This is a genomic window from Streptomyces sp. NPDC006739 (genome assembly GCF_042869815.1).
GTDB lineage: Bacteria > Actinomycetota > Actinomycetes > Streptomycetales > Streptomycetaceae > Streptomyces.
The window spans coordinates 1-53,099 of sequence record NZ_JBIAGM010000039.1; the positions used below are offsets into that span (position 1 = coordinate 1).

Annotated in this window: 51 protein-coding genes and 1 pseudogene; 17 read left to right on the plus strand and 35 right to left on the minus strand. The window is 70.3% G+C overall.

Annotated features, from left to right (window positions below; genetic code table 11):
• Positions 1-191 (minus strand): hypothetical protein (locus tag ACFYMM_RS40265; RefSeq protein WP_388396743.1); only part of this gene is annotated, 191 nt, incomplete at its 3' end.
• Between the two features lie 276 nt (positions 192-467).
• Here ACFYMM_RS40265 and ACFYMM_RS40270 point away from each other — a divergent pair.
• Entirely contained in the window at positions 468-593 is a 126-nt protein-coding gene (locus tag ACFYMM_RS40270; protein WP_388396746.1) for a hypothetical protein, read from the plus strand.
• 54 nt (positions 594-647) lie between these two features.
• Here the strand turns inward: ACFYMM_RS40270 and ACFYMM_RS40275 are convergent, their stop codons facing one another.
• Entirely contained in the window at positions 648-1,874 is a 1,227-nt protein-coding gene (locus ACFYMM_RS40275) for a helix-turn-helix domain-containing protein (RefSeq protein ID WP_388396749.1), read from the minus strand.
• Between the two features lie 386 nt (positions 1,875-2,260).
• Positions 2,261-3,082 carry a BTAD domain-containing putative transcriptional regulator gene (locus ACFYMM_RS40280; protein WP_388396752.1) on the minus strand — a complete coding sequence of 274 codons (822 nt, stop codon included), beginning with the start codon at positions 3,080-3,082 and terminating at the stop codon, positions 2,261-2,263.
• Positions 3,083-3,491: 409 nt separating this feature from the next.
• On the opposite strand from ACFYMM_RS40280, the gene ACFYMM_RS40285 reads away from it, so the two are divergent.
• On the plus strand, positions 3,492-4,601 hold the full coding sequence (locus ACFYMM_RS40285) for a ferritin-like protein (protein WP_388396754.1): 1,110 nt from the start codon (positions 3,492-3,494) through the stop codon (positions 4,599-4,601).
• A gap of 142 nt (positions 4,602-4,743) precedes the next feature.
• Positions 4,744-5,232, plus strand: a complete 489-nt coding sequence (locus tag ACFYMM_RS40290) for a carboxymuconolactone decarboxylase family protein (RefSeq protein ID WP_388396757.1) — start codon at positions 4,744-4,746, stop codon at positions 5,230-5,232.
• 24 nt (positions 5,233-5,256) lie between these two features.
• On the opposite strand, the gene ACFYMM_RS40295 is transcribed toward ACFYMM_RS40290, so the two are convergent.
• From ACFYMM_RS40295 to ACFYMM_RS40305, 3 genes are all read right to left on the minus strand, one after another.
• Positions 5,257-5,589, minus strand: a complete 333-nt coding sequence (locus tag ACFYMM_RS40295; protein WP_388396759.1) for a glyoxalase superfamily protein — start codon at positions 5,587-5,589, stop codon at positions 5,257-5,259.
• A 61-nt stretch (positions 5,590-5,650) separates the two neighbouring features.
• Entirely contained in the window at positions 5,651-6,205 is a 555-nt protein-coding gene (gene tpg, locus ACFYMM_RS40300) for a telomere-protecting terminal protein Tpg (RefSeq protein ID WP_388396762.1), read from the minus strand.
• Positions 6,206-6,295: 90 nt separating this feature from the next.
• Positions 6,296-7,501, minus strand: a complete 1,206-nt coding sequence (locus tag ACFYMM_RS40305) for an aminotransferase class V-fold PLP-dependent enzyme (RefSeq protein WP_388396764.1) — start codon at positions 7,499-7,501, stop codon at positions 6,296-6,298.
• Positions 7,502-7,761: 260 nt separating this feature from the next.
• On the opposite strand from ACFYMM_RS40305, the gene ACFYMM_RS40310 reads away from it, so the two are divergent.
• Positions 7,762-8,175 (plus strand): hypothetical protein, encoded by a 414-nt coding sequence (locus ACFYMM_RS40310; RefSeq protein WP_388396767.1) that lies wholly within the window; start codon positions 7,762-7,764, stop codon positions 8,173-8,175.
• Between the two features lie 277 nt (positions 8,176-8,452).
• Here ACFYMM_RS40310 and ACFYMM_RS40315 read toward each other — a convergent pair whose 3' ends face one another.
• The 5 genes from ACFYMM_RS40315 to ACFYMM_RS40335 form a co-directional block, all read right to left on the minus strand.
• Positions 8,453-9,667, minus strand: coding sequence for a helix-turn-helix domain-containing protein (locus ACFYMM_RS40315; protein ID WP_388396770.1), 1,215 nt, complete (start codon positions 9,665-9,667; stop codon positions 8,453-8,455).
• A 343-nt stretch (positions 9,668-10,010) separates the two neighbouring features.
• Positions 10,011-10,757, minus strand: a complete 747-nt coding sequence (locus ACFYMM_RS40320) for a response regulator transcription factor (RefSeq protein ID WP_388396773.1) — start codon at positions 10,755-10,757, stop codon at positions 10,011-10,013.
• Positions 10,758-10,876: 119 nt separating this feature from the next.
• Entirely contained in the window at positions 10,877-11,173 is a 297-nt protein-coding gene (locus ACFYMM_RS40325) for a hypothetical protein (protein WP_388396775.1), read from the minus strand.
• 117 nt (positions 11,174-11,290) lie between these two features.
• Positions 11,291-12,127, minus strand: coding sequence for a metallophosphoesterase family protein (locus ACFYMM_RS40330; RefSeq protein ID WP_388396777.1), 837 nt, complete (start codon positions 12,125-12,127; stop codon positions 11,291-11,293).
• Positions 12,128-12,324: 197 nt separating this feature from the next.
• Positions 12,325-12,552 (minus strand): hypothetical protein, encoded by a 228-nt coding sequence (locus ACFYMM_RS40335; protein WP_388396780.1) that lies wholly within the window; start codon positions 12,550-12,552, stop codon positions 12,325-12,327.
• A gap of 362 nt (positions 12,553-12,914) precedes the next feature.
• Between ACFYMM_RS40335 and ACFYMM_RS40340 the strand changes: the two genes are divergently transcribed.
• A complete protein-coding gene (locus tag ACFYMM_RS40340) occupies positions 12,915-13,658 on the plus strand; it encodes a thioesterase II family protein (RefSeq protein ID WP_388396873.1) in 744 nt (247 codons plus the stop codon).
• 373 nt (positions 13,659-14,031) lie between these two features.
• On the opposite strand, the gene ACFYMM_RS40345 is transcribed toward ACFYMM_RS40340, so the two are convergent.
• The 13 genes from ACFYMM_RS40345 to ACFYMM_RS40405 all read right to left on the minus strand — a co-directional run bounded on the left by ACFYMM_RS40345 (position 14,032) and on the right by ACFYMM_RS40405 (position 28,440).
• The gene (locus ACFYMM_RS40345; RefSeq protein ID WP_388396783.1) at positions 14,032-14,853 is read right to left on the minus strand and encodes a BTAD domain-containing putative transcriptional regulator; all 822 of its coding nucleotides are present in this window, start codon (positions 14,851-14,853) and stop codon (positions 14,032-14,034) included.
• A gap of 160 nt (positions 14,854-15,013) precedes the next feature.
• The gene (locus ACFYMM_RS40350) at positions 15,014-15,847 is read right to left on the minus strand and encodes a 4'-phosphopantetheinyl transferase family protein (RefSeq protein ID WP_388396786.1); all 834 of its coding nucleotides are present in this window, start codon (positions 15,845-15,847) and stop codon (positions 15,014-15,016) included.
• Positions 15,844-17,649 (minus strand): polyketide synthase, encoded by a 1,806-nt coding sequence (locus ACFYMM_RS40355; RefSeq protein WP_388396789.1) that lies wholly within the window; start codon positions 17,647-17,649, stop codon positions 15,844-15,846. The genes ACFYMM_RS40350 and ACFYMM_RS40355 overlap by 4 nt, the downstream gene beginning before the upstream one ends.
• A gap of 22 nt (positions 17,650-17,671) precedes the next feature.
• Positions 17,672-18,358, minus strand: a complete 687-nt coding sequence (locus ACFYMM_RS40360; protein WP_388396791.1) for a phosphopantetheine-binding protein — start codon at positions 18,356-18,358, stop codon at positions 17,672-17,674.
• A gap of 188 nt (positions 18,359-18,546) precedes the next feature.
• Positions 18,547-19,392 carry a BTAD domain-containing putative transcriptional regulator gene (locus ACFYMM_RS40365; protein ID WP_388396794.1) on the minus strand — a complete coding sequence of 282 codons (846 nt, stop codon included), beginning with the start codon at positions 19,390-19,392 and terminating at the stop codon, positions 18,547-18,549.
• Between the two features lie 164 nt (positions 19,393-19,556).
• Positions 19,557-19,802 (minus strand): acyl-CoA carboxylase subunit epsilon, encoded by a 246-nt coding sequence (locus ACFYMM_RS40370; protein WP_388396797.1) that lies wholly within the window; start codon positions 19,800-19,802, stop codon positions 19,557-19,559.
• A 404-nt stretch (positions 19,803-20,206) separates the two neighbouring features.
• Positions 20,207-22,246 (minus strand): condensation domain-containing protein, encoded by a 2,040-nt coding sequence (locus tag ACFYMM_RS40375; RefSeq protein WP_388396800.1) that lies wholly within the window; start codon positions 22,244-22,246, stop codon positions 20,207-20,209.
• A 147-nt stretch (positions 22,247-22,393) separates the two neighbouring features.
• Positions 22,394-23,263: a 4'-phosphopantetheinyl transferase family protein gene (locus tag ACFYMM_RS40380; protein ID WP_388396801.1), complete on the minus strand. Its 870-nt coding sequence runs from the start codon at positions 23,261-23,263 to the stop codon at positions 22,394-22,396.
• Positions 23,260-24,636 carry a hypothetical protein gene (locus ACFYMM_RS40385; protein WP_388396804.1) on the minus strand — a complete coding sequence of 459 codons (1,377 nt, stop codon included), beginning with the start codon at positions 24,634-24,636 and terminating at the stop codon, positions 23,260-23,262. Before ACFYMM_RS40385 ends, ACFYMM_RS40380 begins: the two co-directional genes overlap by 4 nt.
• Positions 24,637-24,683: 47 nt before the next feature.
• Positions 24,684-25,646, minus strand: a complete 963-nt coding sequence (locus ACFYMM_RS40390; RefSeq protein WP_388396807.1) for an SRPBCC family protein — start codon at positions 25,644-25,646, stop codon at positions 24,684-24,686.
• 52 nt (positions 25,647-25,698) lie between these two features.
• The gene (locus ACFYMM_RS40395; protein WP_388396810.1) at positions 25,699-26,523 is read right to left on the minus strand and encodes a BTAD domain-containing putative transcriptional regulator; all 825 of its coding nucleotides are present in this window, start codon (positions 26,521-26,523) and stop codon (positions 25,699-25,701) included.
• A gap of 245 nt (positions 26,524-26,768) precedes the next feature.
• Positions 26,769-27,407, minus strand: a complete 639-nt coding sequence (locus ACFYMM_RS40400) for a ScbR family autoregulator-binding transcription factor (protein ID WP_388396813.1) — start codon at positions 27,405-27,407, stop codon at positions 26,769-26,771.
• A gap of 349 nt (positions 27,408-27,756) precedes the next feature.
• Positions 27,757-28,440: a ScbR family autoregulator-binding transcription factor gene (locus ACFYMM_RS40405; protein ID WP_388396816.1), complete on the minus strand. Its 684-nt coding sequence runs from the start codon at positions 28,438-28,440 to the stop codon at positions 27,757-27,759.
• Between the two features lie 171 nt (positions 28,441-28,611).
• Between ACFYMM_RS40405 and ACFYMM_RS40410 the strand changes: the two genes are divergently transcribed.
• Positions 28,612-29,550, plus strand: coding sequence for an NAD-dependent epimerase/dehydratase family protein (locus tag ACFYMM_RS40410; RefSeq protein WP_388396819.1), 939 nt, complete (start codon positions 28,612-28,614; stop codon positions 29,548-29,550).
• On the opposite strand, the gene ACFYMM_RS40415 is transcribed toward ACFYMM_RS40410, so the two are convergent.
• Positions 29,527-30,798, minus strand: a complete 1,272-nt coding sequence (locus tag ACFYMM_RS40415) for a cytochrome P450 (protein ID WP_388396821.1) — start codon at positions 30,796-30,798, stop codon at positions 29,527-29,529. The genes ACFYMM_RS40410 and ACFYMM_RS40415 overlap by 24 nt on opposite strands.
• Before the next feature lie 434 nt (positions 30,799-31,232).
• Here ACFYMM_RS40415 and ACFYMM_RS40420 point away from each other — a divergent pair, with 434 nt between their 5' ends.
• The gene (locus ACFYMM_RS40420) at positions 31,233-32,174 is read left to right on the plus strand and encodes a ScbA/BarX family gamma-butyrolactone biosynthesis protein (RefSeq protein WP_388396824.1); all 942 of its coding nucleotides are present in this window, start codon (positions 31,233-31,235) and stop codon (positions 32,172-32,174) included.
• Positions 32,175-32,419: 245 nt separating this feature from the next.
• On the opposite strand, the gene ACFYMM_RS40425 is transcribed toward ACFYMM_RS40420, so the two are convergent.
• Genes ACFYMM_RS40425 through ACFYMM_RS40435 form a run of 3 tightly spaced genes read right to left on the minus strand, consistent with a single transcriptional unit; the run spans position 32,420 to position 35,483 of the window.
• Positions 32,420-32,821: a DUF6009 family protein gene (locus tag ACFYMM_RS40425; RefSeq protein WP_388396827.1), complete on the minus strand. Its 402-nt coding sequence runs from the start codon at positions 32,819-32,821 to the stop codon at positions 32,420-32,422.
• Complete coding sequence (locus tag ACFYMM_RS40430; RefSeq protein WP_388396830.1) at positions 32,818-34,374, minus strand: phage/plasmid primase, P4 family; 1,557 nt, start codon at positions 34,372-34,374, stop codon at positions 32,818-32,820. Before ACFYMM_RS40430 ends, ACFYMM_RS40425 begins: the two co-directional genes overlap by 4 nt.
• Positions 34,371-35,483 carry a bifunctional DNA primase/polymerase gene (locus tag ACFYMM_RS40435; RefSeq protein WP_388396833.1) on the minus strand — a complete coding sequence of 371 codons (1,113 nt, stop codon included), beginning with the start codon at positions 35,481-35,483 and terminating at the stop codon, positions 34,371-34,373. Before ACFYMM_RS40435 ends, ACFYMM_RS40430 begins: the two co-directional genes overlap by 4 nt.
• 1,004 nt (positions 35,484-36,487) lie before the next feature.
• On the opposite strand from ACFYMM_RS40435, the gene ACFYMM_RS40440 reads away from it, so the two are divergent.
• From ACFYMM_RS40440 to ACFYMM_RS40480, 9 genes are all read left to right on the plus strand, one after another.
• Positions 36,488-37,747, plus strand: a complete 1,260-nt coding sequence (locus ACFYMM_RS40440; protein WP_388396836.1) for an AAA family ATPase — start codon at positions 36,488-36,490, stop codon at positions 37,745-37,747.
• A complete protein-coding gene (locus ACFYMM_RS40445; RefSeq protein WP_388396839.1) occupies positions 37,744-38,877 on the plus strand; it encodes a ParB/RepB/Spo0J family partition protein in 1,134 nt (377 codons plus the stop codon). Before ACFYMM_RS40440 ends, ACFYMM_RS40445 begins: the two co-directional genes overlap by 4 nt.
• 708 nt (positions 38,878-39,585) lie before the next feature.
• A complete protein-coding gene (locus tag ACFYMM_RS40450) occupies positions 39,586-40,038 on the plus strand; it encodes a MarR family transcriptional regulator (protein WP_388396841.1) in 453 nt (150 codons plus the stop codon).
• A 14-nt stretch (positions 40,039-40,052) separates the two neighbouring features.
• Positions 40,053-40,346 carry a replication initiation protein, RepL2 gene (locus ACFYMM_RS40455; RefSeq protein ID WP_388396876.1) on the plus strand — a complete coding sequence of 98 codons (294 nt, stop codon included), beginning with the start codon at positions 40,053-40,055 and terminating at the stop codon, positions 40,344-40,346.
• A 577-nt stretch (positions 40,347-40,923) separates the two neighbouring features.
• Positions 40,924-41,205: a hypothetical protein gene (locus ACFYMM_RS40460; protein WP_388396843.1), complete on the plus strand. Its 282-nt coding sequence runs from the start codon at positions 40,924-40,926 to the stop codon at positions 41,203-41,205.
• 135 nt (positions 41,206-41,340) lie between these two features.
• Positions 41,341-41,985, plus strand: a complete 645-nt coding sequence (locus ACFYMM_RS40465) for a hypothetical protein (protein WP_388396845.1) — start codon at positions 41,341-41,343, stop codon at positions 41,983-41,985.
• A complete protein-coding gene (locus ACFYMM_RS40470; protein WP_388396848.1) occupies positions 41,975-42,808 on the plus strand; it encodes a hypothetical protein in 834 nt (277 codons plus the stop codon). Before ACFYMM_RS40465 ends, ACFYMM_RS40470 begins: the two co-directional genes overlap by 11 nt.
• Before the next feature lie 480 nt (positions 42,809-43,288).
• The gene (locus ACFYMM_RS40475; RefSeq protein WP_388396850.1) at positions 43,289-44,614 is read left to right on the plus strand and encodes an MFS transporter; all 1,326 of its coding nucleotides are present in this window, start codon (positions 43,289-43,291) and stop codon (positions 44,612-44,614) included.
• Positions 44,611-45,693, plus strand: a complete 1,083-nt coding sequence (locus ACFYMM_RS40480; protein ID WP_388396853.1) for a HesA/MoeB/ThiF family protein — start codon at positions 44,611-44,613, stop codon at positions 45,691-45,693. Before ACFYMM_RS40475 ends, ACFYMM_RS40480 begins: the two co-directional genes overlap by 4 nt.
• A gap of 79 nt (positions 45,694-45,772) precedes the next feature.
• On the opposite strand, the gene ACFYMM_RS40485 is transcribed toward ACFYMM_RS40480, so the two are convergent.
• Positions 45,773-46,309, minus strand: coding sequence for a GNAT family N-acetyltransferase (locus tag ACFYMM_RS40485; RefSeq protein WP_388396855.1), 537 nt, complete (start codon positions 46,307-46,309; stop codon positions 45,773-45,775).
• Between the two features lie 145 nt (positions 46,310-46,454).
• Positions 46,455-47,483: a LuxR C-terminal-related transcriptional regulator gene (locus ACFYMM_RS40490; RefSeq protein WP_388396858.1), complete on the minus strand. Its 1,029-nt coding sequence runs from the start codon at positions 47,481-47,483 to the stop codon at positions 46,455-46,457.
• A 312-nt stretch (positions 47,484-47,795) separates the two neighbouring features.
• Between ACFYMM_RS40490 and ACFYMM_RS40495 the strand changes: the two genes are divergently transcribed.
• A complete protein-coding gene (locus tag ACFYMM_RS40495; RefSeq protein ID WP_388396860.1) occupies positions 47,796-48,356 on the plus strand; it encodes a hypothetical protein in 561 nt (186 codons plus the stop codon).
• A gap of 24 nt (positions 48,357-48,380) precedes the next feature.
• On the opposite strand, the pseudogene ACFYMM_RS40500 reads toward ACFYMM_RS40495, so the two are convergent.
• From ACFYMM_RS40500 to ACFYMM_RS40520, 5 genes and pseudogenes are all read right to left on the minus strand, one after another.
• Positions 48,381-48,734, minus strand: a pseudogene (locus ACFYMM_RS40500) (SDR family oxidoreductase); the annotation flags it as partial.
• Positions 48,735-48,823: 89 nt separating this feature from the next.
• Positions 48,824-49,393, minus strand: a complete 570-nt coding sequence (locus tag ACFYMM_RS40505; protein WP_388396862.1) for a hypothetical protein — start codon at positions 49,391-49,393, stop codon at positions 48,824-48,826.
• A 136-nt stretch (positions 49,394-49,529) separates the two neighbouring features.
• Complete coding sequence (locus ACFYMM_RS40510; RefSeq protein WP_388396865.1) at positions 49,530-50,780, minus strand: helix-turn-helix domain-containing protein; 1,251 nt, start codon at positions 50,778-50,780, stop codon at positions 49,530-49,532.
• 102 nt (positions 50,781-50,882) lie between these two features.
• Positions 50,883-51,302, minus strand: coding sequence for a hypothetical protein (locus ACFYMM_RS40515; protein WP_388396868.1), 420 nt, complete (start codon positions 51,300-51,302; stop codon positions 50,883-50,885).
• Between the two features lie 55 nt (positions 51,303-51,357).
• Positions 51,358-51,981 (minus strand): hypothetical protein, encoded by a 624-nt coding sequence (locus ACFYMM_RS40520; RefSeq protein ID WP_388396871.1) that lies wholly within the window; start codon positions 51,979-51,981, stop codon positions 51,358-51,360.
• Positions 51,982-53,099 lie beyond the last annotated feature (1,118 nt).

The window sequence follows — 53,099 nt, forward strand, 5'->3', positions numbered from 1 at the left end:
GGCGCCCGGATCTCGGCCGGGAAGTTCGGCAGAGTCGACAGATCATTACCGAAACTCGCCGTCTCCGAAGTGAAACGATCCCCGGTGAGCTGCATCCCGTCACCGGAATCCCCCGCGAACCGAATGATCACCCGGTCCAGACGCCGTACGTCCTTCACGGGCGCCGTCCCCGTCTCGGGCAGCGCGGTCATTTCCACAGACATACGTAGGTCGGCTCCTGTCGGTCCGTGACGAGTCTCGCGGCGGCACCGGATAGTGCGTCCACCTGGGCCCGAGGCTAGTAACGGCCGTTAGAGGGCCACTCGCGCAAGGCTCTTCCACCGGTGATTGCCAAGCTCGGTCATTTTCGTTGGCAACATTGAGCAGAAATCGACTCGTTCCTCAGCTATTCACGAGATCTGTTTGTCAATCTTCTTGGCAAGAGGTTGCCAAGAAGCACACGCCGAACGACCGCCGAGGAGCCCGCCATGAACCGCATCGCCGCCACCACCACCGCCGCCGGCCCGACCGTCGACTGGCCGGCCACCACCGCCGCCCGCGTCGACTGGCCGGCCGCCGGTCCCGTCGACTGGCCGACGGCCGCCGCCCTCTGATCCGCGCCCGGGCAGCCGCCCGCCCCCGTGGCGCCCCCGCGGACCGCCGTGCCGTCACACCGCGGTGCCCGAGCCCGTGGCGGACGGGGCGAGGGACTCGGCGAGGATGCGCCAGATCTGCGCGGCGAGGTCGATGTTCGCGTCGGCCTGGGCCTGCTCGGCGAGGGCCCGCAGCCCACGGATTCCGCTGTCGTCGCCGGAGCGGATGCACAACTGGTGGCGCAGGATGTCCATCTGCACGCGCTCCCGGTACGTCATCCGGTTCTCGGCCCGGGCGAGTTCGCCGAGCAGGGCGCGGGCATCGTCGTACCGGGCGGTGACGAAGGCGAGGTCGGCCTTGAGCGCGATGAGCTGCTGGAGGAGTCCGGGTGTGCCGACGAACGCGAGCGCCGACTCGGCCGCGGTGACGCAGCGCTCGGCGGCCTCGGGGTCCGGCGGCGACTTCTCCAGGTGCAGCCGGCCGGCCGTGAGCCTGAGCCTGAGCCACAGCACCAGGTCCTCCCTGCTGGCGAACTTCTCCAGCGTCTCCTCCAGGTAGACCTGCGCGGCGGTGTGATCGCCCTGGCGGACGCGGACCACCGCCGCGGTCCACAGCGCCTCCGCCCACAGTGCGTCCGACCGGCCCGCGACCAGCTCGACCAACTCGTCGGCGTGCGTCCGGGCGTCCGGGGTCCGGCCCCCCTCGCCCTCCACCGAGATCAGGGCCAGCAGCACGGCCGCGCGGTCCTCCACGTCCAGGTCGTCCTCGCGGGCGAGGTGGTGGGCGGTCAGCGCGGCGTCGAGGGCGTCGTTGATGTCGCCCAGCGAGCGCAGGCAGCGGGCGAGCCGGGTCAGCCCGCGCACCCGCAGCGCGGTCAGCCCGACGCCGTCGCCGAGCCGCACCAGCTCCTCCAGGTACTCCCGTTCGCCCCGGTGGTCGCCCTGGAGCCGGCGCTGCTGGGCCAGTTGCCACAGCGCCTGCCAGCGCAGCACCGGCGCCTCGTGGCCCTCGGCACCCAGGGCCTCGCGGAGCGTCTCCATGGCCGTCTCGGAGCCGGTGGAGGCGACCAGCGACAGCGCGTTGGCGAGCGAACCTCCCGCGGGCTCCTCGAAGTCGGCCACGTCCAGACCGAGCCGTTCGGCGAGGTAGGCGACGGCCCGTTCGGTGGGCTGGCGGGCGCCGGACTCCAGCCGGGAGAGGTATCCCGTGGACATGCCGTCCCCCGCCAGCGCGGTCTGGGACAGCCCACGGGACTGGCGCAGTTTCCTCAGACGACCACCGAAAGCGGGCTGCTGCAGCATGTGATCATTCCCTGGGGCCGGACGAGTGGGGGCGGCCACGGCGGGACGGGCGGCCACCGAAGCCGCAACGAGCGTAGGGGCGGGGCAAGAGCCGGGGCAATGTTTTGCCAGCCGCCGCGCCATGAACCTCGTGCGAACCTCACGTGGCCCTCATGCGTTCCTCGAGCGGTCCTTTACCGGTGCCGGGCACCATCTCCAGCGTCAGTGGCAGTGCCTGCGCACCAGCCCGCCATAGGTCACGGGAGCCGCTCCCGTTCCATGCCACGGGAGGCGTAGTTGAAGCAGCCGGTTCCCGCCCTCGAGGGCCGCCGGGGGCGACCAGGTCCGATGCGCGGCACATCCTCCGACGACGACATCGACTGGCCGGCCCTGCAGGGGGCCCTGCGTCACGCGGCGAACAGGTCGAACGTCGAGGAGTGGCGGGACCCCGCCAGCACGTCCAGCTGTGGATCGACGGCCAGCATGGCCTGGTGCATGCGCTGCAACTGCGGCGAGGGTTCCACGCCCAGTTCGTCGATGAGCCGCATGCGCAGCCGGCGATAGACCTCGAGCGCGGTGGCCTGCCGGCCCGACCGGTACATCGCCACCATGACCTGCGAGTGCAGTCCCTCGTGGTGCGGATGGCGGGCGGTCAGCTCGGTCAGTTCGGCGATCAGCTCCGCGTGCCGGCCGAGCCGCAGGTCGGCGTCGATGCGCCGTTCCAGGGTGACCAGCCTGCTCTCCTGCAGCCGCATCACCTCGATGTCGAGGACCGGTCCGAGTTTCACGTCGACCAGCGGAGCGCCGGTCCACAGATCGAGTGCCGCGCGGAACCGCGCCGCGGACACCTTGTCGTCCCTCTCCTCGAAGGCCGCCTGTCCCTGCCGGACCAGTTCCTCGTACTGGTGCACGTCGACACAGCTTCTGTCGGTCTGCAGCAGGTATCCGCCGTGCCGCGTGACGAGGACGTCCTTCGCCCCGGTCGGCACGCCCGGCCCCATGGCCGTACCGAGCCGTCTGCGCAGTTGGAGAATGTAGGTCTGCAGGGTCGTCAGCGCGCTCGCCGGGGGTTCGGTCCCCCAGAGTTCCTCCATCAGCGTCGGAACCGGCATGACCCGCCCCGGATACAGCGCCAGCAGCGACAGAACCTGCCGCGGCTTACCAGCCGTCGGAACGATCGATCCCCCGTTGACCTCGGCACTCAACGGACCCAGAACCTGAATCTTCATGGTGTCCTCCCCACTTCGTCGAGTTCCTCGCCCAGTTCCATTCGTTGGCCAGAAATCTGCGCCGCTCCGCACGCTAGGCCGTGTCCCCGCCCCCGGGCGTTTTTCTGTAGTGGGGCTCTAGCGGCACTCCAAGTGGGGTGTTGTAAAGGGCGCCCGCGACTTCACCCCGCCTCGCCCGCTTTGCCCACTATTGGACTGACAGGGTGGTGCGCGCGCCGCCCGGGCCCGTATGCCCCGGGTACGGCGGTGATGGCTGCTAGCTTCGCGAGCTGTCGAGGGGTCCCGGGTGTCTCGAACCGAGGCGGGGCCATGGCCATGAGCTGAGGCGAACGTGACTGGTACGAGGGAAAATCCGGGGATTCCGACGGTTGCCCCGCTCAAGCGCAGGAGTTTCCTGGCATCGGCCGCCTTGGCGGCCGGCGCACCGGTCGCCGCCTCCGGTCCCGCACAGGCGGCAACACAAGCGGCGGCACAGGCGGCGGCACAGGCGGCGCAGGCCGCAGCGCAGCCGGCGAGTGGGGCGCTCGCCGCGCCCGCCCTCGGTTCCGTGGCGCGTCTGCTGGCCGTGCCCGAGGACGGTCGCGGCGTCGAGTGGCTCAGGTCGGCCCTCCAGGTGGCCGTGGCACTCGAACTCGCCACCATCCCGCCCTACCTGTGCGGCTGGTGGTCCATCGAGGACCGTGGCAGCGAGGCCGCGCGGCTGATCCGGCGGATCGTCGGCGACGAGATGTACCACATGGGCATCGTCTGCAACCTGCTCGTGGCCGTGGGCGGCCGGCCGAGGATCAAGCAGGCCGCACACCCCTACCCGGGCCCGCTTCCCGGCGGCGTCCGGGCCGGGGTGACCGTGTACCTGTCGGGCCTCACCAGGTCCTTCGTGCACGACGTGATGATGGCGATCGAGGCCCCCGAAGCGCAGTCGGTCCGTGGCGCGAACGCCTCCCCCAGCGTCGGTCTCTTCTACGGCGACCTGGCGAAGGCGTTCCGGACGGTGGCGCCGGAACTGTCGGTGAGGGGACAGCTGTCCTCGCAGATCGGCCCCGACCTGCTGGAGCCCGTCCAGTCGCCCGACGACGTCGAGCGCGCCATCGAGATCATCAGGGAGCAGGGCGAGGGCACCGCCGACTCCCCGGCCGAACCCCTGGACGACGACTTCCCGGCCCACTACTACGCGTTCGGCGAGATCTACCACGGCCGGGAGCTGCGCGAGGCCGACGACGGCAGCTGGGAGTACACCGGCGCACCCGTCCCCTTCCCCCGGGCACGCCCGATGGCCCCGGTCCCGCCCGGCGGCTGGACCAACCCGCCGGCCAGGGTCCGGCAGCTCCTGGACCGCTTCGACGCCACCTACCACGCGCTGCTGCACGGCCTCGACGACGCCTGGGCCGGCGGCGGCCAACGCGCCCTGAACGCTGCCGTCCACACCATGCGGGGGCTGGAACATCCCGCCGTGGAACTGATGGAGACCCCCATCCCCCACGGCCGGGGCACCTACGGCCCCGAGTTCCGCCCGTTCTGAGCTGACCGGAGGAGAGCGGACCGGAGGAGAACGGACCGGAAAAAGTTTTTCCGGTCCCCGGTCACATTCGCACGCGCCGGTCCGTCAGTGCTGTGAAGACACCAGCCAGACACCAGCCAGGCCGAAGCGAAGGACCGCAGCCATGACGAACACCTCCCTGTCCCGGATGCCCAACCCGGCCGAGTTCGTGCCGGAGCTGAACGACGTCAGCGCCGCCCTCTTCCGGGCCACCGGCAACCGCTCCGTGCCCCGCACCACCATGAACCTCATCCACCTGCGGGCCGGCCAGATCGTCGGCAACACCTATCTGACGGTTCTGAACACCGGTTTCCTGCGCAAGGCCGGGGAGTCCGAGGAGCGCATCACCGCCGTCTCCTCCTGGATGGACGCCCTGTGCTTCACCGACGCCGAGCGCGCCGCCCTGGCCCTGCTGGAGGCCACCCTCCAGCCCGCACCGCACGGCAAGGAGCGCGTCCCCGACGAGCTGTACGCCGAAGCGGCCAGGCACTACGACGAGAAGGCACTGGCCACCCTGACCATCGCCATCGGCCAGATCAACTTCTACGTCGCCCTCGCCGTCATCGGCAAGCCGCAGCCGGTCGGCTCCCTGGCGGACGAGCAGTGGGACTGACCTGTCCCCCGGCGGCGCCCGGTGTCACCCGCTCGGCGTGCCGATCCGCAGCCGGTTGCCGTCCGGGTCGCGCAGCTCGACCTCCCGCGCCCACGGGAGGTCCCTGGCCCGCACACCGAACTCGGAGGCGACGGCGTCGACGTCCCGCACGCGCAGGTAGACCAGCGTGTCGGGGCGGGCGTCGCCCTGGTGCTCCGACAGGAACAACCGCACCCCGCCCCGGGCGACCTCGACGAACGCGGGAAGCCCCGGTTCGAAGCGGTGCTCCCACTGCTGGGTGAAGCCCAGTCGCTCGTACCAGGCGGACGCCGCCGCGGCGTCCGCGACGCGGAGAATGGGAATCGCTTCCTCGTCCATGCGGCTCATCGTCGCAGACCTTCCGGCGGGGCGGACCTCGTTCGACGCGGCGGCAGGGGCGTCAGAAGTCCAGTTCCAGCTGCTCCAGGTCCGTGAACTCCACCGACAGGCCCTGGGCGCGGCGGCCCGCGTCACGGAAGTACATCTCGCCCAGCCCCTCGGCCAGGATGGTCCGCAGTTGCTGCTCGGTGGCGCCGGCGTCCTGGGCCGCGAAGAGGCGGGCCGCGTACTCGGGTGGCAGGGCCTGGTTGACGTGGCGGACGCGGGGGTCGTCGGTGGTGCCCGGGGCGGCGGTGAAGCCGAAGCGGGCCCGGGTCGACACGAAGATGCCGTCCGTGGTGGCCGCCCGTTGCCGTGCCCGCTCCCGCACCCGCGGCTGCCAGCGTCTGCGGGCCTCGGCCGTCAGCCGGGCGGCGAGGTCGGGGCGGGGGCGCTTGAGCTGGCCCTTGACGTAACGCTCGACCGTCCGCTGCGAGATGCCCAGCAGGTCGGCCACCGCCCGGGTGCTCTTGAGCTGCCGTACCAGGAAACGCATCTGGGCCTGCGCCGACTTCGGCAGCGGGCGCGTGAAGTGCCCGGCGACGGCCTCGTCGAGAGTGTCCCCGATATCGACCATCGCGCCCGTCCCGCTCTTTCCTGATCCCGCCGGTCCCGCCTGTCGGGGCAGACGTTACCCGTCCGGGCCGCTCGGCCCGTGGTCCCGGTCTCAGACGACGTGGAGGCGGTGTCCCACCGGGCGGGCCGGGCGGGCGCGTTCCTCCCGTACGACCTCGCGCAGGGCCTCGGCGAACCGGGTGATGTCCTCGGGTGCGTTGTCGTGGTGGACCGAGACGCGCAGGGCCGTGGCCGGGCCGAGGGGGTCCGCGAGCAGCGGCGTCTCCTGGGCCACCGTCTTCCACACCGCCACGCCACGGGCCGCGAGCCTGCGCCGGATCAGGGCGGAGGGCAGGTCCGGGTGGTGGAAGGCGAGGACGGCCGACTGCGCCCGGCCGGGGGTCAGGAGTTCGATGCCCTCGACGGCCTCGACCGCGGCGCGCAGGGCGGACAGCAGGTCCTCGCGGGCGGCCGGTACGGTCCGGGCGTGCTGGGCCAGGGATTCGTTGAACGCGGCCACGGCGGCGGTGGCGGGGGCGGCGGGGGCCGGGGTGAAGCCGTCGGAGGCGAACTCGCCCAGGCCCAGGTCGGCGACGGCGCGCACCAGGTCGGCCTCGGCGCGGTCGGCCTCGGCCTGCTCGGAGCGCAGGTGCGGGTCGGCGTAGGCGAAGCCGACGGAGCGCGGGCCGCGCAGGAAGCGCCAGGCGTCGCCGGTCAGCAGCCGGCAGCCGATGCGCCGGACATCCACGGGGAGCTGTCCCACGGAGTAGGCGGCGTCGACGGCGTACAGGCAGCGGTGCGGGGCGAGGAGGCGGCCGATCTCCTCGACGGGGGCCACGATGCCCCGGGTCGCGGGGACGTGCGCCACGGAGACGAGGGCCACGTCGTCGTCGATGTGCTCGGCCATCCAGTCCAGGTCCAGGTCGCCGTCGGGGCGCAGGGGCACGACCTCGATCCGGCAGCCGGTGCGCTCGCGCAGGGCGTGCAGGGTGCCGAGGTGGGCGGCGCTCTCGTAGGGAGTCGTCCAGACCCGGTGGTGCCGGTCCAGCGGGAGGCGCGAGACGTAGGCGTCGTACGCAGCCGCTCCCGTGGTGAACAACTCGGTGCTGCCCGACGGGGCGTTGAGCAGGTCGCCCAGGCGCTGGTGGATCTCGGTGTGTACGACGCTCTCGACCCGCTCTTCGAGTTCGTGGGCGCCGTAGTGGTCGTCGAGGCGTACGCACTCGGTGAGGACCGCCCGTGCGGAGGCGGACATGCGGCCGAGGCCGGCCGTGTTCAGGTGGACCGTCGCTGCGCGGTGGTACGTCGGCGCGTTCATTTCCCGGGGCCTCCCTGTCGACTGTGCCAGCGTTTTGCCAAACTGCTTGGCAACAGATTGCCTACAGAGAATGGGATTTGGCAATACGAGTTCCAGCGAGGCTCTAGGTGAGGCAAACCTGTTGCCGTTCATTGCCAGCAGGTTGCCAGATTCGAGCAGAAATTGAGCACATCCCGAGCAAATCCCGAGTCAGCGCTGCCAATCTTCTTGGCAGAAGGTTGCCAACACGGAACGCAAAACTTGTCACAGAGGAGTCGGTCATGAAGGTTCTCGTTCGCGCCCTGGTCATCACCACCGCCGCCATCGCCGCCGCGCTCACCACCGCGGGTGCCAGCTCCGCCGCCGAGAACATCGGCTGGCCGACCGCCCCGGCGACCACCCGCGCGGTCGCCGCCGACGACCCCTCCATCGGCTGGCCCAAGGCCCCCACCGCCGTAGTCGCCGACGACGGCATCGGCTGGCCGAAGGCCGGTACCGCGGTGGTCGCCAGTGACGGCATCGGCTGGCCCACCACGACCGCGGTCGCCACCGACGCCCCCGGCATCGACTGGCCCAAGGCCGGTACCGCCGTCGTCGCCAGTGACGGCATCGGCTGGCCCACCACGACCGCGCACACCGCGGCGGTCGCCACCGGCGACCCCTCCATCGGCTGGCCGACCGTCGCCGCCGTCTGACAGGTCGCGTACGCCCGCAGCACCGAGAAGCCCCCGCCGGCCCACCTGGGCCACAGCGGGGGCTTCGGTCGTCGTAGGCCACCGGCGAACAGGGCGGCAGAGCCCTGACCGTGAAGTCCCGCTGATCTACCGGGAGTCGAGCGAGGCGGCCGACCTCACCACCTGAAGGACCGACGAGACCCCTGGCCGAGTCCGGAGCGGCGGCCCTTCGCGCGGTGTGGTGTCGAGGGTGGTGGCGTCGGGGGTGTGAGAGCCGGGGGTGTGAGAGCCGGGAGGGTCAGGAGGCCGGGCGGAGCTGGGACAGGGCCTCCGCCAGGATCCGCCAGATCTCGGCGGCGAGGTCGATGTTGGCGTCCTGCTGGGCCTGCTCGGCCAGGGTGCGCAGACCCGTGATGCCGCTCTCGTCACCCTCAAGGACGCGCAGCTGGTGGCGGAGGATGTCCAGACGGGTGCGTTCGCGGTAGGTCATCAGGAGTTCGTCGCGGGCCAGTTCGCCGAGGTGGGCACGGGCGTCGTCGTAGCGGCCGGCGATGAAGGCGAGGTCCGCCTTGAGGGCGGTCAGCTCCTGGCGGAGGGCCTCGGTGCCGACGTAGGCGAGCGCCGGTTCGGCCTCGTCGATGCAGCGCTCGGCGGCCTTGGGTTCGGCCGGGACCTTCTGCAGGTGCAGTCGGCCGCCGGCCAGCCGCAGCCGGACCCACAGGGTCAGGTCCTCGCCGCTGGAGAAGTCCTCCAGGGCCTGTTCCAGGCAGTGTTCGGCGCCGGTGTAGTCGCCCTGGCGCATGCGTACGGCGGCCGCGGTCCACAGGGCCTCGGCCCACAGGGTGTCGGACCTGCCGTCGACGAGGGCGGTGAGTTCGTCGGCGTGGGCGCGCGCGTCCGGCAGCCGGCCGGCCTCGGTCTCCACCGACACCAGGGCGAGCAGCACCCCGGCCCGGTCCTCCACGCCGAGTGTCGCCTCGCCCGCCAGGTGGTGGGCGGCCGTCGCCGCCTCCAGGGCGGCCGGGATCTCACCGAGGGAGCGCAGGCAGCGGGCCAGCCGGGTCAGCCCACGCACCCGCAGTTCGGGCAGCGCGACCTCGTCGCCGAGCCGGACCAGTTCCTCCAGGTGCGCGCGCTCGGCGTGGTGGTCGCCCTGGAGCCGGCGGGACCTGGCCAGCAGCCACAGTGCCTGCCAGCGCAGTACGGGCGACTCGTGGGCCTCGGCGTCGTAGGCCTCGCGCAGGGTCTCGACGGCCGTGTCGGAGCCGGTGGAGGCGGCCAGGGTGAGGGCGTGGGCGAGGGAACCTCCCGCGGGCTCCTCGAAGTCGGCCACGTCCAGGCCGAGCCGTTCGGCGAGGTAGCCGACGGCGCGTTCGGTGGGCTGGCGGGCGCCGGACTCCAGCCGGGAGAGGTATCCCGTGGACATGCCGTCGCCGGCCAGCGCGGTCTGGGACAGGCCACGGGCCAGGCGGAGCTTTTTCAGACGGCGACCGAACGCGGGCTGTCGCAGCATGGGCCAATCCCTGGGTCTCTGGGGCGCGGTGAGGCGCTGTGGGGGCGGCTTTCGGTATCGGTTGACGTTCGAGAGTAGGACTCCCGGCAACACCCCGGCAAACCTTTGCCAGGTGCTGTGTGCGGCTCTCCGGCAGCGCTCTCGCCGGGCTCTGGCACACCTTGAGCGTTTCTCGTGCGGTTCAGGCCAGGATCTCGATCGACCATGCCAATTGTCCGTTCTGACAGGGGAGTTCGTCGATGAACCACTCGGTGAATCGCTCGGTGCTCGCGCCCCGGCTGGAGACAGACGACGACATCGGGTGGCCGCGACTGCGAAGGGGGCCGCGCCGGCCGGGGTCGCCTCAGCCGAACTGCCGTATGCCCGCCTCGAACGCGTAGATGGCGGCGTGCACCCGGTTGCGCAGGCGCAGCTTGTGCAGCAGGTTCTGCACGTGCGACTTGACGGTGTGTTCGGAGACCGTGAGGGAGGTCGCGATCTCCGCGTTGGTCAGACCGCGGGCGATGAGTTCGAGCACCTCGCACTCGCGGTCGGTCAACCGGTCCGGGTGCACCGAGGAGACGCGGGGGGCGGCCGGGGCGGTGTGCGGGGCGCCGGGTACGAGGGTGTAGCCGGCGGCGGTGAGGACGACGGCGGAGGCGACCTGGGCCGGGGTGGCGCTGGTCGGCAGCTGTCCGCGGGTCACCGTCCAGCGGCCGGCGTCCGGGCTCGGGCCCGCTCCTGCGACCGGGCCGCCGAGGACCAGTACGCCGACGGCGTCACCGGCCTCGCGGTCGACGAGTTCGCGCTGGTCGGCGGTGAGTGAGCCGTGCACGACCAGGACGTGGGGGCGCAGGGTGCGCAGGGCGCCGGGGAAGCGGACGTCGGGTGCGGCCTCGCCCGCGATCCGGATGCCGCTGTGGTTCTCCAGAAGGCTGCGGATGCCGACCCGGGCCAGTGGGTCGTCCCCCACCACGAGGACCCGTACCGGCGCCGTCGGGTCCTCGTCGGACGCGGGGGCGGCGACGGCGGACGGGAAGGGCGGAGCGGGTGGAGAGGGCAGGGAGGGCAGGGAGGGGAGCACGCGCAGGGTCGCCTGTCGCTCGTCCATGGCCGTCCTCCTCACGCTGGGCGACAGCCACCGTAGTACCGGCGCACGGCCGTTCCGATCCGCCTCCAGCGGGTCACGAGCGCTCCCCGGCCGGCTCTCGGGCCGTGGCCGTACGGCCGTTACCCCGCCGGGGACGGGACGGTGCGCACGGGCACCAGGAAGTCGTGGTACTCGGTCACCTCGCCCCGCGTGTCGAAGCGGATCTCGGCGATGAGGCCGCGCGGGGAGCCGTCGTGGGTCACAGTGGCACGCAGGGTGACGCGGTCCCCCTCGGCGAGGACCAGCTCGTACTCCGGCTCCGGGTGACCGGTGGCGACCAGGGCGCGGGCGAGTTCCTTGTTGCGTTCCTGGACGGCGCGGTCGGACAGGAGACGGGAGAGCGTCCCGCTCAGGGAGTCGTGCATCGTCACAGCCATGTCCGGGCCTGCCTTCCTCACGGCAATGGGTGGCACGAGCCTGCGGGGCGCGGGTGGAGGAGCGTTGGAGCGGCGGTGCAGCCGTCGGGCCACGGCGGCAGGCCCCGGGCAGTACACCTAGGGCAGGATCTGGCGGGGGCCGACGCCGGGGTGGCCGGGGCGGCGCCACTCGCGTGGGTAGCCCACCGAGACCTCCTCGAAGCGCACGCCGTCGTACCAGGTGGTGCGCGGGATGTGCAGATGGCCGTAGACCATGGCCCGCACGGGGAAACGGATGTGCCAGTCGGCGGTCAGTTCGGTGCCGCACCACTGGGCGAACTCGGGGTGGTGCAGGATCCGGGTCGGGTGGCGTACCAGCGGATAGTGGTTGGCCAGGACGAGAGGCAGCCCGGGGTCGAGTCCGGTGAGCCGGGACTCGGTCTCCTTCACCCGGTCGCGGCACCAGGCGTCGCGGGTGGGGTAGGGGTCGGGGTGCAGCATGAACTCGTCGCTGCACACCACCCCGGATTCGTAGGCCCGGTCCAGGGACTGCTGCTTGGTGCGTGTGTCGGGGGCGCGGAAGGTGTAGTCGTACAGGAGAAAGAGGGGGGCCACGGCGACCGGGCCGCCGGGGCCGTGCCAGGTCGGGTAGGGGTCCTCGGGGGTGAGGACGCCGAGGGCGCGGCACATGTCCACCAGGTAGTGGTAGCGCTCGGTGCCGCGCAGCTGGACCGGGTCGTCCCGCGGCGTCCACAGTTCGTGGTTGCCCGGGGCCCAGAGCACTTTGGCGTAGCGGTCGCTGAGCAGCGCGAGGACCCACTCGATGTCCTCGGACATCTCGCCGCAGTCGCCGGCGACGACGAGCCAGTCGGCGTCCGAGCGCGGTCGCATCTCCTCCACGATCGTCCGGTTGTCCGGGAACGCGACATGCAGGTCGCTCACGGCCCAGAGTGTCGGGTGCTCCCAGTCCGGCATGAGCCGACCCTAAGACGCGAAGGTCGTCGCGGAGAAGTCGTGGCCCGTGGCCGGGGCGGGTTCGAGACAGCCCGCCGACCTGGTGATATGTGCTCCGGTGGGACTCTGCCGGCGAGCCGGGTTCAAGGGTGGTTCGAGCGGTCCGCGAGGGTGCCTCGGGATCAGCGCGCGGTTCGTCGCACCGCTCACCGCACCGTTCATCGCACGAGCGCGGACAGCAGCGCGTCGGCCGTGTGCCGCAGCGCGGGAGGCAGCGGGAGGGCGGGGTCGGGCCAGTGCGGGTGCTCGGCGGCCTCGACGCCGTACACGAGCAGTCCGGCCGGGGTGACGCCGTCGGCCCTGCTGCCGCGGGCCGCGCCCGCGCCGGTGAGGAGGAAGACGGCCGCCGCGGCGAGGGTGCCCGCGACCGCGGCGGAGCGCTTCATCAGGGCACTCCTTCGTGGGTACCCCCGCCTTTAGGCGGAGAGAAAGTCAACGGATGTCCTTCGGCGGAGCGGCGCGCGGGCGGACTGCCTCCGGGAGCGTGCCCCGGTACGCTCCACCGACACTCGACAGCCGCTGGAGCCGCTGCTGCCGCTGGAGCCGCTGCTGCCGCTGAGCCGCTGAGCCGCTGAGCCGCACGACGGTGCGCCTTCGGGCGCACGCCCTGTCGAGTCTGTCGAACTGGTATGCCATCAGGGTCGTTTGCCACCATGCATACGGGTCGCTGGTCGGCGGTTTCCGTCCGGCCGGACCCGCGCGATCCACGATGAGTCCGAGCCATGGAGACGGGGAACCCGACGTGAGCATGCAGACACCGGTCGAGACCAACGCGTGGATCCGCCGCTTCCGGCCGGTACCGGAGGCCCCCCACCGCGTGGTCTGCTTTCCGCACGCGGGCGGCGCCGCCACCTTCTACCTGCCGCTCTCCCGGGCCCTGGCGCCCAAGGCGGAGGTTCTCGCGATCCAGTACCCCGGGCGGCAGGACCGGCACACCGAACCCTGCCTGACCAGCGTCGCGGAGCTGGCGGACGCGCTGGCCGAGCAACTGCGGCCGTGGCTGGACCGGCCGGTCACCTTCTTCGGACACAGTCTGGGCGCCTCGGTCGCCTTCGAGGTCGCCGCCCGGCTCCAGGCCCGCGGCTCGGCCCTGCACACGCTCGTCGTCTCCGCCCGACGCGCGCCCTCGCGGATGCGGGAGGGGCGGGTGCACCTGATGACCGACGGCCAGCTGCTCGAGCACCTCGTCGGGCTCGGCGGCACGGACCGGCAGCTGCTGTCCGACCCGGAGCTGATGCGCATGCTGATGCCCATGATCCGTGCGGACTACCGGGCGGCGGAGACCTACCGGTGCACCCCCGGTACCACGCTCGACTGCCCGGTCCTCGCCCTGGCCGGCGACCAGGACCCCCAGGTGACCCCCGAGGAGGCCGCCGCCTGGGAGGAGCACACCACCGGGTCCTTCGCCCTGGAGACCTTCTCCGGCGGCCACTTCTACCTGCTGGAGCACACCGGCGGGGTGGCGAGGGCGATCGCCGCCCGTCTCGACTGACCGGACGTCCGAGCCGGTCGCGCCGGACGCGGCGGACGCGGCGGACGCGGCGGACACGGCGGACACGGCGGACACGGCGGGGTGTCGGGGTGTCGGGGTGTCGGCTCAAGCCACACCCCACCACCGCGAGTCATGATGAATCCCCGGCCGGGCACACCCCCTCAGCCCCGGCTCGTGGCCCGCGGATCCCGAGACGTCCTCCCACCCGTCAGGACGCCCCGGGATCCGCGCACGTCGGGCGGCCGCGGGCCCGCCATGACCAAGCGGGATGGGAGTCGCCTCATCCCATCCCGCCCGTGTCCCCCTGGTGGCGCTGCAACCCCCGCCAGCCGCAGCCCCAGCCCCTGTGCCCGCCGTCTCCCCTGCCTCGGCCTCAGGCCGGGAACAGGTCGAACGTCGACGTCCGTCGCGGTCCCGCCAGCACGTCCAGCAGCGGGTCGACGGAGAGCATCGCCTGGTGCAGCCGCTGCAGCTGCGGCGACGGCTCGACGCCCAGGTCCTCGATGAGTCTGCCGCGCAGTCTGCGGTAGACGTCGAGCGCGGAACTCTGGCGCCCGGAACGGTAGAGGGCCACCATCACCTGGGAGTGCAGCCCCTCGTGCTGCGGATGGCGTGCCGTCAGGTCCATCAGCTCGGCGATGACCTCGGCGTGCCGCCCCAGCCGCAGGTCGGCGTCGATCCGCCGCTCCACGGTGACCAGGCGGCTCTCCTCCAGGCGCATCGCCTCGATCTCGAGCACCGGCCCGAGCCGTACGTCGACGAGCGTCCGCCCCCGCCACAGCCCCAGCGCGGTCTTGAACCGGTCCGCCGCCACCTCGTTGTCACCGGCCTCGAACGCGGCCTGGCCCTGGCGGGCCAGCGTCTCGTACCCGTTCACGTCGACCGCGTCGTCCGGGATCTGCAGCAGGTACCCGCCGTGCCGGGTGGCGAGTACGTCCTTGGCGCCGTGCTGCGCCCCGGTCCCCATCGCGGTGCCGAGCCGCCGGCGCAGCTGCAGGATGTACGTCTGCAGTGTGGTGAGCGCGCTCTGCGGCGGGTCCGAAGCCCAGATCTCCTCCATCAGGGTCGCGACCGGCACCACCCGGCCGGGATACAGCGCGAGCAGCGCCAGGATCTGCCGCGGCTTGCTGGCCGTGGGAACTATCGACCCTCCGTCGACCTCGGCGTTCAACGGTCCCAGAAGCTGAATCCTCACGCGACCCTCCCCGTTGTTCGTCCGCTTCGCGCCACCTCTCGTGGCCAGAAACCTGTGACGAAAAGCAAGCTAGCCGGGCCCTTGCCCCCTGAGCGCTTTTCTCCAGCGGTGCTGTAGCGGACTTCCACATTCGATGATTTGTGCAGGTTTTCGATCATGCCTACGAGACGAGCAACTCGTCCTCTTCGTCCCGTTCTTCTCCCACCGGTTCGGGCAGCGCCACGGCCAGCGGCGCGGAACGCGTCCAGGGAAAGCCGTGGTGCAGCTGGAGCACGGGCGGCCGGCCCTCGTCGGCCTGGACCGCCACGGCGACCAGCACGTCGGGCACCGGCTCCAGCTCCAGGAAGCTCCACCGCCCCGTCGCGTCGTCCTCGGGCGGCCGGAAGTCGAGCACGCCCCGGTCCGCGTCGAGGATGAAGGCGAAGGAGTCGAAGGGAAGCCCCAGGCCGAGCCCGCGCGCCTTGGTGTAGGCCTCTTTCAGCGTCCACAGGCGCAGCACCCGCCGCTGCCGGGCACCGCTCCCGCGGGCCCGCCCGATCCATGCCTGCTCCTCGAGCGTGAAGGTGTGCGCGATGGTGTCCAGGGACTGCGCCTCGCGGTCGAGCCGCTCGATGTCGACGCCGATGCGCTGGCGCCGTACGACGCCCAGCAGGTTGTAGCCGCCGGCGTGCGAGAGGTTGAAGTCGAGCTGCTGCCCGCCGCGTGGCAGACCGCCCTCCGGGTACTGCAGGAAGGGTCTGCCGCGCGGTGAGCGCCAGATGACCAGTTCGGGTTCGACCAGGCCGGCCTCCATCGCCAGCGCCCGGCGTACCAGGGTGTGCGCCACCGTGTACTGCCGCCGGTCGCGTTCGAACATGAACCGGCTCGCCGCCTCCTTCTCCTGTCCGTCCAGCCAGTTGGCGGCGAGCACCCCGGCGATCTCCGGCGGCAGGTCCTCGTTGGCGCACAGCCAGAGCTTGACCGGCGCCTCGGCCCGTGCGGCGCCCCCGCTCACCGGACACGCTCCGGGGTGTCGCCGTACCACAGCGGCCGGCGGATCAGCGCGGTGGAGGGCAGGGCCACCACCCGCCCCGGCGGCCGGGCCACGGCGGTGATGTCGACGCCGGCCAGCCACAGCCGGGTGAGCTGCTCGTGCCGGCGCGCCCGCCACAGGGCGCTCAGGTAGTCGCGGGTCTCGGGCAGTTCGTCGACGAGCGGCACCTCGGCCGTGCGCGTGCGCAGGTCGACGCCGCGTACACCGGTTGGCCCCTCCCCCGCCTGGCGGGCGAACTCCTTCAGCACGGCGGCGAGTTGGGCTGCGTCTTGTACGGTCACGGCGAGCCGGCAGTCCTGGGCGCGGCGCCCCGCCCGCAGTTCCGCGGCCACCTCGGCGAGCGTCGGCCGCTCCCGCCGCGCCTCGTGCAGTGCCCCCGCCCACAGGGCGAGGCGCCGGGCGGTGGCCACCAGGTGCTGGGGGGTCGGCGCGGACAGCAGCACCAGTTCCTCCGCACCGCCGAGCGGTCGCCGGCGCGGACCGCGCTCCTCGAACTCCGGGAAGTCCCGCTCCTCGTAGTCCTCGACCACGACCTGCCCGCAGACCCCGCCGCGTCCGTGCACGGTGACCGAGGCGCGGCGCGGCAGGGGCGCGCCGTTGGCGTCGCGCGGGGTCCAGGGCACGGGGCGGGCGCCCGGCTGCTCGGGTGCCAGGGTGTGGTGGCGCAGTTGCAGTACGGTCCGGGTGAGCGCGGCGACCCCGGTGGCGGCGCCCGCGTCCCCGACGCAGCGGCTCACGGAGTGCGGGGTCTCCCACAGGGTGATCTCGGCGAGGTCGATGCCGGTGGTGGCGCGGGCCGTGCGGGCGAGCCGGTCCTCGGCCGTGGAGATGTCGCCGAGGCCCTGGTGGACGACGGCGCTGGAGCGGATGACGGCGTGCACGGTGTCCCCGTCGGCACGTGCCGCGCCGAGCGGCTTGAGCAGCATCGCGCCCACCGCCTCGCCCCCGCCGGGCGCCTGCCGGGCCGGGTGCAGCCGCAGGTCGACGGCGCCGACCAGGGCTGCCGCGCACTCCCCGGACCGCAGCGCGGCCAGCGCCTGGTGGACGGCGGCGAGGAAGGAGGACTCGGCGGTGTCCACGGTGTGGCTGGGGCCGCGCAGGTCCAGCAGCGCCGACAGCCGGTTGGGCAGCCGCCAGTGTCCGCCGGTGAGCTGCCCGGCGCCGCCGTCGGCGGCCAGCACGGCGTAGTCGGCGGAGCTGATGGCCGCGTAGACGCCGACGCTGCGGGGCTCGCCGTCGGCGGCGGTCAGGGTCTCCAGGCGCACACCGGTGTAGCCGGCGCGTTCCAGGGTCTCCCAGGCGACCTCCAGGAAGAGCCTCTCCTGGGGGTCCATCAGGGCGGCCTGTTCGCCGGTCAGCCCGAAGAACTCGGGGTCGAACGCGTCGGCGTCCTCCAGGAAGTGCCCCCGGCCGTCTCCGTCCGCGGTGGCGCGCCGCTCGGGCGGGACGCAGGAGGTGTCCCGGGCCTGGAGCACGCCGAGCCAGAACGCGTCGAGGTCCTGGGCCTGCGGGTAGCGTCCGGCGAGGCCGATGACGGCGTAGCCGTCCTGCGCGACCGCCGGTTCGTCGCCGCTGCGTCCGCGCGGCACGGGCAGCCGGACCGGTCCGGCCGGCCGGACCGCCTCCACCGCCCGCTCCTGCCGCGTCTGCGGCTCCGGCCGTGTCCGGGGTGCCTCACGCAGGGCCCCCCGCAGCAGTGCGATCGCGTGCCGCCGGTCGAGGGTGCCGGCCTTGTAGCGGGTGAGTATCTCCCTGTTGTCCATGCGGCTGTGCGTCCGTCCTGTGTCAGGCGCGGGCCGCCAGCAGCGCCACTGCCTCGTCGACGCTCAGCACGTCCTCGCGTACGGCGTCGAGCAGGGCCTCCAGGTCCACGGGGGCCGGCGGCTCGGGTGACGCGGAGGAGGCGCGGAAAGCGGGGGAGGCGAGGGAGGCGACGTGGGCGGCCAGGGCGGCGAGGCTGGGGTGATCGTGGAGCACGGAGGCGTCTTCGGCCAGTGCGTAGGTGTGGTTGACGCCGGCGAGGAACTCGGCGGCGAGCAGGGAGTCGAGGCCCAGCGCGGCGAAGGCCGCCTCGGCGTCGATGCGCTCGGGCGCCTGGTGCAGGAGCCCGGCGAGCTGTCGCCGCAGTTCCTCGATCACGGGCGCGGGCGCGGCGGCGGGCCGGGTGTCCGTCGCCCGCTCGGGACGCGGTGGGCCCGTCTCCCCGCTCACGTGCCGGGCGAGCGCACCGAGGGTGGGGTGCTCCAGCAGGACGGCGGGGCTGAGACCGAGGCCGTAGCGGCTGTTGAGCGCGGCGACGAAGGCGACCGTCAGCATGGAGTCGAAACCGAATGCCCTGAAGGGCTGTTCGGGGTCGACGGCCTCGGGCTCGAGCTTCAGCATTTCGGCCAGCACCGCCTGGAATCCGGCGAGCACCTCTGCCTCGGCGGCCGGTAGGACGTGCTGCCCTGGTGTGCGTACGCCGCTGGTCATCGCGGTATCCCCCATTCCGGTACCGAACTGTCGTACGTACCGGAAGTGTGCGATTGTCAGCCATTCACTCGCATCGCCGTACGAGGTGAAGGCCGGGGGCCCGCGCTGGCTCGCGCGAGGGAGGCGGGAGGGACGGTCTCAGCACAAAGAATGAGAGGCGTCCGGTTCCGCGCCCGGCACGGACGCGGTCAGCCGGCCCTGACGAGGTCCTCGTCGTCCAGCGCGATCCCCACTCCCCGGGCGGCCGCGGACGTGCCGTCGGCGGTGGCCGCCAGCAGGGACTTGTGCAGCCGGCTCAGTCGCGTGGAGGGCTCCAGGCCCAGCTCCTGCACGAGGGTGGTGCGCAGGCGGCGGTAGACGTCCATCGCCTCACCGCGCCGGCCGGAACGGTAGAGCGCGATCATGAACTGGGCGTGCAGGTTCTCGTGGGTCCGGTACCGGCTGGACAGCACGGTCAGTTCGGCCAGCAGCTCGCGGTGGCGGCCGAGCCTGAGGTCGGCCTCGATGCGCTGGTCGAGGGCGCACAGCCGGCTCTCCTCGAGCCGCTTGACCTCCATCTCCAGCTGCATCCCGGGCTGCACTCCGGCGAAGGCGGTGCCGGTCCACAGGTCGAGGGCCTCGCGCAGTGCGCGGGCGGCGGCGGGGAAGTCCCCGGCGTCCATGGCCCGGTAGCCGGTACCGGCGAGCCGCTCGAACTCCCGGACGTCACTGACTCCGTCGCCGCTGACCAGCATGTAGCCGCCGGGCGCGGTCACCAGTACGTCCTTGGGAGTGCGTGCCGGCATGCCCTCCGGGTCCTTGAGCAGCGCGGTGGCGATGAGGTCGCGCAGCTGAAGGACGTACGTCTGCAACGTCGTCCGCGCGCTGCGCGGCGGCCTGCCCGCCCACAGCTCCTCGACGAACACGGCGAGGGGCACCACCTGATCCGCGTGCAGCGCCAGCAAGGCCAGCACCTGACGGGGCTTGCGCGCCGTAGGGGTGATCGAGACCCCGTTCTCCCGCACGTCCAGCGCACCCAGAACGTCGATGTCCACGTCGTCCGCCTCCCCTGCTGTTTCGCGGCACTAGGCTCCACGATTAAAAAACAGCACAGACGGTTTGTCAAAGCCCCAACTCGACTCCCTTAACAGATTTTTCACCCGTAAATCTACATAACGGTCACACAAATCACCCCTGAACGCCCCCGAAAAAGACCACCTCATGCTCCGTCGGGCGAGGGGTACTGCCAGCTGGTCGGTGCCTGGTACGCCGCCGGGCGCCCCCACCACCACGAGCCGCTCCGCCGCGACTTCGCGTCCCGCGATCCGGTGCGTGCCTGCAGGCCGAGCAACACGACGGTGAGAGCGGCCAGTTCCTCGGCGCTCGCCCGCCCCCGCTCGACCCGCACGGTGAATTCCGCGTCCACGGTCTCCCCGGGACGCTCGGCGATCTCCGCATCGCTCATGACGGCCTCCTCCGGCTACCTGGCCACGGTTCGCCAAGGCGCTAAAGGAACGCTCGGATGCCACTGATCCCTACGAACATGATGTCCTGAGACATCACAGAGGCGGAGAGGGCAGGATTCGAACCTGCGTGGGCCCCGAAAGGCCCGACCCTGAGCTGAGCTCCGGTCCCCGATCAACCACTCCGGGCACCTCTCCCCGTGTCCGGCCCGGTCTCCCGTGCCGTTCACAAGTAGAACTCTGCCAGCAGGGGCTGACACCCGACTGACCGGCCACTGACGCCACCCACGCCCCTATTACGCCGTAATAGCCCCGGCCCGGCGGCCCCAGCGGCTATTACGGCGTAATAGCCCGGCCCAACGCCCCGCCCGCCCACGTGCCCGGACGAGGCAGATGCGCAGGCCCCCTACGACCGTCCTGCCAGCACGGACCGCAGCCCCGCCACCAAGGCCTCCGCGCTCTCCCCGGCCCCGCCGACCCCGGTCATGACCACGATCGCCTCCTCCCCGCCGGCCACGGTGCGCGCGATCTCGTACGCCGTCATGGCGCCGGGCCCGCAGCCGCACAGCAGCAGCCGGCCGCCGTCGGCCGACGACTCCACCAGAACGGCCGGCAACGCGCGCGGAGCGCCCTGGCAGCGCAACTCCACCACACGTTCCGGGCCGTCGTAGCGGCGTACGAACTCGTCGTGGGCGCCGGGCACCACGCCCTCCTCGGCGACCAGGCAGATGACGTCCGCGCCGGGCTCACCGAGCCGCAGCGTCGCCAGCGCGGGCCGGCCGGTGACGGCGGGGCGCGGGGCGGCACTTGGCACCTCGGAGTCGTCCAGCACCCGCAGCACCTGCCCGACGGTGGTGTGCGTGTCGGGGAAGTCCGCGAGTGCGCACAGCAGCCGTACGCACTGCGACAACGCCTGCGTGGCGTCGGCGTCGCTCAGCACCTCGCGGTCGTAGAGCGCGGTGAGGGCGAGGCCGCCGTCGGGTTCGTGGCGGGCGACGAGCGTCACCGCAAGACTCGTGTCACCGCCCACGAGGTGCGGTACGTCGACCCGGATGCCCTCGACCTCCAGCTGACCGCGCACGGCGGACGGCAGTTCGGGCCGGCTGTCGAAGACGAGCGTGGTCTCCATCGGCCGGCCGTCCGGGACACCGTCACCACCCCCGTCGTTCCACTCCCGGACCAACTCGTCCGACACCCACGGATAGGCGGCCATGTCGAGCACCGCGTCCCGCACCTGCCGTACCAGCGCGCCGGCCGGCGCCTCGGGATCGACGGTGACGGTCAGCGGCAGCGAGCCCCCCAGCAGCCCGGGCGCGTCCGCCGCGCCGGGCAGGGCGATGTCCCGCCCGGACATGTAGACCCCGAAGCTCACCTGGACCGGCCCGGTCGCGCCGGTGGCCCGGTGCAGCAGCAGCGCCCACACCATGTGCAGCGCGCTGCTCTCGCCCGCGCCCCAGCCGGCCGCCCACGACCGCAGCCGCAGGGTCTGCGCGGACCTGAGCCGGCGCCGCACCTGCGCGGAGCCGCTCTGTCCGGTGGGTGCGCCGGGCCGCCCGGGGCTGAGCGCGGCGCCCCGGGGCGGTGCGGCACGCAGCCAGAACATCTGGGCCGCGTCGGTGCTCTGCCGGGCCAGCCAGCGGGCGTGGTCGCGCACGTCGGGCCGCCGTTCGCCGCCCGGCAGCGCCCCGCCCGCGAGGTAGGCGCGGTAGAACTCGCGCAGCAGCACATGGACGGCCCGCTCGTCGAGGAGCGCGCGATGGTAGGTCAGCAGCACCTGGGTGGACGGCCCGGCGGCGGTCCCGGGCACGTCGTCGAGCAGCGTCAGCCGCAGCAGCCCGGCACGGTGCAGCTCGAACCCCTGCAGCCGGTCGCGTTCGACCACGTCGTTCCAGGACAGGGCGGTCCGGGAGTGCCGTACGACATCGACGGCGGCCCGCTCGTGCAGCACCAGGCGCGGCCCGGCGACCCAGTCGAAGGAGGCGCGCAGCACGGACTCACGGTCGACCACCGACTGCCAGGCGTCGACGAACCGGGCGGTGTCCAGCGGGCCGTCCCACTTCCAGGTCAGCTGCTCGACGTGCCGGCCCCGGTCGCGCTGCCGTTGGGCGGCCTCGCGCACCAGCCCGCGCTGGGCTCCGCTCAGTGGCACCGTCTCCGCCCCGGCCGGCATGACCAGCAGGTCGGCGAGGAGTTCCGGCGGCGGATGGGCCGGACCGTTCCCGGTGTCGTGCGGGACGAGGGTGAGGGTGTGGTGGCCGCCGGCATGGCTGTCGAGGGCGACCGAGAAAGAGCGGTGGCGTTCGACGACTCGGGCGGCGACCCGTTCGGCCTGGGCCGGGGTCAGCGGTCCGCGCAGTTCGAACACCTCGGGGGAGGCCGGGTTCGTTCCGCATGTCCGGTGGATCGCGCACAGGACGGTGCCCGACACCGAGTGATGGCTGCTCATCCACTGTCCCGGGCGCCCTGATCCACCGCCACGGCGGGGACGCGGCCCCCTGCCCCCCTTCTCACCTGTGCGTCTCGATGTCGTCCCGGTCCGCCTGACACGGCGGACGCGGGCGTGCCCGGTCTCCCTCCACGGTTCCTCATTCCGTCATCCGCTGCCGGACGTGCCTGGTCGGAAGCGTAGGGCCGTTCCCGGCCCGCCCTCCGGTTCCTCCAGCGAGGATGGAGCGGTGCTCGATCGGACCGAGACCGGCCGGTCCAGCCGGTGGGCCTCGCTCACCACATACCCGTCCTGCACCAGGTGCGTGGCGAACTCCCACTGCCCGGCGTCGGGCGCCCCGGTGAGCAGGGTGTGCCCGGCTTCGTCGTCGCGGAAGCCGACCTGGGAGAAGCGGCGGCGCAGCCCGTATCCCACGGCCTTGGTGTACGCCTCCTTCAACGTCCACAGCCTCAGCATCCGGGCCCGGCGTTCCTCCTCGGGCAGTTCGGCCAGCGCCCGCGCCTCGGCCGGCGTGCACACCTGCTCGCCGAGCAGGTCGAAGGAGATCTCACGGCCGGCCGGTTCGGCGTCCACGCCGACCGGGCCGGTGCGGCTCACGCCGACGACGAGGAGTTCGTCGGTGTGGCTCAGGCTCAGTTCCAGTTCGCCCTCCCAGCCGCGTACGGCGGGCCGGCCACCGGGCTGGTAGGAGAAGTCGACCTCGGCCGCGGGCACCTCCAGGACGGCGGCCACGGTGTGTTTCATCAGGTAGCGGGAGGCGGCGAAGCCCAGCCGGCTCTCCGCCGCGCCCTGCTGCCGGTAGCGCGGCCAATCCCGGGCGAGCAGGGGGCGCAGCCCGGGGTCGAGCAGCGCGGCCGGCGCCCACACGCCCCAGGTGGTGTGCACGACGGCCCGACCCGCCACGCCGAATCGGCTCTGCAGCTCGTCCCACGGCCCGTCCGGGCCCGCCAGGTACAGCGGCTGCGCCGACACGGGCGCCTCGACGCGTGCGGCTTCCGCCGCGTCCCGGCCGCTCACCACGGGATCCTGGTGGCACGGAGGTCGAAGTCGACGCCCTGGATATTTCGGGCCGCCAGTTCCGCCGCTACGTCCGCCCGGGCATCGGGTACCGGCCCCGCCGGCGCGATGCCCAGCCGCTGTGTGAGGCGGGTGAGCGCCAGTAGCGCCCAGGACGGGTCGGCGAGGAACCGGCTGCCGTGGTGGGCGGCCGCGTCGTGCGTCCCGAGTACCGTGCAGGCGAGCAGGAGCTGTGCGTGCCGGTCGGCCAGTGCCCGGGACGCGGCCGAGTCACCCGCGCGTGCGGCGCTCCGGCCGGGCGCGTCGAGCAGCCGCCGCTCGGCCAGCAGCCGCCGGGCGGCCCGGGCGAGTCCGGTGGCCGGATGGGCGGCAACGCCGTCCGCCACATGGGCCGCCGCACCGGTGAGGAGGGCGCGCAGCGCCGCCTCGCAGTCGGCGGGCCCCTCTTCGGTGCCGCTGTCGGCGTGCCGCTCCAGCCGGAACAGTACGGCGCCCGCCCGGCCGCCGTCGCCCTCCGACCCGGCGGCCAGGAAAGGCAGTTCACGGCCGAGCGCGGTCCGGCGGGCCGCCGTGGTGCCGGCCGCCTCCATGACGTACGGGATGTCGCCCGCCACCTTCGCGCACAGCCGCATCTCCAGGTCTCCGGGCTCGTACCCGCCCTCGGTCAGCGCCAGGACGACCTCGTCGAGGATCTCGCCGGCCAGGACCGGCACCACACAGCCGGCCGCGGCCCGCAGCGCCCGGCCGGTGTCCGCGGGCAGCAGCGTCGAGCGCAGCGCGGCGGTCGTCAGGCTCTCGCAGGCCAGCAGGTCGGCGAAGGCCCCGGCCAGCGTGGGCCCCCGGCCCGTCCCCCGGTCGTGCGGCCCAGCCCCGGCGACGGCGCGGAACGCGGTGCGCACGGCGGTGCCGACGGCAGCCGTCAGCGCGGCGGGACCGAGCAGCCGGGTCAGCTCCACCGCCCCGTGCCCGACCACCGCCCCCCGTGCCGCCTGCGACCCGCCGTCGCCCACCGCGAGCAGTGCCTCGCTGACGCAGGCGTATCCGGCGGCCAGGTCACGGCGCAACAGCGGGCGAAGCGCCCGTACCAGCAGGTCGGCATCGGTGAAGCGGCCGCCCCGGGCGGCCGGCAGCACCTCGACGGCGACCAGCGGACGCAGGCCGGGCAGCCCCCGGGTGCCGGACGCGGCCAGGGCCTCGAAGCCATAGGGGTTGCCCGGCTCGCGCGGGTCGCCGAGCAGTTCCTCGAGTCGCCGGGCGCGCAGGAGTACGTCCGCGGGCAGGGGCCCGGCGGTGCGCGGGGACGCCTGGCCGTGCGGCCGGGGCGCGCCCGCTTCACCGTGCTCCAGGAGCGGGCCGTTGCGGGTGGGGCCCATCGGGGGGTACCTCCTCGAAGTCGTCTCCGCCGCCGCGACCGGCGCGGTCATCCCACCTGGCGGAGTGCGCTCTCCGCGTACCACTTGGCCAGCGCGAGCGCCTCGCTGCTCGCCTGCCCGAGCCCCGCGCGCACCTCGTGGCGCGCGTCGGCGAGGGTGGCGCCCGCCCCGAGGAGCGGCTCGACGGCCTCCTGCCTGAGCATCACGGCGTGCGAACAGACCACGGTCACGCCGGTCTCGTCCGGCACCAGCGACCATTCGCCCGTGTGTCCGAGGAGGAGTTCGGGGGGTACGACGTCCTTGTGGACGATCCGTCCGGCGGAGGGGAAGCACAGCCGTACCGCGCGCGAGGTGATCGTGCCGCCGCCGTCCCAGCCGCAGGTCTCCAGGTCGGCCACCTGCACCCCCGGGGACTCCTCGGTGACGTCGGTCCGCTCCACGTGCGGGAGCAGGTCGGCCCAGTCCCGGACGCGGTAGAGGAAGTCGTAGACGAGTTCGGCCGGTCCGCTCACGCGCACACTGTCCTCGAAGGCCAGCAGCAGTTCGTCCAGCAGCTCCCAGCGTTCGGCGGCGGCCTTGACCTCGGTGAGCCGGGTGCGTACTTCGGCCTCCACGGCCTGCTGGGCGGTGGCGAGTTCGGGTTCGGGGCCGGCCTGCGCGGGCCGTTCGCGGCGCAGGGTGAGCAGCGAGCCGCCGCCGTCGGCGGGCGTCACACTCCAGCTGCCGCGGGTCGCGGCGCCGGGCACCTTGGGGTCCGTCCGTACGCTCTCCACGGTCCTGCTCTGCGGGCGCAGCCAGCGGCGCACCAGCAGGGGGCGGACCCGGCCGTCCGCCAGGTCCCACACGCGCAGCAGCTCCTGGGACCCGTCGTGGTCCATGCGCTCCACGTGGACGTAGGAGGGCAGCAGCACGGGCCAGTGCACCGCGTCGGCGAGCAGGCCGTAGACCACGCCCGCCGGAGCGGCCACGGGAACGGTCAGTTCGGCCGTGTGCGCTCGCTTCGACGACATGCGTGACCCCCTCCGGCCCGGATCAAGGGTGTGCCGCCCGGCTGGAGTGCGGCTAGAGCCGGGCAGGGGCCGCCATGGCGGCGGCCGCTGGTACGGCGTGCTCGGGGCCGGCGCGCAGGATGGAGCGCTGCAGCTTCGCCAGCGGCGGGGAGGGTTCGAGGCCGAGGTTGCGTACGAGCGTGGTGCGCAGCCGCTGGTAGGCGTCGAGGGCCTCACCGCGGCGGCCCGACCGGTAAAGGGCCACCATGTACTGGCCGCACAGGCTTTCGTGCCCGGGGTACCGGCTGACCAGCACGGTCAGTTCGGCGAGCAGCTCACGGTGCCGGCCGAGCCTGAGGTCGGCGTCGATGCGCTGGTCGAGGGCGCACAGTCGGCTCTCCTCGAGGCGCTTGACCTGCGTTTTGAGGTACGGGCCGGGCACGACGTCGGCCAGCGGCGGTCCGCTCCACAGTCGCAGCGCCTCACGCAGCTGCTGTGCGGCCCCGGCGTAGTCCTCCGCGTCCATCGCCCGGTAGCCCATGCCCGCGAGCCGGTCGAACTCCCTGACGTCGTGGACGCCTTCACCGCTCTTGAGGAGGTAGCCGCCGGGCACGGTGAGCAGGATGTCCTTGGCGCTGCGGGACTCCACCCCCTCCGGCGCCGCCTCCAGCGCGGCCGTGATCATCTCGCGGATCTGCAGGATGTACGTCTGCAGGGTGGGGCGCGCGCTGCGCGGCGGCTTCTGGCCCCACAGCTCCTCGGCCAGGGTGTCCAGGGACACGATCCGGTCGGCATTGAGGACCAGCAGGGCCAGAACCTGCCGGGGTTTGGGTGCGGACGGGGTGACGGAAACCCCGCCCACCCGCACGGCAAGTGTGCCGAGTATGTCGATGTCCATGCCATCTCCCCGTGTCGCCTACCGCCGCTCTGGAGCGGTTCCCTAAGCATCTACGAGTAAAAAACAGCATGCGCGGTTTGTCAATACCGTACCGGGCATCCCCTTTCTTTTCGAACAGTGCACGAGAGCTGCTCAAGTAATCGGGATTTTAACGGCACTTACCTCGCAAACCAGACATACAGAAGCACCCGACCTGTGAGCACCGGAGAGACGATCAAGAAATGAGCAGACCGTGCGAGCTGTTTTCAGGAGAGTGCGTCGCTCGACGACTCCGTGCCACCCGCTCGGAAGGCCTGCTGGTACGGCGGCGACGCAGCCAGTCGCGGCAGCAGGAAGGCCCAGAACTGGGACATGCGTTCCTGCGACAACCAGTCCTGGTCGCGGCTGCCGATTCCCTCGAACCCCACGGTCGCGGCGACGATCGTGGCGGCCGCGCCGTCGGGCGACACGCCCTCCGCCAGTTCTCCCGCGGCCTGCGCCTGCGCGATGAGGCCGTGCACCCACTCGCTCCACCACTGGAGCAGCCCGGTCGCATCCCTGCGTGACGGATCACCACCCAGCCTGAAGCCCGCCCTGACGACGGGCTCGGTGAGGACGGCGAACATCAGACTGCAGGTGGTGTGAACGAGCGTCTGCAGCAGGGTGTCAGCCGTCGAACGGCAGTGCTCGGCCATCTTCTCGGCGGAGTTGGTGGCAGCGCTCTCCACCTCTCTGGCCAGGGCGTCCTTGCTGGCGAAGTGAAAGTGCAGGGCGCCGGCGCTCACACCCGCACGCTTGCTGATCGACGGCAGGGAGGCCATGGCGTAACCGTCGTCCGCGAAGACCTCGGCCGCCGCCCGAATGAGTGACTGGCGCGTGCGCGCCGCCCGTACCTGCTTGACCATCACGCCTCTCCTTCTGGGGCCCCCTCCCCACTAAACAGCATAAAGGGTCTGTTTTTGGCCGTGACTACGAGGAAAGTGACCTTGTCTAGTGACTCTCTAGGGGTTCTCCGGCGTTGAGTGCATCACTCAAATATCGGCCACCCCACCATCGCCCCACTTCAAGTGGGGTCCGCAGCGCCGAGAGAAGCCGCTGCCCGCCCGGTGAGCATATCCACCGGCGGGAACAGAAAACCGCTTAGACGGTTTATTTTGTGTTGAACATGTTCCGTACACCTGTCCTACAGCCGCTCGCCACGCCGTCCTGGCGGTGGCGCAGGGGCACACGGAGCCCCTGCGCCACCCCACGCGGTCATCCCGCAAGACTGGGGGCGGTCTCCTGGTACTCCGCCTGCTGGGCCAGCCGGTCGCTCTCGGCCGCGACCTCGGCCGCACGGTCGGCGGTGATGATCAGCTTGCCCAGTACCGCGGGCACCGCCACCGCGGGAAGCAGGTGTTCGAAGAACGCCGCCACCCGCGCCTCCAGATCGGCCCGCCCGTTCAGGGTGGAGGAGTACACCTGCACGCCGGTCCATCCCGCAGAGAAGATCCACGCACTCTCGGCGGGGTCGACATGCGGCAACAGCTCACCGCACTCCTTGGCCTCCAGAAGGATCTTCTCCACGCCTTCGATCCACGCGGTGATCAGCTGGTGTCCCAGCACCGCGGCCCCCTCTCCCTCCAAGGAGAGCCGGGCGCCCGCGCTGACCAGCGGATTGCGGCGCATCCGGTACGCGGTGAGCAGTCCCAGGTCCACCAGCTGCTGCAGTTTGCAGACCCGGGGCTCCATGTAGAGGACGGTGAACTGCTCAGAGAGCACGCCTTCAGCCAGTGCCTGCTTGGAAGGGAAGTGGAAGTACAGCGCTCCCTTGGTGACGCCGGCCCGCGTCAGGATCTCTCCGATCGTGGCAGCTTCGTAACCGCGCTCGTCGAAGACGGCCGCCGCGGCTTCCAAGATCGTGTGTCGGGTGCGGATCGCACGCTCCTGTTGTGCCACGAGCCCTCCAGCAGTAGTTCCGTGGGTAAACCATGCGCGTTCACCCCGTCTTGCCACCCCCCTAGAAACCAAACCAGGTAGTCCGTATTTTCACAACCTGGCGGGGAGACTAAGTGCACGTCTTCGGCTGGATCACATTGTGTCCGCGACACCGACAGGGGACTCGTGACAGTGCGGCATCTTCTCATCACCGGAGCCAGCGGCTTCCTCGGGCGCCACGTGACCCGCGCGGCGCTCGACGGAACGGAAGCGCGCATTCGACTGGTTCGGCATGCTGGCTCACTTGCCGGAGCCGCCCCCCAGCGGGCCGAGATCGTCCACGCGGACCTGACGGACGCCGCTTCGGTGCACGGACTGTGCCGGGACGTCGACGCGGTGGTGCACTGCGCCTCGCTCATCGGCGGGGACAACGACAGTCTGCGCGCCGTCAACCAAAACGGCACTGAGGCGCTGGTGGCGGACGCGCTGCGGCACGGCGTCCGCCGCATCGTGTACGTGAGCACCGCCGCCGTGTACGGGCGGGGGCCGTTCCGGGACGCGGACGTGCACGGCCTGGCCATAGGTCCGCAGTCCACGACCAGCCGGACCCGCGCAGCCGCCGAACGCCTCGTTCTGGCAGCCGGGGGAACGGTCCTGCGTCCTCATCTCGTCTACGGCGCGGGTGACCGGTGGGTCGTGCCGGGTCTGGCCACGCTGCTGCGCCGGCTCCAGGCCTCGGTCCGGTGCCACTCCCTGCACTCCGCCGTGGACGTCGGCGCCCTGGCCCGCGCCGCGTTGGCCGCCGCGCTGTCGGACCGCGACCTCTCTGGTGCCCATCACGTCAACCACCCCAGCCCCGTACGCGGATCGGATCTGGTGGAGACCGCGATGGCGCACCTTCAGCACGAGTTGACCGACAGTGTCCTGCCGGACGAGGCCAGGTCCCGCCTGGCAGGCGATCGGGAGGCGCTGCATCACCTCGACATGCTCACGGAAGACCATTGGTTCCGCAGCGAGACGGTCTGGCGGCTGCTGGACTGCGATCCGGGACCGGAACCCGCCACGGGGCTGGCCCGTCACGCGTCCTGGTACCGCCGGCGGATCGGGTCAGCGGCCGTCGACGGTCGCTGACGGGGACGCGGCCTGGCGACCCAAGAGAAGCGGCACCTCCTGGTGACCGTTGGAAATGAACGACTCCAAGGGCCGCAGCCGCTCCGGGCCGACGGCCAGTCGGACGTCGGGAAACCGGCTGAAGAGAGCGCGCAGGGCGGTCTCGGCCTCCAGCCGGGCCAGCGGCGCCCCGGGGCAGAAGTGCGCACCGTGTCCGAAGGAAAGGTGGTCGCGCCTGGTGGCGCGTGTGACGTCGAACCGGTGGGCTTCGTCTCCGTGCACGCCGCGGTCCCGGCCTGCGGCCGCGAAGGAGATGACCATCGGTTCGCCCTTGCCGATGACGGTGTCGCCGACGATCAGGTCGTCCACGGCGTAGCGCAGGATCCCGTTGGCGCCGGGGGCCTCCGCTCTCAGGGCCTCCTCGATCGCGTCGCTCCAGGTGGCGCGTCCCGCCTTGACCAGAGCGAGCTGCTCCGGATTGCTCAGCAGCAGGCAGACGGCGTTGTCCAGGAGGTTGACGGTGGTCTCGTACCCTGCGGTGAACAACAGGATCAGGTTGTCCACCAGTTCCTTCTCGGTCAGCCGTCCTCCGTCGTCCTCGTCCCGCACGGCGATGAGCCCACTGGTCAGATCCTCACCGGGGACCTCTCGCTTGAACGTCACCAGGTCGCCCATGGTCCGGTAGAGGTCGAGCTGGTTCTGCCGAGCGGCCTCGAGCGACATGGTGGTCTCGAAGAAGCCACTGATGATCCGGTGCAGGGCGGCACGGAACTCCTCCGGAATGCCGAACAGGTCGATCAGCACCTGGGTGGGGAGCCGGTGAGCGAAGTGGCGCCTGAAGTCCACCGGTTGGTCGGGCGCCTCCAGGGCGAGTTCGTCGAGCAGGCTCTCCGCGATCTCTTCGATGCGAGGACGCAGCCGCAGCACGCTGCGCGTGGTGAACGCCGATGACACCAGCCGTCGCAGCCGCCGGTGGTCCGCTCCGTAAGCGGTGACCATGTTCTGTACCGAGACCCAGATCGCAAGCGGCCAGCTCTCACCGATCTCGCCGTTGATCCACGCCGGCCAGTGCTGGTAGGCGTCCTTCGAGACGCGAGGATCGACCAGCAGTTCCTTGATCACTTCGTGTCCGGTCACCAGCCACGCCTCCACCCCTCCGGGGAGGACGACGCGACTGACCGGGCCCTGATCGCTGAGCCGGGCGGCTTCTCCCTGGATGTCCCGGCCGGAGGGGTCTATCGCGTACGGGCACTGCTGCTGACGGGCCATCGATGCTCTCCAGAGGACGTCGGGTCGCGAGGCCTGGCAATTACAAACCGCACATCTGGTTTTATCATGGGCTCGTGCGAGACTCCAGCGTCTCTGCAGCTTCCCTCAGCCGCTCTCCCCGCGGGTCGTTTTGACGAAGTCGTGGAGTGGAGCGGAATGAAAACCACCGCTTTCATCTGGACTCGCTGAGCCACACGGACGAATCATTCCGATTTCAACCTTGATCGACTCCAGCGCGAACTGATCTTGTGAACATTGCCTGCAAGGGTTGAAAAGAAAACCGGTAGGTTCGTATCTTATGGAGGCACTGACCTTCCTCCCCCTCGGTGACGGGCGAACGAGCGGAGATCCAGATGTCTGTCTTGACATTCCAGGAAGAACAACGGCCCATATCGGGCTCTCGCACGCAAGCACCCCGGATCGATCCCGGCCTCATGCCGCGGCTCACCACGACAGTGCCCCGGGAGTACGTGCACCGGTCATCGCACGCGGAGGTCTTCCTCACCGCATGCGAGAAGAACAGCGCCACCCGCTACACCCTGGCGGGTCAGTGGCCTCGGGCCCACACGTTCTTCACCAGCCCCGACGGCATGAGCCACGACCCCCTGCAGGCTGCTGAAACCATTCGCCAGGTGGGTCTCTTCCTGGCCCACGCCGAGTTCGGAGTCCCCCTCGGACACCAGTTCCTGCTGTGGGACATCTACGTGAACGCGCATCCGGAGCAGATGACCATCGGTCCCGGCCCCAGCGAACTGACCCTCGTCACCACGGTCACGGACATGAAGCAACGGGGCCGGCGCCTGTCGGAGTTCGCCCTGGAAGTCCGCATCATGCGCGGAGAGAGCCTGTGTGCCGTCGGCGGGGGACGGTTCACCTGCTTGTCACCAGCGACCTACCGACGGCTGCGCGGGCAGCCGAACGGCCTGCCTCCACGCAGACGCGTGCAGGCGCAGGCGTCGGTGCTGCCGCGCACCATGGGCAAACTCCTGCCCATGGACGTGGTGCTCTCGCCCACCGACAACCCCCGGCGCTGGCTCCTCGACCCCGACCCGGGCCATCCCATCCTGTTCGACCACAGCGGGGACCACATCCCCGGCATGGTGCTGCTCGAGGCCGCCCGTCAAGCTGCCTGCGCCCTGCTGAACCCCTCTGTCCTGCGCGTCTCATCGGCCTGCGCCGACTTCCAGCGCTACGCCGAATTCGACACTCCCTGCTGGATCGAGGCGTCCCTGGCCCCCTCCGAGGCCGATGACAAGCCGAGCGTGCTCGTCACTGGACGCCAGGGCGGACACGTGATCTTCACCGCGCATCTCTCCGGAGAAGTAAGCCTGCCTGGGGGCAGCACCGACCTCGCCCCCGTCACTGCCACCCGCTGAGCAGTACGGACGGCGTTTCCCCCGGAAACGCATCGGCCCCCGCATGGGGGAGGCGCTTCGACGCCGTTCCATACTCGCGGTCCTACACGCGGTGCACGGCAAAGCTCACCTACGGCGCCGTATTCACCTCCCGATGGAGGGTGAATCGCTCCGGCTTTGCCCACCCCCGCCCCGGCGCCCACGCGGAAATCCGATCGCAGTGGTGGCACAGCACACTTGGCCCGCCCGCGCCCGCAGCGCCGTGTTCACAGCGGCAGCGTGATCCCCATCTCCCGCATCGCCGAAGACGGCGGTCCCCCCTCGGAACGTTCCGTCTTGCGCCCCTTGCTGCCCGGCGCCAGCGTGCGCGGGTCCACGGCCTCGGCCGGCGCGCCGGTCGCGTACAGCCCGTCGGGGTCGGTGTCACGGTCGTGCGGCAGCAGCCAGAACACCCGCCGTCGGAACGTTCCGGACGAGCGGGAGGGTTTGGCGTCGGGACCCAGCTGGGCGTAGCCGACCATCCGGCCGTCCCGGTGGTAGGCGGGCCTCCCCTTGCGGGAGGGCAGCCGGTCCAGGCTCTGGCGGACGTAGTCCAGCCCGCCGATGTCCTCAAGCCAGACGAACTCGATCTCGTGGGAGATCTCGTCCTCCTCTATGAGGGCGCTCATGCTGTCTCCTCGTCGGCGACCAGTCCGATGCCCGGGTAGTACTTGCGCTGGTTGGACAGGATCATCTCCTTCGGAGAGGCCAGCCCCACCACTTCTCGGACCCGTGCCGCGAAGGCCCGGGACGATATCGCCGGAGCCCCCTCATTTTGACACCACGTCTTGTAGGCGGCGTAGAGCTGGGCCTGTTCTGCCCTCAGATCCGCCGAGAGGATGCATGATTCGGACAGGAACCGTCCAGTGTGGTCCTCCGTTTCGGCGTACGCCGTGGTGGCGATCCGGACCCGCTCCGGGCCGGTGAGGTCCTTCTCCCCGCTCAGATACCGGCGTGCCCCCAGGATCAGCCAGTTGAGGATGCCCGGGCCCTCCTCGGTGACCAGGACGTCCGCGAGGTTGTCGATCTTCCGGTCGTCCGGGACGACCCGCGCGAACGGGATCAGCCGCATCCGCCGCCAGAACGCGAAGCCGCCCGTGCCCACCTCGGGCCGGTGGTTGCCCAGCAGCCAGAGCTTGTGGGTGGGCTGGAAGCTGAAGAAGTCCTGCCGCATCCGCCGCGCCTTGATCCGGTCGCCACCGGTCAGCAGCTTGACCCGCGCCTCGTCGAACCGGTCCCCCGGCTTGACCTCGCTGCACACGATGACCCGCCGCCCGTGCAGCTCGGCCAGGTCGGTCGGGTGCCCCTCGTACGGCCGCGCCATCAGGAATCCGGGGGGCGCCGCGTCGGCGTAGTCCCCCACCAGCTTCATCAGCACGTCCAGCAGCACCGACTTGCCGTTCTTGCCGGAACCGAACAGGAACGGCATCACCTGGCCGCCGACGTCCCCGGTGATGGAGTAGCCGAGGAGCAGGTGCAGGAAGTCGGTCATCTCCGCGCCCTCGGGGCCGTCACCGAAGGTGTCGGCCAGGAACCGGTCCCAGCGCGGTGTGGGCATGGCCTGCGGCGCCGCGCTGGTGGAGCGGGAGTGGAAGTCCTTGTCAGGGTCGGGCGTACGCAGCAGCCCGGTGCGCAGGTCGACGATGCCGACGGGGGTGCACAGTGCGTACGGGTCGGCGTCCAGCTTGGCCGCGTTGAGCACCATGCCCGGCGCGGCCTTGGCCTGCAGGAGCATCGCGTTGATGCCGCTGGTGCTCAGCGACCGACGCCGGTGCTGGTACAGCGCGGTGGAACTGTGCTCGCCGTGCGGGTCCTTGGTGGCGAGGGCCTCGGCCAGGTCCCCGGCCGCCCACAGCACGGTGTCGTCCTCGTCCATCTGCCAGCGGTTGCCGTCCCAGCGGTACCAGCCGAGCCCCGGGACGTGCCGGTAGTCGTTGGCGTAGAGCTTCACGAACAGCTTGGCGTTGCCGCGGTCGCTGAGCGAGTCGGGCAGCAGCCCGTCGGCAGTGGCCTCACCGTTGGCGCCGGCCGGGTCCGTGTCACGCCCGACGGGCTGCTGCCGGGGCACGGAAGGGTTCTGCCGCTCCTGCTCTTCCTTCCGTTCCTGCTCCCGCTGCTGCTGGGCACGGATCTGCTCGGCGACCGCCTCGGCGTCGAAGAGCGCGTCGTCGTCAGGGGTCACCGACGGCCTCCCGGAGACAACGGGCGCAGCCGCCCGGCGCTCATTCCGCTGCGGATGATGGCGCCGTAGCGTCGCTCCTGCCCGGGCCGGGCGTGCTCCGCGGCCTGGGTCAGCACCCGCTCGGCCTCCTCGTCACTCAGGTATCCGGAGGCGGCGAGACCCCCGGCGGTGTAGGCGGCCCGGTTGAGCTTCTCGGAGAACCCGGCCCCTTCCGGTACGGCCGCGCAGTCGGCCACTTCGGCGAGTACGGCGGCCAGGGTGCGACCCGCCACCGAGCGGCCGCCGCCGGCCGCCAGGACCGCCTGCCTGGCGCGTGGCGGCACCGTCCGGGGTACGGGCACCTGGGCGGGCGGCAGATGCCCGGTGCGCTCCAGTTCCAGGGCCAGCCAGCCGGGCAGCGGCGCGGGCTCCCGCACCTCGTCGACGGGCTCGTATTTCCCGGCCTCGGTCACGGTGCCCGGGGCGACGATGTACCCGCCGTGTGCCCGGACGTCCACCTGCCAGGCCAGCGAACGGCCGCCCCCGGACCCGGTGGAACACTGCCAGCGTTGCCCGGCCTGCGCCCGGTACCAGACGTGCAGGCCGCCCGAGGGCGTCCGTACACGCAGGGTGCCCGTGTCGCGGGCCGGGCTCTGTGCACCCCGCAGAGCGGCCAGCACGCCGATCGTGTGAAAGCCGTTGGCCAGCCCGGTCAGGTCGACGCCGGCGGAGATGTCGATGCCGGGCAGCAGCCGGTCCCGACCCGGGAGTTCCTGGGCGTGCGCGTCGATGTCGATGACCACCAGTCCTGCGGGCCCGCAGGCGACGCCGACCCCGAAGGCCGGGTTGGCACCCCACCATTCCTCGATCCTGGCGGGGGCGAGCGTGGCGGCCCGGAACCCGTGACACCAGCGCCCGGAGGCCGGACAGGCGCAGTTCCGATAGGTATGCCCGGTTTCCCGGCAGGCTTCACAGTTGCCCGCAGGCGTTTTGCGGCCCGGTGCAAGGGGATGAACCGGCCACCCGCGCCCGGCACACCATCGCGCGGTCGCAAGCCCACGCTCCGAGCCCGCCCCTACGGGTCCCGGCTGCCTTGAGTCGCTGCGTGAAGCCCGCAGCTCAGGCACCATTCACATCCCCCACCAGCGACCGAAGCGACTCAACGACTGAGACAGATTAGCGAACCATGGAGACTCAGGGGGACACCAGGCAAAACAAAAACCTCACGTGTTGCCCCCGGCCCTCCAGCGACCAAAAACCAAACCCCGAGCGACTGAAGCAACTTCGGTCGCTGTCTCAGTAGCTCAACGAACGTGCAGGTCAAAGGGCACGAGGAAGCAGAACAGCGACTGAAGCGACTCAAGACCCCTATATATGACGCGCACACGCGCACACGCGCACGCGCGCTTTGCGACTCATATACCCGGACCTTGAGTCGCTTCAGTCGCTACTTGGCCACCGACAGGTCTCTGACCTGGGCTTTTCTGACAGCGACTGAAAGCTACCGAAGGGGACTTGGGTCGCTTTCCTTCAGTCGCTACGGGCCCCGAGCGACGAAGCGACTCAAGCGACTCTCCAACGAACATGGACCAGCCACCGAGCGGGTCACTGCGGGTGGGGCGCGAAGTCTGCCTCTGTGCGGGCGGACGACCAGGGCCAGCTGAAGCACCGCCCCCGCTCTGGCCCCCCTGGGACGCCGTCACCGCCGCAAGGCTCGCCGCCACTGCGGGCCTTCGTGCCAGAGCCCCCGGACGCGAAACCCACCCGCCGAGCCCCAGCACCCCACACAACCGGACCCGAGCACTCCCCACCAACCCCATCCCCCAGTCGCTTCGGTCGCTTCGGTCGCTTCGGTCGCTCAGCCGGCCCGCCCCCGCCCGGCAGGCCGCGCCGGGTTGTCGGCTATTACGGCGTAATAGCCGGTGCCGGGCCACCGCCGTCCTCGCCCGCGCCGTGCCCCCTCGCTCGCCCGCGCCGTGCTCTCCCCCGCCCGAGCTATTACGCCGTAATAGCCAACAGCTCACCCGGTCGCCCCCCGGTAAGGCGCCCTGCCAGCCCAGGGCCCTCCCCTGCAACTTTCCCTAACTAACGTGTCGGAGGAGATTTGGATCAAGCACGTTAGTAAGGTAGCCACATGAGTTCTCCAGCCACCTCCAGCGACCGCGAGAAGGTCGTCTCCAAGCTGCCGGGTCGGCTCCGGCAGGACCTCAAGGTCAGAGCCGCCCAACACGGCCTAGAGATCCAGAGCGCGGTCGAACAGGGCATCACCGACTGGTGCGCCCTCGCCTCCGCCCTGGAACCCATCGACACCTCAGGCGCCGACTCCTTCTCCACCTTCCTCCCCGAGGGCCAATGGGACGAGTTCAAGCGCACCGCGGCCGACCGGAACGTCTCCCTGATCCAGGGTCTCGCCCAGTCGGTCAAGCTCTGGCTCGACACCAACCCGGCCCCGGATGTCGTACGCCCCGCCGTCACCCGCCGCATCATCGTCTGCAACCAGAAGGGCGGCGTCGGCAAGACCGCCATCACCGCAGGCACCGGTGAGGCGATGGCCGAGGACCCCAACCGCCTCTACCCGGTCCGGGTCGCCAAGCAGCTCGTCGCCGCCCTCCGCGCAGGCGAGTCCTCCGACGCCCCCGCGGGTGACGACCCACTGGAGGTGGAGAACCTCCCCGGCCTCGGCATGCGCGTCCTCCTGGTCGACTTCGACCCGCAGTGCCACCTCACCAACCAGCTGGGCGCGGCCCCCCTGCCGATGAACGGTGACAGCCTCACCAACCACATGGCGGGCGACCCCAAGGGTGACCTCCACGACCTGGTCGTCTCCATCGACGACGACCACTTCGCCGGCCGCCTGCACCTGCTGCCCGGCTGCAACGACGCGTTCCTCCTCGACGTACGACTCTCCGCCGTACGAGCCCGCGAAGCCGCCCTGGAACGCGCCCTGGCCCCCCTCGAAGCCGACTACGACGTCATCCTCATCGACTGCCCGCCCAGCCTCGGCCTGAGCATGGACGCGGCCGCCTACTACGGCCGCCGCCGTGACAGCGAGAAGCCCGGCCAGTCCGGCGCTCTCATCGTCGTCCAGGCCGAGGACAGTTCCGCCGACGCCTACGAACTGCTCACCACTCAGATCGAGGACCTCCGCACCGACCTCTCCCTCGAGATCGACTACCTCGGCATCGTCGTCAACCTCTACGACGGCCGCCGCGGGTACATCGCGACCTCGTCCCTCCAGGGCTGGGTGGACATAAAGGATCCCCGCGTCGTGGGCCTCGTCGGCGATCTCAAGGAGCAGAAGGAAGCCGTCCGGATGAAGCAGCCGCTGCTGTCCTACGCCCCCAAGTCCCAGCAGGCCGTCAGCATGCGTGCCCTGGCCCGGGAGATCTCATGACGAAGAAGGCCGACCAGCTGGGCGCCGGCCGGTTCGGCGGCTCGGCGCGTCCGGTCAGCGCCCGCCGCGCCGCCGTCGCTGCGGCCACGGGCGTTCCCACCGATGGAGTGGCCCCACCCAGCGAACTCGCCACCGACCGCATCAGCCTCAACCCCGACAACCCCCGCTCGACCCTGGGAGACCTGACCGACCTCGCGGGCAGCCTGCGCACCCACGGCCAGAAGCAGGCGATCACGGTGATGAACCGCGACACCTACATCAAGGCCAACCCGGACCGCGAGCCCGATCTGGAGCCGGACACCTATTACGTCGTAATCGACGGCAGCAGCCGACTGGCCGCCGCCCGTGAAGCCGGCCTGCCCACCGTCAAGGTGATGGTCAGTGACGACCAGGGCAGCACCTCCGAGGAGCTCCTCGAATCGGCCCTGGTCGCCAACATCCACCGCCAGGACCTCGACGAGCTGGACGAAGCCAAGGCCCTGAACCGGCTCCTGGTCATCCACGGCAGCCAGACCGCCCTCGCCAGGCGTCTCCACCGCTCCCAGGGCTGGGTCTCCCAGCGCCTGTCCTTGCTCAACCTCACCCCCGAACTCCAGACCCGCATCGGCCAGGAACCCATCGACCTCCTGCGGGCGGTGGGCAACAAGCCGGCCGAGGAGCAGCAACAGGTCCTGCAGGAGCTGAAAGCGGAACGCGCCCGCAGGGAGGCCGAACGCCTACCCCAGAAGCCGGGCAAGCGTGCAGCACCCGAGCCCTCCGACCCGGAACCCTCTGAGGCCCCCGTCTATTACGACGTAATAGGAGAGCCCTCCCAGGACACCCAGGCCACCAAGGGGACCCAGGACGCAGCCGAGACGTCGAACATCACCCAGACGCAGCAGACGTCGGAGACGACCGAGACAGCCGAGACAACTGCTGAGGTGGCAACCGAGCCCCCCCACCAGGAAAATGCCCTCGTCCCCGAACCCCGCACCGACCCGGCCTCCGCCAACCCCCCGAAGCTCCCCTACGACGACGGCGCCTTCCTGGCCATGCACCTCATCCGCAAGATGACGGACACGGAGTTCGACAAGATGCTCCGGATCCTCATCGACCACCAGGCGCACCGAGCCACCACCGGCGACAACTGACAGCCCCGACTGACGACCGCCCGGAGTGCGGGCCCCCACCAACCAAGGCGGGGGCCCGCACTTTGGCTATTACGCCGTAATAGCCGAGCCGCCGCCCTCCGCCGTCTCTGGGGAGTCTCCGCGCCGTGCCGGTAACCAAAACAAACGTGGCCGAGCCCCGGAGCGGGGTTGCTGGAAACACACGCGCGCCTGCCCGCCCGGCGCCCCCACCGTCGTGGCTGACTTTCGGTGGCTGAGGTCCAGGCGGGGGAGGGGGCGTGAGCACAGGTGACAAGAACGGGTATAGCTGCCGAGGGCCCCACGGGGCCCTCGCCCTCGCCCGCCACAAGGGTCAGCCGAAGTAAAAGAGCACGCAACCCTCATCTCCTCGCTGACCTGCGCAAACACCCCTCCGCACCCAGTTCCTGCGATCTGCCACCCAGTTCGGTGAACAGCACAGGCGGTTCGAGGGATCGTGGCACCCAGTTCCCAGGAACTGGGTAAATGGACTTCACGTTCATGACGAGAGGCCCCTCACCCCCACCTATTACGCCGTAATAGCGAGGAGTCGGCCGCCCCGGATCACCCTCCCGGCCCCCCTCCGAAGTCCAGCGACACGGCTGACCGAGCAGGGTTCATCGACTTCTTGCTCATGTACGTTAAGTTCATCTGGTCGACCTGAGAGCCACCCGTCATGAACTCTCCAGCAACCAGGCACGGAGGCCCCTGTTGGGAACAGCGCGCAGACTGCTGGACGCTGACACCGGTGAGATCGTCCCCTATGCGCCCTATGCCTTCTCCGGCCGTCACACTCAGGTCGACAAGGCACGCGTGGAAGCGATCACCGAGAGCAAGGCCTTCACGCCCAGTCAGAAGTTCCTTGTGCTGTGGTGGATCGGTGTCTCGCCGGAAGGCCTGGAGCCGCTCAAGGCCACCGGCGCGGACATCGCCAAACGGGTCGGCATGTCCACCGACGCCGTAGGGAAGATCAACCGGAAGCTGACCAAGCACCGGATCCTGATCGTCCGCGGCCGCATCGGGAACTACAACTTCTACCGAATCAGCCCGTACATTGCTTTCCACGGGACCGGCATCGAACAACGCGAAGCCATCAAGACCTGCAACCCGCCGGACATCCCCGGCTTCGACGAAACAACCCCTGCACGGTGGGAGGCCAAGTGAACAGCCCCAAGGACATGACCCTCCGCCTCCTTGAACACACAGCCGGCCTGCCCGCCAACCAGCGGCTGATCCTCATGCTCTACGCGGCCCACCCGACCGACCGGGCAGGCACCGTGAGCAAGACGGCCGCCGAACTCGCCGACACCCTCGGCATGTCCCCCACCGTCTTCTCCCGCACCCGCCGCCAGGTCGTCGAGGCCGGCTGGCTGGAGGAGTCGGAGCGCCTGGGCCACATCCGCTACTACCGCCTGAGCCCCAAGGCCACCGGCGAGGAGGTAGTCGTCCCCCTCCGCCGCACCGCGACATGACAGCGGGACGTGGCTGATGAACACCACGTCAATCAGCCACGTCCGTCAGGACGCCCCGGCTGCACCCAGCGTCAAACCGCACCAGCGTCCATGAGCCGCGCGGACACGGGACCCCAGCTGCCACGGACACGCGACACACGAAGAACCCCGCCCCCCGGACAACCTGGGGGCGGGGTTCTTCGTTCTCTGTTTTCGAGCGCCGGGCAGGCCTTGCACCTGCATCTCCCCGCAGGAAGCGGGACGTCTTTCCTTGGACCACCAACGCATTGAGCACTGCTCGTTTTTGGCGACGCGCTCAAGATCAATGATACACCACTCCGGGCACCCCTCCCTCCCAGCAGCCGACTCATACGACTCAGCCGCCTCGACCAGCCAGGCAGGTGGGTGCCGCACGCATTTCATGCCACCGGAATCCCTTCCCGCGCCCCCTTCCGGGTGAGCAGACTGGCGACGTGGGGGCGCCTCACCCACCCAAAGCTTTTCGTCCAGTCCAGTCGGCGGACAAGGTTGCGGCTCATCCTGACTGCGTCCAGGGCACACGCCGTATCTGATCCCGCAGACAGGAGGCTCGATGTTCATGGCCAGGGCCACATTGGTCGCAGGCGGAGAAGCCCCGCAGCCGGACCTGGACTCCGGGATCATCACCGACATTCTGTGGACGACGGCCCACCCGGGCGAGGGGCTGGAGCACATACACGCCCGCACCGCCGCCGGCCGCGTCGACGTCACGTTCTTCCACCGGGCCGAGAGCCCGTCCGCGGCCCTCGCCGCGGCGGGAAGCATCTGCCGCCGCGCCCTGACCTCCAGTCCGGCTCTGCGGGGTTGGCAAATCACGCCTTCCCCCGACGGGAGACGTTGACGGCAGGACGGTGCCAGGGGCCGATCCTGCCATCGGCGCAGGCTTCCGCCGCCGACCGCGACTGGTGAGACTCGGCTGGAGACCGCCGTGTGTGCCGCCGCTGCAGGCGCACGCTCCATCGAGGAGAGAGCGCACGTGTTTCATGCACCCCGGGCCAAGCTGCTCAGCAGGGCCATCGTCGCGGGAACATCCGCCTACCTGGCCGGCCAGGTGTGGCACACCGTCACGAACACCAACCGGTGGCCGTTCTCCACGTTCAACATGTTCGCCTACCACAAGCGTGACCGGGCCCTACAGATGCGCGTACGGCTCTTCACGGACGACGGCCGGGTGATCGGACCCGCCGATCCCTGGTCGCTGCTGCCCCTGGAGTTCTTCCGGGTGGTCTCCGTCCTGGAGCGCGTCTTCCACACCCATGACGACATCGCGGCCCGTGACCGGTTCTGCCGGCAGGCGCTGGATCGGTTGAACCGGCGGCGCTGGCCGGCCTGGGACGAGGTGAAGGCATCTTTCTCGCCGGGTCCCGGACGCCGCTTCGTCGCCATGGAGCTGTACTTCGTGGAGGTCGACTTCCGGACCTGTTCGCCCTTCGACCGCTCCCATGTGCTGTCGGCCGAGTTGGTTCACCGCTACGACCCGGAGGGTGCGGCGGGAGAGGAGCCCCCGGAGTCGCTGTGGCGGTTCGCTCCGCCCGGTGCCGACGCCATCGACCCAGAGGGCGCAGAGGATGCAGAGGGCGCAGTAGACGAGGAGAAGGAGGCAGCCGCCCATGCTGTCTGAGATCACCGGTGCCCGTGAACGGATCGCCCTGGCGCGGATCACCACCGGCCTGGCAGCGCTGAACACGCTGTGGCACCTGCCGCCCGGTGATGTGCTCGCCGAACCGTGGAATCCCTCGCCCCCGCAGACCCCCGCGGCCTCGGGAAAGCTCACGGCCGAGCAGTACGAGGCCCTGCGCCGGCTCGCGTTCGTCTCGGTGGCCGCCTGGACCCTCGGATGCGAGAACAAGGCCGTCAAGTTCGCGGCCAACGTCTCCTTCGCCGCCGTACAGCGTCATGTGGCCCAGTTCGACCAGCGGGCGTGGAACTACAACTCCAACCTCAACGTGTATCTGTTGTTGCTGTCGCTGACCGACTCCCGCGGAAGCCTCGCCGCGGAGGACACCGACGAGACATCGCCCGAGGTCGCAGCCGCCGTACTCGCCGCGATGCGCATGTACTACGCCTGCCTGTACTTCCAGTCCGGACTGTCCAAACTGCTACGGAGCGGACCCGCCTGGGCCGACGGCCGGACACTGCGCGGAAGCTGGGCCGAACTCGGCACCCGGGCCGGCAAATGGCTCAGCCTCAGACCGATGAACGTGGCCGCCGCCGCCAGTGTCCTGACCCTGTGCTTCGAACTGCTATACCCCACCGCCCAGTTGGCGTTGCGTAAACGTCCGCACACCGTCGGCCTCGCCTCGCTCGCCTTCCACGCCTCCGTCAAGGCCACGATGGACATCTCCTTCTGGCACCACGCCGTCCACGCCCTGCCGCTGTACGTGCTGCGCCCCGAAGCCGAGAGACATACAGCGCGCTTCCTGCGCCGCCTGCGCAGGCGATGACGTACGTCCCTGTCGTACGCCGGCCCTCCGAGTCCTGCTCGGAGGGCCTTTCTCATTTCCCGGACCGGCACCCCGACACCCTTTCAGGCACTTTGCTGCCACGCTCAATTGATGCCACCAGGAACTACTTCCGCAGGCCCCTCGGAGAGGACATGATTAACCCATCGCCGCAAAGGACCGGCGAGACCGGGAGGAAATCCCGGTAACCGATTCAACCCTCCAGGGAGTCGAAATGCTGAAGATCATCAAGGTCGTCACCGCCAAGGCCGTCTCCGGTCGTATGTTCAACTGATCTCTTGCCTCGCGGGCCGGGAGTAGATCACCGCTCCCGGCCCGCGGCAACGGAGAATCCCAGGTCAGAGCATGCCTTCGGAGGCGGAAGTTCTCATGACGACTACCGGAACACACCAGCCGGAGGCCGGAAAAAAGCCGCCGATTTCCATCTGGCGTGATTTCAGGTTCCGCCGCCACTTCGCCGGAATGTGGGTCAACGCATTCGGCAACGGCGTGTTCAACATCGTGCTTCCACTTCTGGTCTTCGACCGGACACGTTCTTTCGCCGCGATGGGCGGAGTGGCCCTTGCCACCCAGCTCCCGAAGGCGTTCCCGGGTCCGTTCGTCGGAATTCTGGCCGACCGGCGCTCACCCCGCGCGCTCATGCTCTGGGCCTATCTGCTCCAGGCCGGCCTCGTGCTCACCATCCCCTGGGCCGCCGGGACGTCGACGGGCGCGGTATGGCTCATCGGCGCGATCGCGTACGCGATGAACAGCATCGACCTCTTCGCCCGCACGGCCACCTTCGTGACGATCCCGCGGCTGTACGGAGAACGGCGCAGCAAGGTCAACGCGGCCTTCGCCAGCGCCTGGACCTCCGCCTCCGTCCTGGGACCCGCCGTGGGCGGCCTGCTGCTCCAGGTCACCTCCACCGGCGTACTGATGCTGCTGGACAGCCTGACCTTCCTCGCCATCGCCGCCGTCGTCCTCACCATCGGTGTCCCCACCGAGCCGGGGAACACCTCCTCGGCACCCATGCACAAGAGCGTCGCGGCGGGCATCACCTGGTTCCGGAAGGCCGAGGGCGCCGGGCGCTTCCTCGCCTCGATCACCGCCGTCGCCGCCGTCTACGCACCGCTCGGCACCCTCGCCGTCTTCGCCGTACGGGACGTCTACCACGACGGCCCGACCGAGGCGGGCATCGTCACGAGCGCCGCCGGAGTCGGCCTCTTCCTCGGCACGCTCATCTGCCAGCGGCTCGCCGACCGCCCCAAGGAACCGGTGATGCGCCGGGCCGCCCTGCTGATGGCCGCCGGCGCCGCGCTCTTCGCGATCCCCTCCTGGTACGGTGCCGCCGCGTCCATGCTCGCCGTGAACCTGTGCGGCATGGTCTACGCCGTATCCCGCTCCAACCTCATCCAGGAGCGCGTCCCGGTCGAACACCTCGGCCAGACGATGACCGCGGTCCAGTCCGTCGAGTCCCTCGCCCAACCCGTCTCCGTCGCCGTCGCCTCGGGCGTGCTGGCCCTCGCCGGGCCCCCCGGAGCGGCCTCCTTCCTGACGGTCTTCTCGCTCGCCGCCGCCGCGCTGCTCGCCCTGAGAGGGGGACGGCTTCTGACCGCCCGCACTCACCACTCCGCAAGCGACCACTCCGCAAGCGACCACTCCGCAAGTGATCACTTGGCAAGCGAACGCACCGCGACGGAACACCGCGCGACCGACCACGCGGAACCGTCCGACTCCGCCCTCACGACCCGACCCGTAACCGCGACCGCGACCGCGGCCGTGGCGGCACACGGAGACACCCGATGACATCATTCAATCTCCGGCAGGGACTGTCCGTCCTCCAGCCGGGCAAAGACCTCATGATCGGCCTCATGCCGCCTGCGGCACTGGTCATCGAGGACGCCCCCGACTACCTGCGCCACGTACTGTCCGCCTTCTCGACCCCCGTACCGCAGGAGCAGGCACTCGCGACGGTCATCGAGCGCTCGGGGCTCAGCACCCTCGAAGCCCAGCAACTCCTCGGCGAGCTGCGGGACGCCGGTGTCCTCACCACCCACTGGGTGGACCGCGCCGAGCGCTACAGCCGGCACCGCCTCTACTTCGGGGTCTCCGGCTTCGACGGCGACCCCATGGCCATCCTGCGCGAACGCTCCATCGGGCTGATCGGTACCGGCGGCATCGGCAGCAACGTCGCCATGATGCTGGCCGCGGCCGGGATCGGCCGGCTCGTCGTCGCCGACTCCGACGTGGTGGAAACCACCAACCTCACCCGGCAGTTCCTCTACACCGAGGGCGACGTCGGCACACCGAAGGTCGAGGCACTCGCCCGCCGCGTCGCCGAGCGCAACTCCGAGGTGCGCGTCGACATCGTCAACGAAGCCTTCGACTCACCCGAATTCGCCGTCCGCAACTTCGCCGACTGTGACCTTGTCGTGCTGTCCGCCGACACCCCGCAGGACGTCCACCGCTGGATGAACGAAGCATCCGTACGAACCGGAGTCCCCTACAGCTGCGCGGGCTACCTGGACACCACGGGAATCGTCGGCCCGCTCGTGGTACCGGGCCGCACCCCCTGTCTGGAGTGCGACTACGCCAACACCAGTCTCGCCGCCTACAACAGCGGCGACCTGGAGGGCACCGACTTCACCGAGTACAACCGGGCCTACCAGGCGCCCAGTTACGGCCCGCTCAACGCCCTGGTCTCCGCCACCCAGGTCAACGAGGCCCTTCGCTTCCTGCTGGGACTGCCGACTCGGTCGCTGGGCACCAAACTGCTGCTGGACTCCTCGGAGTACGGCGTCCAGGCCGAGCGGTACGAACGCAACGAGCAGTGCACCGCGTGCGGCGCAGGCGCCCTGGAGCGGGTGCCGGTCGGCGCGGCGTAGCCGCCGCGTCACCACGGGTGTCGGCCGGGGCCGTGGAGGACCCCGGCCGGCACCCGGATTTCGTATGTGCACGAGGCCGTCAGACGGCCAGGGAGTCCTCGACGTGGCCGAGGCGGAGCGGCAGCACCATCTCCACCTCCTGCTGGCTCTCGTTCAGCGGGTACGGCTCACTGTGCCCGGTCGCGACAAAGCCGCTGCGCCGGTAGAAGGCGATGGCACGGCGGTTCTCCTCGTGGACCAGGAGGGCGAGCCGCTCGGCCGAGGTTTCCTGGCGTGCCCAGCGGACGATCTCGTCCAGCATGAGCGTGGCCGCGCCGCCCGACGCGCCCCGGTGGTCCGGGTGCAGCCAGACCCCCACCAGCTTGGCGGTGTCCGGCGCGGGCAGGAAGGCGTTCATGACCCCGGTCCAGGATCCCCCCGGCTCGACGGCGGCGACACCGATGTTGCCGGGGCCCGCGGCGCGCGAGGTGCGGAACTGCCATTCGCTGTCGGGGTGCCCGAGGGCGTCCTCGATCGTTTCGAGGTAGGCGAGCGGGGTGTCCCGCAGCATCTGCAGGCGTATCACCCGGTACGCCTGCCAGTCCTGCGTGCGGACACGGTGCAGGGAGTAGTCCATCACCGCTCAGTCCCAACCCCAGCTCTCACCGCCACGAACAGCGGCACACGACACCACATGGGGGAGAAGAAACCGGCTCATTTACGTCTCATCCTCGATTCGCTTCCTTGATTCGTCCAGAGCGACGGCCTGCAACCTCGGCAGGTCACAACCATCCTGCGCGGGTGGCGAGAATCCCCGCCTCGAAGCGGCTGCGGGAGCCCAGTTTCGCCGTCACACTCGCCATCAGACGCCGGGCGGTACGAAGGGACAGCCCCAGCTTGCGCGAGGCCACCTCGTCGGTCTGTCCCTCGGCCAGCATGCGCAGGAGGGCCATCTCCTGAGGGGTGGGCGCGTCGGACACACTGGGGGGCGGCGTTCCGAACGGTGTGGCGCGTTCCCACAGAAGGTTGAACAGCGCCAGCAACCCGGCCACCGCGCCCGGAGTCTGGATCACGACGGCGCCAGCCCGGCTGTCCTCCGGATCGATCGGCACGAGAGCCACCGACCGGTCCGCGATCAACAGGCGCAGCGGCAGTGACGGCACGGTTCTGATCTCACCGCCGAGCCCGGAGAGCCACTGCGCGTAGTCGTTCGTCGCACGGTCGTTGCGAATGCTGTCGAGATAGAGGGTTCGAAGGCTCACACCAGCCGCGAGGCTCGCTTCGTCGAGCGGCCGGCTCGCTTCCAGCGCCTCCGGGCTCTGCGCACCGCCAGGCATGAAGGCGAGCAACTCGCTGGTGGCCTGCTGGGCGATCTCGGAGAGACGCGCACGCACCTCGGCGACACTTCCGAGCCGCTCCAGGCCCAGAGTGCCGTAGTAACCCCTCTGCGTCGCGTGCGCCGCCGTGAGCTTTGCCGCGGCTTCGCGAATGGAGGCCAACTCCAGCTGCTGGGCGTGGATCTGCCGTTCTCGCTGGTGAATGTAACGGGCGAGCCCGACCTCAGGAGCGATCCCCACCATGTGAGCGGTCTCACCGGACGGGAACAGCATCGACGACTCGGCCAGCTTGTCCAACTTCCCCCGCACCTCCGACTCCGGGAGGCGCAACTCATGGGCGATCTCGCCCACGCCCCAGGCCGGCCGGGTGATGACGAGGCGGTACACCTCGACGCAGACCTCGTCCTGCTCGATGAGGGTCGCCAGCATGGAGGTCTCGGAATCAGGCTGGACGTCTTTGGCAGAACCGATCATTGTCCATCCCCTTCGCGAACCGACCGCACCGGACTGCGAACGACCATCGATCGGAGAGTAACCGGAAGGTACTCAAAGCCCAGTCGAGAACTCCTCAGCTTGCCCTCGAACCCTTCCACGCGCCAATAGCGTTCACCGCCACTCCATTGCAATGTGCAGGTCCGAGAATGTTGCGTTCCCTGCACGTCATCGCAACGATTTCATGGCCTCTGAACAGCAAAAATGCTCGACAACCCCAACAACTCGATTGCGAAAACAATGAACGCAACGTAGCGTTTCCACTGTCAGAAACATCGAACCGGGGGTGGAACCATGGAGACAGCGCACAGTCGGCAGTACGCGGCACCGGGCGCGTTCACCGCCTTCGCCCGCTTCGTGCTCTGCGGCGGTGGAGTGGGCCTGGCCTCCAGCTTCGCCGTGACGGCACTCGCCTCCTGGCTTCCCTGGACTCTGGCCAACGCCCTGATCACCGCGGCTTCCACACTCCTCGCCACCGAACTGCACGCCCGCTTCACCTTCGGCGCAGGCAGGTGCGCGACCTGGCGCCAGCACGTGCAGTCGGTCGGATCCGCAGCAGCGGCATACGCCATGACCTGCGTGGCGATGTTCATCCTGCAGCAGCTGGTGGCAACACCCGGCGCGCTGCTCGACCAGGTCGTCTACCTGTCCGCTTCCGCACTCGCCGGCATCGCGCGCTTCGCGGTGCTGCGCCTCGTGGTCTTCGCACGCAACCGCTCGCAGACCGCCCCCACAACCCCCACCTCCCGGCCCGTACGCACGACCACCCCCCGCACCACGGCCACCCCCCGCACCACGGCCACCTCCCGCACCACGTCACCGCCCGCCCCCACGGCACTCTGCCGCGCCGCCTGACGGCCTGGCCGCGTCCTCCACCGATCAGTGGACGGTGAAGCCACCATCGACGGGGAGAGCCGTTCCGACGACGAAGCTGGCGCCCGGGCTGCACAGCCACAGAACGGCTGCTGCGAGCTCGTCCGCTCGCCCCAGCCGGCCGATGGGCTGTTCCCTGATGATGCCGGCCATGGCCTCGGCCTGGTTCTCGACCATGTCGGCGACCATCGGGGTGTCGATGACGCCGGGGCACACGGCGTTGATACGGACCCCCCGTGACGCGTACTCGACCGCGGCGCTGCGGGTCAGACCGATGACGCCGTGCTTGGAGGCGTGGTAGACCGCACGCTCGGGCAACCCGACGAGCCCGCCCAGGGACGCGCAGTTGACGATGGCGCCGCACTCGCCCCCGCCACCCTTAGGCGCTCGATCTGCTCGGCCGTACACCTAACCCCCGTCGCGGTCTCCGAGCCCGCATGGCGCGGGGGTTACCCGGCTTCGTCGACGAGTTGGTGGTGTGCTGTGGTGAGGAGTCGGGTGACCCTCAGTGGGGTGCAGAGGGCGGCGGGGGAGTGCATGGGTACGGCCCAGTAGGAGGCGTACGTGTGCGGGTTGTGCCGGACGTCGGTGAGCCGTGGGACGCCGAGGTAGGTGCCGCGCCCGAGAAGTTCCACGTCGAGCTTGGACCGCCACTCGTCTGCGGCGTGGCGCCACGTGCGAGGCATGCCGGCCGGGACGAGCACGTAGTAGCGACGCCCATGGGGGTCGCAGATGACCGGTCCGCCGTCGAGGGCGTCTTCCAGGAACTCGTCGGTGTCGTCGGCTTCTTCCGTTCCGGCGATGCTGTGGACGAGCCGGGCGGGGATGCGTACGGCGGAGAAGAGGGTGCCGAGGGGGAGGAGGGCAACTCCTTGTTCCTGCCATTCCAGGCGCGCTTGGCTGGGTGCGGAGCGGGTGGAGAGCAGCCAGTGTTCGGTGGCGAGTCTGCGGTCGGCGCTGGAGTGGACCAGCGTGCTGGGTTCGGTTCCGACCGGCCGCAAGGCGGCTGTGCCAGTCACGGCGGTAGGTTGCATGTGTCGACGCTCCTCAGCGGCGTGGGCACCCTGGCGAGGTCTCACCACCTCATCGGGGCTTGACGCTTTGAACGGTAGGAGCCCCTGCAGGCAATCGCCGACCGCGATCCGGTCGCTACGTTCAGGCAGTGAGCAGTCCCACCTTCCCTGCCAGGTCGGCGGCACGGCGGCGGCGGGGAGCCTGCGTGGACTCAATCTCCTCCAGCAGGATCGCTTTCGCGTAGCCGTTGTAGCGGATGGTCTCGGGCGCGGCTTCGTACGCCTTCTCCAGGGACGCGACAGCGACGTCCGGCTGATTGTCCAGCTGGTAACCGCGGGCCTCTTCGATTCGGTGCCGGGCCCGGCGTGGACGCGACTTGATGACGCTCTGCTCAGCCCTGGCTGCCTGCCGTACGGACTCCCCACCCTGCCGCAGCTCGACGGCGACAGTCACCGCGTGCGCGCGCATCACCGCGTGGGAGAAGGACGTAACGGGGTGGTAGTAGGTCTCTGGGAGCCGCGCCGCGATGTCGTTGGCCTTGTCCCAGTGCCGCCATGCCGTACCGGTCTCTTGTCGTCGAGCGGCGGTGTAGCCGAGTTCGAACTCAAGGGCACCTGCGATGGCGAGGACGTCGTCCGACGCTTCGGGCAACAGCGGTTTCAGGAATCGGATCGCTTCGAGGTTGACGAGGTCGGCGGCATCGTAGTGCCGCGATCCGCTGTCGCGGTGGGCCTGGGCCAGCAGCCATGAGGCCACACCGATGGCGTGCGGGTCCTCGCTCTCCTGGGCGGCGATCATGCCGCGTTCAGCGGCGCGCCAGAGCAGGTAGCTGTCAGGCTGGTAGGCGAGGAAGAACTGCGCGAGGGAGTACGTCTGCGCGAGCAGCGCCTGGGCCGCGCGGCGCTCGACCGCGCTGCCGCAATGGCGTACGAGGGCTTGAGCGTCCCGGATCAGGTCAGGCAACAACGCGCCGATCGCCTCGCGGTGGTTCATCGAAGCGTGCCGTGCCTTCCACGCAGCGTGGAGCCGGGCCTCCAGGTGGGCTACGGGAGGCGGCTCGACGCGGTTGGTGAGCGGGAATCCGTCGATGGCTGCTTTGACAGCGGTGAGCCGAGGATGGCCGGGCCCGACGAAGAGGTCGACCCTTGCCTCCGGCCGGCCTGTGAGGTCCGCCAGATCCCGCACCCGAAGGATCTCGGCGAGGCGCAGAACTGTCTCGATACCGGGCGCCTTCTGCTGTCCATTCTCGATCTTGCGATACGTGTGCGGCGAAACACCAAGCAGATCGGCAACTTGAGCCTGCGTCATGCCTCGGCGTTCGCGGAGGATCTGTGCACGCTGGCCGAACCTGAGGGGATCGGCGTACGGGTCAGGGGTAGCGTTTTCTGACATCTCAGCCTTGCCCCTCCTAGCAGGTCCGTTCATGTCAGCGTAGGGGCAGCGTCGTTCTCTCGTGAGTCCCCAGCCGCGTCCACCCGGTCATTGGGCAGTTTGTTAGGTGGTGTGGGGAAGGTTCGCCGTTTGGGCGGCGAAGCGTTGGCGGCGCTGTTGGGTGAGGTGTTCTGGGTGGCTGGCTTGGATTTGGGGCACGGCGCTGGTGGTGCTGGCGAGGCGGCCGCCGGTGATGAGGGGGTGAAGCTGGTACTGGCCGCGTTGGTGGATCCAGGCGATCCCGCATTGGCGGAGTTCGCGGAAGCCTCGGTTGACCGCTGGTTTTGCGGCGCCGAGCGTGGCGCACATTTCGTCCTGGCTGATGTGGGCGGTGCCGGTGTCGGGGTCCTGGAGGGCGAGGAGGATGTCGAGGACGCGTCGGCCGGTGGGAGAGATGTCGACCAGAGCGAGGAGCTGCAGGACGTCGCGGGAGATGGTGACTGGCTCGTCCGTTGGGGGGCTTGGGATGTGGGAGCTGGTCACAGGGTCTCGATTCCATTTGGTGCGCCGCCTCGGGGCAAGGGTATCCCTGTGGGATTCACGCCGTCTCCTTCGCCTTGCATGATTGCCGTCGGCGCAGCGGTACGACGGCCTGCCTCAACTGGGCGGCGGCTGCTTCCTTCTTGGCCTTGGCCCGCTCGGCGCGCCATTCCGCCGGGTAGTCGGGTGTGGGGATGACACACATGGGCCCCTCTGCGGTGTTCCAGGCGGCCTGCCACCGCCGCTGCTCGCTGGAGGTACCGGCCACTGTCAGCCAGGGGTTGAGCTGGAGCAGCGCGGGTTTCACGGTACGCATCCAGCCGATGTGGGTGAAGAACTGGCTGGGCTCGCTGATCGAGGCAGCCGACAGCCCGCAGCGCTTTTGAAGTGCGCGTTGCGAGATGCGGATGTAGCCCCGAGGTGCGTTGGGGCAGCCATCTGACCGGCCAGCCGGATCTTGGAGAGAGATTAACTTGGACCACACCTGAAACCACGAACCGGGCATCTTCAGGCTGCCGAGGACATCCCAGAGCAGTCTTGCATCGAGGACGTATCCAGCGCATTCAGCACTGACCGCGAAAGAACGGCCCTCGATCTTTTCCACGCCGAGGATCATGCCGCCCTTGCCGTCCGAGCGTGTCACAACCCGCTCACCTGGCCGAACGATCGGCAAATGCTCCATCGGCACGCTCCTCAGATGATCAACGGATGTACACGACGGTATCACCAGAAATACCGTCTTGTTTCACGGATGCAGAACGAACTGGCTGGCGCACATGCCTGACAGACCGTCAGGTAAAAGTGCCGTTTGTTCTACAGATCTAGAACGCCACGAAGGTGCTTGTTCTAAGGATCTGAAACAAGCCGCTCGGCGTTTGCCCAGGTCAGGTACGGTTTTCGCGTTGCGCGCTCTTAACTACGTAGTAGAGGTCGACGCCGCATAGCCTCGGGCGGCCTGGTTCGGGCCTTCACGAGGCCCGAACCAGGCAGATCTGTTCCTGTGCTGCGGTCTCTGTGTCACTCGAACGTGTCAGCGGTTTGCGGTAGTTCTGTTGACTGTGGTTGGGGGGTGGGTTGTTTCGCGTTTGAGTGTGGGGTACCGCCGACAGTTCCTTTCCCTTTATAGAGATTTCTCTAAGGCCTACCGCCGAGAGGTGCCGGGCCTCATGATTCGCGGGGGTGGAGCAGGTGCGGGTGGTGTCGGGCTGGGGTTCCTGTCTCCTGGGTGTAGGTCGAGTGGCAGCTCGGTGGGTGTCGGTGGTGGGGTGTGTCGGCAGGGTAGCTGTGGTCCAAATTGGGTCTGCTGCTCGTTTTGATGCACGCTTTGCTTGGGACTTCGGGGATGGTCAGTGCCTGGGCGTTCTGAGGTCCTGTCAGCGCATCTCACTGGGGGGTTGTTTGTGGCCGGCTGGAGCGAAGCGGAGGCCGTGTGGCCTGCAGTGTGGGTTGTGTTGTGGAGTGTGGGTGTGCGTCTGCTTCGCAGCCGCTTGGGGGCGCTTCTTGTTGTGTAGGTGCCGCTCCCGCTTCGCGGGAGCTTGATTTGCCTGTGTAGCAGGTGAGTTACCCGTGCTTTGCGTGGGCGGGTTCTTTCCCGCGAAGCGGGAAAGGTGTGCCTTCGCTTCGCGAAGGCATGGTGGGTTTCTTCCCGCGGAGCGGGAAGGCTGCGCTGCGCGCAGCGCAGCGCTTCGCTTGTACTGCGCGTAGCGCAGTGGGACCCGCGGAGCGGGTCCGGAGGTTCAGCGCGCAGCGCTGAACCTCGCTAGCCTGGGCGCGCAGCGCCCAGGGGACCCGCTCCGCGGG

Bases quoted from the DNA above. Each gene is read 5' to 3' on its own strand.
- ACFYMM_RS40315 (WP_388396770.1), bottom strand. From the start codon at position 9,667: ATGCTGCGACAGCCCGCGTTCGGTCGCCGTCTGAAAAAGCTCCGCCTG.
- ACFYMM_RS40470 (WP_388396848.1), top strand. From the start codon at position 41,975: ATGCTGTCTGAGATCACCGGTGCCCGTGAACGGATCGCCCTGGCGCGG.
- ACFYMM_RS40355 (WP_388396789.1), bottom strand. From the start codon at position 17,649: ATGGACAACAGGGAGATACTCACCCGCTACAAGGCCGGCACCCTCGAC.
- ACFYMM_RS40275 (WP_388396749.1), bottom strand. From the start codon at position 1,874: ATGCTGCAGCAGCCCGCTTTCGGTGGTCGTCTGAGGAAACTGCGCCAG.
- ACFYMM_RS40295 (WP_388396759.1), bottom strand. From the start codon at position 5,589: ATGGACGAGGAAGCGATTCCCATTCTCCGCGTCGCGGACGCCGCGGCG.
- ACFYMM_RS40325 (WP_388396775.1), bottom strand. From the start codon at position 11,173: ATGGCTGTGACGATGCACGACTCCCTGAGCGGGACGCTCTCCCGTCTC.
- ACFYMM_RS40335 (WP_388396780.1), bottom strand. From the start codon at position 12,552: ATGAAGCGCTCCGCCGCGGTCGCGGGCACCCTCGCCGCGGCGGCCGTC.
- ACFYMM_RS40425 (WP_388396827.1), bottom strand. From the start codon at position 32,821: ATGAGCGCCCTCATAGAGGAGGACGAGATCTCCCACGAGATCGAGTTC.
- ACFYMM_RS40400 (WP_388396813.1), bottom strand. From the start codon at position 27,407: ATGGTCAAGCAGGTACGGGCGGCGCGCACGCGCCAGTCACTCATTCGG.
- ACFYMM_RS40360 (WP_388396791.1), bottom strand. From the start codon at position 18,358: ATGACCAGCGGCGTACGCACACCAGGGCAGCACGTCCTACCGGCCGCC.
- ACFYMM_RS40330 (WP_388396777.1), bottom strand. From the start codon at position 12,127: ATGCCGGACTGGGAGCACCCGACACTCTGGGCCGTGAGCGACCTGCAT.
- ACFYMM_RS40415 (WP_388396821.1), bottom strand. From the start codon at position 30,798: ATGGCCCGTCAGCAGCAGTGCCCGTACGCGATAGACCCCTCCGGCCGG.
- ACFYMM_RS40305 (WP_388396764.1), bottom strand. From the start codon at position 7,501: ATGAACGCGCCGACGTACCACCGCGCAGCGACGGTCCACCTGAACACG.
- ACFYMM_RS40435 (WP_388396833.1), bottom strand. From the start codon at position 35,483: ATGGTGCCTGAGCTGCGGGCTTCACGCAGCGACTCAAGGCAGCCGGGA.
- ACFYMM_RS40385 (WP_388396804.1), bottom strand. From the start codon at position 24,636: ATGGGCCCCACCCGCAACGGCCCGCTCCTGGAGCACGGTGAAGCGGGC.
- ACFYMM_RS40440 (WP_388396836.1), top strand. From the start codon at position 36,488: ATGAGTTCTCCAGCCACCTCCAGCGACCGCGAGAAGGTCGTCTCCAAG.
- ACFYMM_RS40460 (WP_388396843.1), top strand. From the start codon at position 40,924: ATGGCCAGGGCCACATTGGTCGCAGGCGGAGAAGCCCCGCAGCCGGAC.
- ACFYMM_RS40445 (WP_388396839.1), top strand. From the start codon at position 37,744: ATGACGAAGAAGGCCGACCAGCTGGGCGCCGGCCGGTTCGGCGGCTCG.
- ACFYMM_RS40320 (WP_388396773.1), bottom strand. From the start codon at position 10,757: ATGGACGAGCGACAGGCGACCCTGCGCGTGCTCCCCTCCCTGCCCTCC.
- ACFYMM_RS40480 (WP_388396853.1), top strand. From the start codon at position 44,611: ATGACATCATTCAATCTCCGGCAGGGACTGTCCGTCCTCCAGCCGGGC.
- ACFYMM_RS40395 (WP_388396810.1), bottom strand. From the start codon at position 26,523: ATGGACATCGACATACTCGGCACACTTGCCGTGCGGGTGGGCGGGGTT.
- ACFYMM_RS40485 (WP_388396855.1), bottom strand. From the start codon at position 46,309: ATGGACTACTCCCTGCACCGTGTCCGCACGCAGGACTGGCAGGCGTAC.
- ACFYMM_RS40270 (WP_388396746.1), top strand. From the start codon at position 468: ATGAACCGCATCGCCGCCACCACCACCGCCGCCGGCCCGACCGTCGAC.
- ACFYMM_RS40370 (WP_388396797.1), bottom strand. From the start codon at position 19,802: ATGAGCGATGCGGAGATCGCCGAGCGTCCCGGGGAGACCGTGGACGCG.
- ACFYMM_RS40375 (WP_388396800.1), bottom strand. From the start codon at position 22,246: ATGAGCAGCCATCACTCGGTGTCGGGCACCGTCCTGTGCGCGATCCAC.
- ACFYMM_RS40455 (WP_388396876.1), top strand. From the start codon at position 40,053: ATGACCCTCCGCCTCCTTGAACACACAGCCGGCCTGCCCGCCAACCAG.
- ACFYMM_RS40340 (WP_388396873.1), top strand. From the start codon at position 12,915: ATGCAGACACCGGTCGAGACCAACGCGTGGATCCGCCGCTTCCGGCCG.
- ACFYMM_RS40390 (WP_388396807.1), bottom strand. From the start codon at position 25,646: ATGTCGTCGAAGCGAGCGCACACGGCCGAACTGACCGTTCCCGTGGCC.
- ACFYMM_RS40310 (WP_388396767.1), top strand. From the start codon at position 7,762: ATGAAGGTTCTCGTTCGCGCCCTGGTCATCACCACCGCCGCCATCGCC.
- ACFYMM_RS40510 (WP_388396865.1), bottom strand. From the start codon at position 50,780: ATGTCAGAAAACGCTACCCCTGACCCGTACGCCGATCCCCTCAGGTTC.
- ACFYMM_RS40280 (WP_388396752.1), bottom strand. From the start codon at position 3,082: ATGAAGATTCAGGTTCTGGGTCCGTTGAGTGCCGAGGTCAACGGGGGA.
- ACFYMM_RS40420 (WP_388396824.1), top strand. From the start codon at position 31,233: ATGCCGCGGCTCACCACGACAGTGCCCCGGGAGTACGTGCACCGGTCA.
- ACFYMM_RS40495 (WP_388396860.1), top strand. From the start codon at position 47,796: ATGGAGACAGCGCACAGTCGGCAGTACGCGGCACCGGGCGCGTTCACC.
- ACFYMM_RS40490 (WP_388396858.1), bottom strand. From the start codon at position 47,483: ATGATCGGTTCTGCCAAAGACGTCCAGCCTGATTCCGAGACCTCCATG.
- tpg (WP_388396762.1), bottom strand. From the start codon at position 6,205: ATGGTCGATATCGGGGACACTCTCGACGAGGCCGTCGCCGGGCACTTC.
- ACFYMM_RS40520 (WP_388396871.1), bottom strand. From the start codon at position 51,981: ATGGAGCATTTGCCGATCGTTCGGCCAGGTGAGCGGGTTGTGACACGC.
- ACFYMM_RS40290 (WP_388396757.1), top strand. From the start codon at position 4,744: ATGACGAACACCTCCCTGTCCCGGATGCCCAACCCGGCCGAGTTCGTG.
- ACFYMM_RS40475 (WP_388396850.1), top strand. From the start codon at position 43,289: ATGTGGGTCAACGCATTCGGCAACGGCGTGTTCAACATCGTGCTTCCA.